Origin of the sequence: Nesterenkonia aerolata, assembly GCF_031470965.1 — a bacterium.
GTDB lineage: Bacteria > Actinomycetota > Actinomycetes > Actinomycetales > Micrococcaceae > Nesterenkonia > Nesterenkonia aerolata.
Genome location: NZ_JAVKGR010000009.1, coordinates 31,440 through 87,747, shown reverse-complemented (window position 1 = coordinate 87,747; position 56,308 = coordinate 31,440). Strand labels below are relative to the sequence as shown.

The 56,308-nt window shown below is 67.1% G+C and carries 55 protein-coding genes, 1 tRNA gene and 1 pseudogene; 18 read left to right on the top strand and 39 right to left on the bottom strand.

The features are described from left to right. Positions 1-280: 280 nt before the first annotated feature. Positions 281-1,498: an AMP-binding protein gene (locus RIL96_RS08915; protein WP_310548669.1), complete on the top strand. Its 1,218-nt coding sequence runs from the start codon at positions 281-283 to the stop codon at positions 1,496-1,498. Positions 1,499-1,620: 122 nt separating this feature from the next. Then, positions 1,621-2,496 carry a 1,4-dihydroxy-2-naphthoate polyprenyltransferase gene (locus RIL96_RS08910; RefSeq protein ID WP_310548668.1) on the top strand — a complete coding sequence of 292 codons (876 nt, stop codon included), beginning with the start codon at positions 1,621-1,623 and terminating at the stop codon, positions 2,494-2,496. A 139-nt stretch (positions 2,497-2,635) separates the two neighbouring features. Here RIL96_RS08910 and RIL96_RS08905 read toward each other — a convergent pair whose 3' ends face one another. Continuing rightward, positions 2,636-3,334 (bottom strand): hypothetical protein, encoded by a 699-nt coding sequence (locus RIL96_RS08905; RefSeq protein ID WP_310548667.1) that lies wholly within the window; start codon positions 3,332-3,334, stop codon positions 2,636-2,638. A gap of 275 nt (positions 3,335-3,609) precedes the next feature. Then, positions 3,610-4,218 carry a PLD nuclease N-terminal domain-containing protein gene (locus RIL96_RS08900; RefSeq protein WP_310548666.1) on the bottom strand — a complete coding sequence of 203 codons (609 nt, stop codon included), beginning with the start codon at positions 4,216-4,218 and terminating at the stop codon, positions 3,610-3,612. 116 nt (positions 4,219-4,334) lie between these two features. Between RIL96_RS08900 and RIL96_RS08895 the strand changes: the two genes are divergently transcribed. Beyond that, positions 4,335-4,652, top strand: a complete 318-nt coding sequence (locus RIL96_RS08895; protein ID WP_310548665.1) for a DUF4229 domain-containing protein — start codon at positions 4,335-4,337, stop codon at positions 4,650-4,652. 6 nt (positions 4,653-4,658) lie between these two features. On the opposite strand, the gene ccsB is transcribed toward RIL96_RS08895, so the two are convergent. The 5 genes from ccsB to RIL96_RS08870 form a co-directional block, all read right to left on the bottom strand. Continuing rightward, on the bottom strand, positions 4,659-5,783 hold the full coding sequence (ccsB, locus tag RIL96_RS08890) for a c-type cytochrome biogenesis protein CcsB (RefSeq protein ID WP_310548664.1): 1,125 nt from the start codon (positions 5,781-5,783) through the stop codon (positions 4,659-4,661). Between the two features lie 14 nt (positions 5,784-5,797). Further along, a complete protein-coding gene (gene resB, locus RIL96_RS08885) occupies positions 5,798-7,597 on the bottom strand; it encodes a cytochrome c biogenesis protein ResB (RefSeq protein ID WP_310548663.1) in 1,800 nt (599 codons plus the stop codon). Then, complete coding sequence (locus tag RIL96_RS08880; protein ID WP_310548662.1) at positions 7,597-8,385, bottom strand: cytochrome c biogenesis CcdA family protein; 789 nt, start codon at positions 8,383-8,385, stop codon at positions 7,597-7,599. The genes resB and RIL96_RS08880 overlap by 1 nt, the downstream gene beginning before the upstream one ends. Then, complete coding sequence (locus RIL96_RS08875; protein WP_310548661.1) at positions 8,382-9,101, bottom strand: TlpA family protein disulfide reductase; 720 nt, start codon at positions 9,099-9,101, stop codon at positions 8,382-8,384. The genes RIL96_RS08880 and RIL96_RS08875 overlap by 4 nt, the downstream gene beginning before the upstream one ends. Before the next feature lie 135 nt (positions 9,102-9,236). After that, positions 9,237-9,917, bottom strand: coding sequence for a histidine phosphatase family protein (locus RIL96_RS08870; protein ID WP_310548660.1), 681 nt, complete (start codon positions 9,915-9,917; stop codon positions 9,237-9,239). A 218-nt stretch (positions 9,918-10,135) separates the two neighbouring features. On the opposite strand from RIL96_RS08870, the gene RIL96_RS08865 reads away from it, so the two are divergent. Then, the gene (locus RIL96_RS08865) at positions 10,136-11,077 is read left to right on the top strand and encodes an MFS transporter (RefSeq protein WP_310548659.1); all 942 of its coding nucleotides are present in this window, start codon (positions 10,136-10,138) and stop codon (positions 11,075-11,077) included. A gap of 89 nt (positions 11,078-11,166) precedes the next feature. Here the strand turns inward: RIL96_RS08865 and RIL96_RS08860 are convergent, their stop codons facing one another. Both RIL96_RS08860 and RIL96_RS08855 read right to left on the bottom strand, forming a co-directional pair. Beyond that, entirely contained in the window at positions 11,167-11,661 is a 495-nt protein-coding gene (locus tag RIL96_RS08860; protein ID WP_310548658.1) for a hypothetical protein, read from the bottom strand. Continuing rightward, the gene (locus RIL96_RS08855; RefSeq protein WP_310548657.1) at positions 11,618-11,761 is read right to left on the bottom strand and encodes a hypothetical protein; all 144 of its coding nucleotides are present in this window, start codon (positions 11,759-11,761) and stop codon (positions 11,618-11,620) included. The genes RIL96_RS08860 and RIL96_RS08855 overlap by 44 nt, the downstream gene beginning before the upstream one ends. Between RIL96_RS08855 and purN the strand changes: the two genes are divergently transcribed. Then, on the top strand, positions 11,760-12,359 hold the full coding sequence (gene purN, locus RIL96_RS08850; RefSeq protein ID WP_310548656.1) for a phosphoribosylglycinamide formyltransferase: 600 nt from the start codon (positions 11,760-11,762) through the stop codon (positions 12,357-12,359). The two genes, RIL96_RS08855 and purN, sit on opposite strands and share 2 nt — an antisense overlap. A 10-nt stretch (positions 12,360-12,369) precedes the next feature. Next, positions 12,370-13,266 (top strand): DUF4031 domain-containing protein, encoded by an 897-nt coding sequence (locus RIL96_RS08845; protein ID WP_310548655.1) that lies wholly within the window; start codon positions 12,370-12,372, stop codon positions 13,264-13,266. Here RIL96_RS08845 and RIL96_RS08840 read toward each other — a convergent pair. Both RIL96_RS08840 and RIL96_RS08835 read right to left on the bottom strand, forming a co-directional pair. Then, positions 13,250-14,863, bottom strand: a complete 1,614-nt coding sequence (locus tag RIL96_RS08840; protein WP_310548654.1) for a cell division protein PerM — start codon at positions 14,861-14,863, stop codon at positions 13,250-13,252. The two genes, RIL96_RS08845 and RIL96_RS08840, sit on opposite strands and share 17 nt — an antisense overlap. A gap of 73 nt (positions 14,864-14,936) precedes the next feature. Beyond that, positions 14,937-15,695, bottom strand: a complete 759-nt coding sequence (locus RIL96_RS08835; RefSeq protein WP_310548653.1) for a sulfite exporter TauE/SafE family protein — start codon at positions 15,693-15,695, stop codon at positions 14,937-14,939. Positions 15,696-15,864: 169 nt separating this feature from the next. On the opposite strand from RIL96_RS08835, the gene RIL96_RS08830 reads away from it, so the two are divergent. Then, complete coding sequence (locus RIL96_RS08830; RefSeq protein ID WP_310548652.1) at positions 15,865-17,082, top strand: glycosyltransferase family 4 protein; 1,218 nt, start codon at positions 15,865-15,867, stop codon at positions 17,080-17,082. A gap of 33 nt (positions 17,083-17,115) precedes the next feature. On the opposite strand, the gene RIL96_RS08825 is transcribed toward RIL96_RS08830, so the two are convergent. Continuing rightward, positions 17,116-18,270: an App1 family protein phosphatidate phosphatase gene (locus RIL96_RS08825; protein ID WP_310548651.1), complete on the bottom strand. Its 1,155-nt coding sequence runs from the start codon at positions 18,268-18,270 to the stop codon at positions 17,116-17,118. Between the two features lie 185 nt (positions 18,271-18,455). Here RIL96_RS08825 and RIL96_RS08820 point away from each other — a divergent pair, with 185 nt between their 5' ends. Next, entirely contained in the window at positions 18,456-19,346 is an 891-nt protein-coding gene (locus RIL96_RS08820; RefSeq protein ID WP_310548650.1) for an inositol monophosphatase family protein, read from the top strand. Between the two features lie 27 nt (positions 19,347-19,373). Here RIL96_RS08820 and RIL96_RS08815 read toward each other — a convergent pair whose 3' ends face one another. Together RIL96_RS08815 and RIL96_RS08810 are read right to left on the bottom strand one after the other, a co-directional pair. Next, on the bottom strand, positions 19,374-20,636 hold the full coding sequence (locus RIL96_RS08815; RefSeq protein WP_310548649.1) for an MFS transporter: 1,263 nt from the start codon (positions 20,634-20,636) through the stop codon (positions 19,374-19,376). 20 nt (positions 20,637-20,656) lie between these two features. Next, on the bottom strand, positions 20,657-22,210 hold the full coding sequence (locus RIL96_RS08810; RefSeq protein ID WP_310548648.1) for an SLC13 family permease: 1,554 nt from the start codon (positions 22,208-22,210) through the stop codon (positions 20,657-20,659). A 254-nt stretch (positions 22,211-22,464) separates the two neighbouring features. Between RIL96_RS08810 and RIL96_RS08805 the strand changes: the two genes are divergently transcribed. Further along, a complete protein-coding gene (locus RIL96_RS08805) occupies positions 22,465-23,625 on the top strand; it encodes a VIT1/CCC1 transporter family protein (RefSeq protein WP_310548647.1) in 1,161 nt (386 codons plus the stop codon). A 104-nt stretch (positions 23,626-23,729) separates the two neighbouring features. Beyond that, on the top strand, positions 23,730-24,182 hold the full coding sequence (locus RIL96_RS08800) for a pyridoxamine 5'-phosphate oxidase family protein (RefSeq protein WP_310548646.1): 453 nt from the start codon (positions 23,730-23,732) through the stop codon (positions 24,180-24,182). 122 nt (positions 24,183-24,304) lie between these two features. Here the strand turns inward: RIL96_RS08800 and sucD are convergent, their stop codons facing one another. The 3 genes from sucD to RIL96_RS08785 form a co-directional block, all read right to left on the bottom strand. Then, on the bottom strand, positions 24,305-25,219 hold the full coding sequence (sucD, locus tag RIL96_RS08795) for a succinate--CoA ligase subunit alpha (RefSeq protein ID WP_310548645.1): 915 nt from the start codon (positions 25,217-25,219) through the stop codon (positions 24,305-24,307). A gap of 16 nt (positions 25,220-25,235) precedes the next feature. Then, complete coding sequence (sucC, locus tag RIL96_RS08790; RefSeq protein ID WP_310548644.1) at positions 25,236-26,396, bottom strand: ADP-forming succinate--CoA ligase subunit beta; 1,161 nt, start codon at positions 26,394-26,396, stop codon at positions 25,236-25,238. Positions 26,397-26,569: 173 nt separating this feature from the next. Beyond that, the gene (locus RIL96_RS08785) at positions 26,570-29,068 is read right to left on the bottom strand and encodes a UvrD-helicase domain-containing protein (protein WP_310548643.1); all 2,499 of its coding nucleotides are present in this window, start codon (positions 29,066-29,068) and stop codon (positions 26,570-26,572) included. 197 nt (positions 29,069-29,265) lie between these two features. Between RIL96_RS08785 and RIL96_RS08780 the strand changes: the two genes are divergently transcribed. Both RIL96_RS08780 and RIL96_RS08775 read left to right on the top strand, forming a co-directional pair. Further along, positions 29,266-30,018 (top strand): hypothetical protein, encoded by a 753-nt coding sequence (locus RIL96_RS08780; RefSeq protein WP_310548642.1) that lies wholly within the window; start codon positions 29,266-29,268, stop codon positions 30,016-30,018. 80 nt (positions 30,019-30,098) lie between these two features. Continuing rightward, positions 30,099-30,171 (top strand) — tRNA-Arg (locus RIL96_RS08775). 43 nt (positions 30,172-30,214) lie between these two features. Here RIL96_RS08775 and RIL96_RS08770 read toward each other — a convergent pair. The 7 genes and pseudogenes from RIL96_RS08770 to RIL96_RS08750 all read right to left on the bottom strand — a co-directional run bounded on the left by RIL96_RS08770 (position 30,215) and on the right by RIL96_RS08750 (position 34,334). Beyond that, positions 30,215-31,102 (bottom strand): tyrosine-type recombinase/integrase, encoded by an 888-nt coding sequence (locus tag RIL96_RS08770; protein ID WP_310548641.1) that lies wholly within the window; start codon positions 31,100-31,102, stop codon positions 30,215-30,217. 57 nt (positions 31,103-31,159) lie between these two features. Next, a pseudogene (locus tag RIL96_RS13430) lies at positions 31,160-31,282 on the bottom strand (hypothetical protein); the annotation flags it as partial. A gap of 27 nt (positions 31,283-31,309) precedes the next feature. Continuing rightward, a complete protein-coding gene (locus tag RIL96_RS13370; protein WP_374761874.1) occupies positions 31,310-31,597 on the bottom strand; it encodes a helix-turn-helix transcriptional regulator in 288 nt (95 codons plus the stop codon). A 38-nt stretch (positions 31,598-31,635) separates the two neighbouring features. Further along, positions 31,636-33,045 carry an FtsK/SpoIIIE domain-containing protein gene (locus RIL96_RS08765; protein WP_310548640.1) on the bottom strand — a complete coding sequence of 470 codons (1,410 nt, stop codon included), beginning with the start codon at positions 33,043-33,045 and terminating at the stop codon, positions 31,636-31,638. Between the two features lie 49 nt (positions 33,046-33,094). After that, on the bottom strand, positions 33,095-33,439 hold the full coding sequence (locus RIL96_RS08760; protein WP_310548639.1) for a hypothetical protein: 345 nt from the start codon (positions 33,437-33,439) through the stop codon (positions 33,095-33,097). Continuing rightward, the gene (locus RIL96_RS08755; RefSeq protein ID WP_310548638.1) at positions 33,439-33,831 is read right to left on the bottom strand and encodes a hypothetical protein; all 393 of its coding nucleotides are present in this window, start codon (positions 33,829-33,831) and stop codon (positions 33,439-33,441) included. Before RIL96_RS08755 ends, RIL96_RS08760 begins: the two co-directional genes overlap by 1 nt. Then, positions 33,828-34,334 (bottom strand): hypothetical protein, encoded by a 507-nt coding sequence (locus tag RIL96_RS08750; protein ID WP_310548637.1) that lies wholly within the window; start codon positions 34,332-34,334, stop codon positions 33,828-33,830. Before RIL96_RS08750 ends, RIL96_RS08755 begins: the two co-directional genes overlap by 4 nt. Before the next feature lie 173 nt (positions 34,335-34,507). Between RIL96_RS08750 and RIL96_RS08745 the strand changes: the two genes are divergently transcribed. Beyond that, entirely contained in the window at positions 34,508-35,038 is a 531-nt protein-coding gene (locus RIL96_RS08745) for a hypothetical protein (RefSeq protein WP_310548636.1), read from the top strand. On the opposite strand, the gene RIL96_RS13365 is transcribed toward RIL96_RS08745, so the two are convergent. Beyond that, on the bottom strand, positions 34,952-36,295 hold the full coding sequence (locus RIL96_RS13365; protein WP_374761873.1) for a replication initiator: 1,344 nt from the start codon (positions 36,293-36,295) through the stop codon (positions 34,952-34,954). The two genes, RIL96_RS08745 and RIL96_RS13365, sit on opposite strands and share 87 nt — an antisense overlap. A gap of 275 nt (positions 36,296-36,570) precedes the next feature. Here RIL96_RS13365 and RIL96_RS08740 point away from each other — a divergent pair, with 275 nt between their 5' ends. Then, positions 36,571-36,783, top strand: a complete 213-nt coding sequence (locus RIL96_RS08740; RefSeq protein WP_310548635.1) for a hypothetical protein — start codon at positions 36,571-36,573, stop codon at positions 36,781-36,783. A gap of 418 nt (positions 36,784-37,201) precedes the next feature. Here RIL96_RS08740 and RIL96_RS08735 read toward each other — a convergent pair whose 3' ends face one another. The 3 genes from RIL96_RS08735 to RIL96_RS08725 form a co-directional block, all read right to left on the bottom strand. Next, positions 37,202-38,170, bottom strand: a complete 969-nt coding sequence (locus tag RIL96_RS08735; protein WP_310548634.1) for an Abi family protein — start codon at positions 38,168-38,170, stop codon at positions 37,202-37,204. Positions 38,171-38,801: 631 nt separating this feature from the next. Continuing rightward, the gene (locus tag RIL96_RS08730; RefSeq protein ID WP_310548633.1) at positions 38,802-39,641 is read right to left on the bottom strand and encodes a MerR family transcriptional regulator; all 840 of its coding nucleotides are present in this window, start codon (positions 39,639-39,641) and stop codon (positions 38,802-38,804) included. 145 nt (positions 39,642-39,786) lie between these two features. After that, on the bottom strand, positions 39,787-40,296 hold the full coding sequence (locus RIL96_RS08725) for a GNAT family N-acetyltransferase (RefSeq protein ID WP_310548632.1): 510 nt from the start codon (positions 40,294-40,296) through the stop codon (positions 39,787-39,789). A gap of 217 nt (positions 40,297-40,513) precedes the next feature. Here RIL96_RS08725 and RIL96_RS08720 point away from each other — a divergent pair, with 217 nt between their 5' ends. Next, the gene (locus tag RIL96_RS08720; RefSeq protein WP_310548631.1) at positions 40,514-41,128 is read left to right on the top strand and encodes a helix-turn-helix domain-containing protein; all 615 of its coding nucleotides are present in this window, start codon (positions 40,514-40,516) and stop codon (positions 41,126-41,128) included. 18 nt (positions 41,129-41,146) lie between these two features. Here the strand turns inward: RIL96_RS08720 and RIL96_RS08715 are convergent, their stop codons facing one another. The 5 genes from RIL96_RS08715 to RIL96_RS08695 form a co-directional block, all read right to left on the bottom strand. Next, a complete protein-coding gene (locus RIL96_RS08715) occupies positions 41,147-42,361 on the bottom strand; it encodes a globin domain-containing protein (protein WP_310548630.1) in 1,215 nt (404 codons plus the stop codon). A gap of 238 nt (positions 42,362-42,599) precedes the next feature. Then, on the bottom strand, positions 42,600-43,172 hold the full coding sequence (locus tag RIL96_RS08710) for an HhH-GPD-type base excision DNA repair protein (protein ID WP_374761872.1): 573 nt from the start codon (positions 43,170-43,172) through the stop codon (positions 42,600-42,602). 38 nt (positions 43,173-43,210) lie between these two features. After that, positions 43,211-43,552 carry a cupin domain-containing protein gene (locus RIL96_RS08705; RefSeq protein ID WP_310548628.1) on the bottom strand — a complete coding sequence of 114 codons (342 nt, stop codon included), beginning with the start codon at positions 43,550-43,552 and terminating at the stop codon, positions 43,211-43,213. Between the two features lie 61 nt (positions 43,553-43,613). Next, on the bottom strand, positions 43,614-44,234 hold the full coding sequence (locus tag RIL96_RS08700; RefSeq protein WP_310548627.1) for a LysE family translocator: 621 nt from the start codon (positions 44,232-44,234) through the stop codon (positions 43,614-43,616). Positions 44,235-44,316: 82 nt separating this feature from the next. Further along, positions 44,317-45,510 carry an MFS transporter gene (locus RIL96_RS08695; RefSeq protein ID WP_310548626.1) on the bottom strand — a complete coding sequence of 398 codons (1,194 nt, stop codon included), beginning with the start codon at positions 45,508-45,510 and terminating at the stop codon, positions 44,317-44,319. Positions 45,511-45,660: 150 nt separating this feature from the next. On the opposite strand from RIL96_RS08695, the gene RIL96_RS08690 reads away from it, so the two are divergent. Next, the gene (locus tag RIL96_RS08690) at positions 45,661-47,379 is read left to right on the top strand and encodes an ABC-ATPase domain-containing protein (protein WP_310548625.1); all 1,719 of its coding nucleotides are present in this window, start codon (positions 45,661-45,663) and stop codon (positions 47,377-47,379) included. 227 nt (positions 47,380-47,606) lie between these two features. On the opposite strand, the gene RIL96_RS08685 is transcribed toward RIL96_RS08690, so the two are convergent. Genes RIL96_RS08685 through RIL96_RS08670 form a run of 4 tightly spaced genes read right to left on the bottom strand, consistent with a single transcriptional unit; the run spans position 47,607 to position 51,509 of the window. Next, entirely contained in the window at positions 47,607-48,488 is an 882-nt protein-coding gene (locus RIL96_RS08685) for a PaaX family transcriptional regulator (RefSeq protein WP_310548624.1), read from the bottom strand. Then, a complete protein-coding gene (locus tag RIL96_RS08680; RefSeq protein ID WP_310548623.1) occupies positions 48,485-49,765 on the bottom strand; it encodes a kynureninase in 1,281 nt (426 codons plus the stop codon). The genes RIL96_RS08685 and RIL96_RS08680 overlap by 4 nt, the downstream gene beginning before the upstream one ends. Beyond that, positions 49,762-50,724: an amidohydrolase family protein gene (locus RIL96_RS08675; protein WP_310548622.1), complete on the bottom strand. Its 963-nt coding sequence runs from the start codon at positions 50,722-50,724 to the stop codon at positions 49,762-49,764. The genes RIL96_RS08680 and RIL96_RS08675 overlap by 4 nt, the downstream gene beginning before the upstream one ends. Beyond that, positions 50,721-51,509, bottom strand: a complete 789-nt coding sequence (locus tag RIL96_RS08670) for a tryptophan 2,3-dioxygenase (RefSeq protein ID WP_310548673.1) — start codon at positions 51,507-51,509, stop codon at positions 50,721-50,723. Before RIL96_RS08670 ends, RIL96_RS08675 begins: the two co-directional genes overlap by 4 nt. A gap of 335 nt (positions 51,510-51,844) precedes the next feature. On the opposite strand from RIL96_RS08670, the gene RIL96_RS08665 reads away from it, so the two are divergent. Both RIL96_RS08665 and RIL96_RS08660 read left to right on the top strand, forming a co-directional pair. Next, positions 51,845-52,708 carry a Cof-type HAD-IIB family hydrolase gene (locus RIL96_RS08665; RefSeq protein ID WP_310548621.1) on the top strand — a complete coding sequence of 288 codons (864 nt, stop codon included), beginning with the start codon at positions 51,845-51,847 and terminating at the stop codon, positions 52,706-52,708. Positions 52,709-52,717: 9 nt separating this feature from the next. Next, positions 52,718-54,997 carry an MMPL family transporter gene (locus tag RIL96_RS08660; RefSeq protein WP_310548620.1) on the top strand — a complete coding sequence of 760 codons (2,280 nt, stop codon included), beginning with the start codon at positions 52,718-52,720 and terminating at the stop codon, positions 54,995-54,997. A 213-nt stretch (positions 54,998-55,210) separates the two neighbouring features. Here RIL96_RS08660 and RIL96_RS08655 read toward each other — a convergent pair whose 3' ends face one another. Then, positions 55,211-55,414: a cold-shock protein gene (locus tag RIL96_RS08655; protein ID WP_261625135.1), complete on the bottom strand. Its 204-nt coding sequence runs from the start codon at positions 55,412-55,414 to the stop codon at positions 55,211-55,213. 405 nt (positions 55,415-55,819) lie between these two features. Then, positions 55,820-56,308 (bottom strand): C40 family peptidase (locus tag RIL96_RS08650; RefSeq protein WP_310548619.1); only part of this gene is annotated, 489 nt, incomplete at its 5' end.

Genomic DNA, 56,308 nt, shown 5'->3' with positions numbered 1-56,308 from the left:
TACCTGTCAGAAAGCAGAATCATGACTCACAAACCATGCCAACACAGCATAATCCTGATCCAGCAGTTCCCCTACTACTTCTGACCACCTTCTCACTGACTTCTGACCGCCTTCTGACCGACCCGAGACCCACCACCCCTCCCGCCCCTCCCCTCGTTCTCCCCGTTGACTCTGGAGTTGGTGCCCTTATGAGGCCGAAATCGCTTCCAAAAGGGCACCAACTCCAGAGTCAACGACGGGGGCGGAGGAGGCGGGGTGGAGAGTGTGTGAGGAGGACACCGTGGAGCAGCTCATAGGCGCCCTGGACTCCGCGAGGCAGGGAAAGACATCGCCGATCGAGTTCACACCGGCCGAGGCTGGGCAGGCTCCGCGCTGGGTGCTGCGTGAGGACCTTCCGGCTTCCGCCACCGCCCTTGAAGAGCAGCACGGCGAGCGCATCGCCGCCGTCGTGCGCACCTCCGGCTCCACCGGCACCCCGAAACAGACCCTGCTCTCCGCTGAAGCACTGGCCGCCTCGGCGCAGGCCACCGCAGAACGCCTCAACGGCCACGGTCAATGGCTGCTGACGCTGCAACCCAGCTACGTCGCCGGGCTGGCAGTGCTCACCCGCAGCCTGATCGCAAGCACCACACCGGTCCCGCTGCTGGAGGGCACCACTGACCCCCGTCGTTTCGCCGCCGCGGCCGAGGCGATGACCGCAGCTCGGCGTTATGTCTCCTTAGTCCCCACCCAGCTCAGCCGGCTTCTGGAGACTGCCGATGCCCACACCCTGGCCGCCCTGCGGCGGTTCGATGCCATCCTCCTCGGCGGCGGGGCCTCCTCCCCCGAGCTCCTGGATCGTGCCGCGAACCTGGGGCTGCATGTCATCCGCACCTATGGGATGTCGGAGACCTGCGGAGGATGCGTCTACGACGGCCGCCCACTGCCCGGTGTCTCGATCACCACCGGGATCACCCACGACCATGACGGCAACGCCCACGGTGATCACGCGTCCACTCCCATCAGCCTGTCCGGGCCGATGATCGCCCTGGGGTACGCGGAGCAGGATCTCACCGCCGCGCGGTTCGATCACGATGAGCGCGGTGAGCGGCGTTTCCGCACCGATGACCTCGGCATCCTGATCCAGGAGGCGGCAGACAGCCCGGTGCTGCGCGTGACGGGGCGCGCCGATGACGTCATCGTCACCGGTGGGGTGAAGGTCTCGGCAGAGGCTGTGCGGCTGGGGCTGCTGGCTGATGAAGCGGTCCGTGAGGCATTCGTCGGCCCAGCGCCGGATGCCACATGGGGTCAGCGGGTCTGCGCCGCCGTCGTGATGCGTTCCGGTGATGATCTGCCGGAACAGACCACAGCTCGGCTGCGTGCTGAACTAGGAACTGCCGCCGTCCCCCGTCAGGTCCACGTGCTGGCCGCCCTACCCATGCTGAGCACAGGAAAGCCCGACCGCCGTCGTCTCCTGCAGCTCTTCGCCGAGGCTCCGCCTCCGTCAACGGGAACCTGAAGCGGCATGTCCTCCTCGACACGCCGCCACGTACCGCCGAAATCCCACAGTCAACGCAGGATAGAAGCCAGTGTTCGGGCGAGGGGTCCGGACAAGAGACCCGGACACAGGAGAGGATCACAGTGGCCAGCACTCAGGAATGGATCGCCGGCTCGCGGCCCCGCACCCTTCCCATGGCCGTGGCACCGGTGGTCATCGGGTCCTCGGCGGCGACAGCCCTGGGCACGTTCCACCCGGGCATCGCCCTGCTGGCCGCGCTGGTCGCACTGATGCTGCAGATCGGGGTGAACTACGCCAATGACTACTCCGACGGCGTCCGCGGCACCGACGACGACCGCGTCGGCCCGCTGCGCCTGACCGGTTCCGGCGCCGCAGCCGCCGAGCAGGTCAAGCATGCGGCGTTCCTGTGCTTCGCGATCGCCGGCCTCGCCGGGGTGCTCATCGTCGTGCTCTCGGGGCACTGGTGGATGCTCGCCGTGGGAGCTGTCTCCGTGCTGGCCGCCTGGTGGTACACCGGCGGGTCCAAGCCCTATGGCTACATGGGCCTCGGCGAGGTCATGGTGTTCCTCTTCTTCGGGCTGGTGGCCACCCTCGGCACCACGTACGCGATGGCCGATCAGCTCTCCCAGGGAGCTTGGCTCGGAGCGATCAGCCACGGGCTCATCGCCTCGGCGCTGCTGATGGCCAATAACGTCCGCGACATCCCCACCGACCGCACCGCCGGCAAGCTGACACTGGCGGTGCGCCTCGGAGAGCACCAGGCCCGATGGAGCTACGTCGCGATGATCGCCGCCGCCGTCGCGCTGCCGCTGCTGATGCTGCACATCAGCCTGTGGTTCCTGCTGCCGCTGGCCTCAGTGCTGTTCTGCCTCGGACCCAGCCGCATCATGCTCTCATCGCACCACTCCGGCCCCGCGCTGATCCGGGTGCTGCAGCTGACCGGGATCCTCTCGCTGATCTTCGCCGGCACCTATTCGCTGGCGCTGCTGCTCGCTTAACCCCACCCCCATCGGTTGACTCTGTTTTTCGTGCCCTTCTGAGCGCGAAAACGGCCTGAAAAGGGCACGAAAAACAGAGTCAACGGGGAGGGGCGGCGAGGCGAGGACGGGGAAGGCGGCGGGCGGGACGGGGAGGTATTCAGCGGGTGACGGTGCGGGTGAACCCCGTCGTGGTGTTCGTCGCCGGCACCACCACGCGGTAGGTCCGCGCGTTCCGCTGGTTGAGGACCACATTCGTGCGCCCGGAGGCCAGGTTCACGGTGCTCACCGTCCGCCATCCCGAGTTCGTCCTGACCTGCACAGTCGCCTGCGGACTGTAGTTGCGGTACCGACCATGGTTCAGCGAGTACCGCTGGGCGGAGATGTTCAGGGTGACTCGCTGACCGTTGCGGCTCGAACTCACCGCGCCCTTCGCGTGTGCCCGGACGTAGAAGCTCCCGGAGGTCTTATCGGTGCGCACGACGTCGCGATCGCGCCAGTTCCTCGCGGAGGCGTAGATATCTGAGGGACCCATCCGGTAGCGACCGAGCCCGTCCAGCGAGGGGCAGATCATCACACGATTCGTCCGGGTATTGCCGTTGGAGTAGAAATAGGCCGAGGCCTTCCATGAGCCGGCGCGGCGGATATCGGTGTCGACGTCCCACGAACCGATGCCGCGCTTGGTGTGGGCCATCGTCACCGTGGTGCGCTGGCAATTGCCGTCCTTGACCACGATGTTCGTCGCGCTGAGCCGTGTGACGTCGAAGGAGGTGCTCGCCGCAGCGGCCCCGGGAGCGCCGGTGATGACGAGCCCGAGGGAGGCCGCGACGATGACGCAGGTACGCAGGAGTTTCTTCACAGGAGTCCTCGAAAGATCAGGGCGGCACAACGCTGCGGACCCTCTGCGGGGCCGCTGTACCGGAAGCGGGTGATGTGCCCTGAGTCAGGCGAGGGAGGTGAGTACCGTGCGGGCAGATGCTGGTCGGAGAGCGACGTCAGTGACTGAGACCACTCTACGACACTTCGACGACGTCCGCCGGTCATGAGACCAGACAGCGGCGCCGGGAGCCGGAGTCACCGGCGCCCAGGATGAACGCGGGTCAGCGGGGGCCTGAGATCAGCGGGGACCGGAGATCAGCGGGGGCTGGGGCCGTCGTCGCTGTCAGGGTCGTCCGGGCGAGAATCCCCGTCCAGTGTGCCCCGGTCCAGCGTGTCCCCTTCACCCGTATCCACGCCTGTTGTACTTCCATCCGCCGTGTTTCCGTCCAGCCCGTCGAGGCGGGGGTCGTTCGGGTCCAGCTCCTCAGGTGCCTCTGCGCTCTCTCCCGAGTCACTCACCTCTCCTGCGTGCTCAGCCTCAGGCTGGTCCCCGCCCTCATCGCGGGGCTGCCCGGAGCCGCGCTGATCCGCGGAGGCCGCCGCGCCGCCATGACCCTGCGAGTCCTGCCGCCGCTGCTCCTGCTGCCGCTGGCGCTGACGGCGCTGGATCTCCAGACCACGCAGGAAGTTGGGGTCATCATCGGGGGCGGCCGGGCGCCGTTGCTGTGCCTGGGCAGAGTCCTTCCGGGCACGGCCGAAGGCAAGCCACAGTCCCGCACCGATCAGCGGCACCAGCAGGATCACCGCGAGCCAGGTCCACTTGCCCAGCACACGCACACGCTGCCGCGGAGTCTGCAGACACTCGACGGCGCTGTAGATCATGAGACCCAGCGCCACGATGCCCAGCGGAATGATGATCCTCATGAACTCCAGGGTAGTAGAAATCCCGGGGTGGAGCTGTCCACTGTCACATCACCCCAGGTCAACGGCCTGCTGTCGCAGAATGATGTCGGCGGCGCCGAACGGCCTACAATCGAGGGATGGCCGTGCTGAAGTATTCCCTGATCCGCCTCGCGACGTTCTTCCTGCTCTTCGCCGCCTGTCTGCTCATGGGACTGGGAATGATCATGGGCCTGATCGTCGGGCTCATCGGCTCATGGGCGGTCGGGTACCTGTTCTTCAACCGCCTGCGGCTCGAGGCAGGCTCCCAGCTGGCCCGAAAGGTCGACTCGAACTCTCGACGCACATCAGCCTCCGAGGCCTCGGACAATGAGGCGGAGGACGCCTTGGCCGAGGAGTATCACCGGCCCGGCTCCGAGGACTCACCGCCGTCCCCTCCGCCTCTCAGCTCTCGCTGACGCGCCTCACTCCGGCAGACCGGCGTAGGAGTGCAGGCCCGGGAAGTAGACGTTGACCACGGCGTAGTTGAAGATGATGCAGCCGTAGCCGATGATCGAAAGCCACGCGGCCCGGTTGCCGGACCATCCCCGGGTGGCGCGGGCATGCAGGTACCCGGCGTAGACCACCCAGATCACGAAGGTCCACACCTCTTTGACGTCCCAGCCCCAGTACCGGCCCCAGGCCTCTTCGGCCCAGATGGCGCCGGTGATCAGCGGTCCGAGCATCCACAGCACGAAGGCCACCGCGTTCATCCGGTAGGCCCAGTTCTCCAGTGACATCGCCGAGGGCACCAGGCGCATGAACGCCGCCCGGGAGAGCAGCGTGCTCCGCCCGGCGTCGAGGGCGTCCTCACGGCGGCTCTGGATCAGCTGCAGCACGTTCATCGCGAACGTCAGGGTGAACAGGCTGATGGCCAGCACAGCCAGGGTGACGTGGATGGCGATCCAATAGGACTGCAGGGCCGGCTGGACATGCGCCACCGGCGTGGGGAACCCGATCTGCGCGGCGGTCATCATCACCACCACCAGGCCGATGGCGAAGGTCCCCAGGAACCGCACGTCCTTGCGCAGCAGCACCAGCAGGAAGACGGTCGCCACGATCGCGGCGCCGGTGGTGAGGAATTCGTACATATTGGCCACCGGCACCCGGTGGGAGGCGATCCCCCGGGCGACGACGGCGAACCAGTGGCCGAGCACCGCCAGTACGGTCAGTGCCACCGCGACGTTGGCGATCGGCCGTTTCAGCCCGATGTAGTCCATGTCCTCGTCGACGAGGTCCTCGGCCTGCACAGACCCTCCGGCCACGACGTCGGACGCCCCACCGGAGACATCCCCGGCGCCTCCCAGCTCATCGGACCCGACCTGTACCTCACCGCCGGCCACACCGGCGTGGGCGGGCACCCGCTGTGCCCGCAGCAAGGCGCGATGCCGACTATGCTCCTCGGTCAGCTCGGCCTCGAGACGGCGGATGGTGGCCGAGCTGCGCGCCATATCCACGGAAAAGGCGATGAACGCCACAGTGTAGAGGATCGCGGCGATCCACATGAACAGATCGCTGTACTCAGCGAGCTCCTGGTCGATCGGTGACATCCTGGGGTACCTCGTCAGTCCTCGCGGGTGGTCGGGTCGTCGTTCTGAGCGTCGGCGGTCGGCGCCTGGGCTGAGCCGGTCTCGGGCTCCTCGGGCGCGCGCACCGGCCAGATCTTCTCCAGCTGGCGGCGCAGGGCGATGTTCTCGTCCCGCAGGCGGAAGTCCTCACCGCGGGAGAGCAGTCCATAGGACACCAGTGTGCGCCCCTGCTCGGTAGTTGTCACGGTGACCCATGCACGGCGCCGCCGGATGAACAGGGAGAAGATCAGCCCGGTCAGCGCCAGCAGCGCGAAACCGAGCACATAGAGCTGGGCCGGGTTGTAGTGGATGTCCATGGCGATGTAGTCCACCGTGTCCTCATAGGTGATGGAACCCATGTCCTCGGGCAGGTCATAGGTCTCCCCCGGTGAGAGCTCGATGCCGCCGACCTCCAGCTCACGGGAGTTCAGCGTGGTGAGCGAATCGGTGTCCAGCACGTAGACGTTCTGCGGGACCCCCTCATCCAGGCCGAGATCGCCGTAGTAGGAGTTCAGCTGCAGCTCCGGGTTCCCCAGCTCCGGGTCCACTGACATCGCCGCGCCGGTGTCGCCGTCGTGGGCGGTGGGCAGCAGCAGCCCGACGAAGCCGAGCTGCTCGGGCTGGGCATCGGGGACCTTCAGCACCATCATCGAGGTGTAGACCTGATCATCGGGCCGGGTCACCACCGGCCCGGAGAAGGCGACCTCGCCGTCGCCGTCGCGCACGGTGACTTCCGGGGCGTAGCCGTTGCCGACGAGGAACAGCCGGGTCCCGCCGATGGTCAGCGGCTCGTTGACCTTCAGCTGCTGCTGCTGCGGTTCGCCGTCGGCACCGTCACGGACGGTGACATCAGCGGTGAAGTCCAGGGCCTGGCCGAAGTGCGTGGCGGACTCACGGTCGAAGACCCGCTCGAACCCGTCGAGCTGGACGGAGAAGGGGTGCAGCTGTTCCTCATCGAAATAGGTGCCCGGGTAGAAGTTGTCATAGGCGACGAGCGCGTTGACGAAGCCCTCATCCTCCATCAGCACCTTCTGCCCGCGGTAGCTGAAGACTGAGCCTAAGGCCACGCAGATCAGCACACCGACCAGCGCGATGTGGAAGACCAGGTTCCCGGTCTCCTTCAGGTATCCCCGCTCGGCCCCGACCGAGGCTGGGACCTCCTGGCCGCGGGCATCGGTGCCGGCCGGGCGCACATCGACCCGATACCGACGCCGCCGCAGCACCCCCGCGGCGTCCTGCAACGCGCGTTCAGCATCGGGGCCGTCGGCTTCGAGCTCCAGCGCCCCGTATTCGGGCAGTCGTTCCAGACGGCGCGGCGTACGCGGCGGCGCGCTGCGCATCTGCTGCCAATGCTTGCGTGCCCGCGGAATGATGCAGCCGATCAGCGAGATGAACAGCAGCAGGTAGATCGCGGAGAACCAGACTGAGGAGTAGACGTCGAAGAGCTGGAAGAAGTCCAGGATCGGCCCGGCCGTGGGGTTGTCCTCGATCCAGGTCTCCACCGCGAAGGCATCCTGCACCCGCTGCGGGAAGATCGACCCGGGGACGGCTGCCACCGCCAGCAGCAGCAGCAGGAACAGCGCCGTGCGCATGGAGGTCAGCTGGGTCCAGGCCCAGCGCAGCATGCCGAGGAAGCCCAGCTGGGGCAGCGTCGCCTCCTTCTTCGCATCCGGCGCGGTACCCGGCGTGGCACCAGACGCTGTGGTGCTGGACGGCGCGGGGTCAGAGGCGTCGCCGGTGGCGCGCTTGAGCGCGTCCTCGCGCGCATTGTCGCGGTGTGCGGACGGTTCTTTCATCAGATCGGCATCCTCACCTCGTTGGCGAACCAGTCCTGCAGGGCATAGACCCAGGTATTCCACAGCCCGCTGAGCATCAGCACACCCACAACGATGAGCACTCCGCCGCCGAGGCGCATCACCGCCACCCGGTGACGCCGGAAGAAGCCCATCGCCTGCATCCCGCGCGTCAGCCCGAGACTGATCAGGATGAAGGGGATGCCTAAGCCCAGGCAGTAGATGAACATCAGCAGCGCCCCGCGCCCGGGATCACCTCCGGCGGGTGTGGAGATGGCCAGCACTGCAGCCAGCGTGGGGCCGATGCAGGGGGCCCAGCCGATGCCGAAGGTCGCCCCCAGCAGCGGGGCGCCCAGCAGCCCGTCTGGCGGGCGCACCTCGATCCGTCGCTCACGCTGGAAGAAGCCGAAAGCCCCCATGAAGATCAGGCCCATCAGCACTACGACGGCCCCGAGCCCCTGGGTCAGCCACTGACCTTCCACCCGCAGCCAGAGCGTGGCCTGGCTGAAGAGCACGCCGATGGCGACGAAGATCACGGAGAACCCCAGTACGAACAGCGCCGCCCCGATGACCATCCGCGAGCGCCGCCGCTGTGCGAGGTCCACACCGGAGAGTCCGGTGACGTAGCCGAGGTAGCCGGGCACCAGGGGCAGCACACAGGGCGAGAGGAAGGAGACGAGCCCGGCGAGCAGGGCGACGGGTGCCGAGAGCAGCAGCGAGCCGTCGAAGACGATCTCGGCGAAACGGTTGTTCGTCACCGCCGCAACGGTGAGCCCGGCCTCAAGGGTCATCCGTGCTGGCCCTCAGCCTGGCTCACTGCATGACTCGCGGCCGGACTCTCTGCCTGACCCCCTGCATGACCGCCGGCCTGGGACTCCGTGGCCTCGTCCTCCAGGGCGGTGTCGATGAGCGTGCGCAGCGTTCCGGGCTCAGCGACGCCGAGGATGCGCGCGGAGACGCGCCCCTGCTGGTCCAGCACCAGGGTGGTGGGCACCGCCGAGGGCGGGACGTAGTCCGTCATGGCGAGCATGACCTCGCCGTCGCGGTCCTCCATGGAGGGGTAGTCGATGCCGAAGCGCCGTTCGAAGGCCTCCGCCGTGGCCTGGGTGTCCCGGGTGTTGACCCCGTAGAACTGCACGCCCTCGTCCTGGTACTCCTGGTGGATCTCCGCGAGGTCAGGGGCTTCCACCCGGCAGGGAGCGCACGAGGCGTACCAGAAGTTGATGACGGTGACCTCACCCTCCCAGCTGGAGGGATCGACGGTGCTGCCGTCGAAGAGTGTGGAACTGAACTCCACCGGCTCGCCGCGGTCCTCCTCGGTGTACTCCTGGACCGAGCCGTCTCCGGCGACGTAGTTGGTGCCGTCGTTGGAGGCCCGTTCGGCGAGCTGATCGTTCTCCTCGGAGCCGCAGGCGCTCAGTGCGAGGGCACCGGCCAGCAGCCCGGCGACGCCGATCATGGTGCGCCGCCGTCCTCGGGCGGCGGACGGAGCCTGAGCAGAGGTCATAGTGAGGTGGATCCTGGGTCGGGGACGGCACCGGCATACGGCCGGAATCCATCCGTCGATTCTACAGTCCGTAGTAGTGAGCGGGGCCTGGATGAATCCCGAACCCGCCCCGGAGGGCCTGGGGCTCTCAGCTTCTCAGGCGCCGGGCAGGGCGACGGCGTCCCGGAGAAGCTCCTGGTTGGGCTCCTCGTAGCTGAGCGCTTCGACGCCGTCGGGGCCGATGTGCAGAGAGGTGATGGAGGTCAGGGAGCATTCGCGACGGCGCGGATCATGGGCCAGCGGGCGCTCCTCGGCCCAGAGCCGGGTCACCCAGATCGGCAGCTGGTGGGAGACGACGACGACTTCGGCGCCGTCTCCGTGCTCTGCGACGGCGTTGTCGGAGAGGTCCTTGGCGGCGGCGAGCATCCGGCTGGCCTGCGCCGCATAGGGTTCTCCCCAGGAGGGGCGCAGCGGGTTGCGCAGCCACGGCCAGATCCGCGGATCACGCAGATGGGAGCGGATATCGGACATGCCTTCGAAGCGGTTCTCCGCTTCGATCACCCGGGGTTCGATGCTCACCGGCAGCTCCAGACGCTCGGCCAGCGGGGCGATGGTCTCCTGGGCGCGCTGCAAGGGCGAGGAGACGAGGTGGTGCACCGGACGTCCGGCCTCGGCGCGCAGCGCGAAGTGCTCGGCGATACCCTGGGCCATGCGGTGCCCCAGCTCAGAGAGCCCGAAGCCCGGCAGACGTCCGTAGAGGACACGGTTGGGGTTGTGGACCTCGCCGTGGCGGACGAAGTGGACGGTGGAGGTTCCGGCGCCGGATGCAGTGGACATGGCCTCAGTCTCTCAGACGGTGACGCCGTGCTGTGGAGATGGTGACACAGCGCCTGCGCGGGGGGATACTGTGACGGGGGAACCGATAGACGGCCCAAGACCTCAGGCCCGCCAGCCCGGACGTGCGCGATGAGCTGCGCGACCTGGACTGTGGGATGCAGACTGTGCGATGTGGACTCTGTGATGTGAACTGTGCGATGTGAAAAGGAATGTGGGAGATGACGACACCGGACGAGGGCCGCGGACCGAGCGAGCAGCCGAACTCCCCGGGGCAGAATCCAGCTGAGCAGGAGCGATACTCCTACGGGCAGCCCTCTGGCCAGCCGTATCACCCACCGGTCAACCAGCCGAGCAGCCAACCGAGCAGCCAACCCTACGCGCACCCGCAGTACAGTCAGCCGCAGTACAGTCAGCCGTCGTACGGTCCCCCCTCCGGTCAGCCCGGCGGCCCGGGGCCTTATGCTCCCGGCGCCGGTGATCCGGGCCGCAGCTCAGGGGCGGGCCGGCGCCGTCCGGTGACCCTGCTCATCAGCCGCATCATCCAGCTGGTGGTCGCCGGCCTGGTGCTGGTCTTCGGGATCATCTCCGGGATTGTGGTCGCCAATGCGGACATCACCCAGCTGGTCTCGGCTGAGGAACTCGCCGAGCTCGACAACATCGCTCCGAGCGACTACGACACCGTGATGACCATCGTCTCAGTGCTGATGATCGTCGGCGCGATCGTGGTCGCTCTCCTCTACGTCCTGCTGGGACTGATGGGCACCAAGGGCGGCTCCGTATGGCGCATCCTCGACACCGTGTTCCTGGGCCTGGTCTCCGTGCTGGTCCTCTTCTTCGGCGTCATCAACGTCCTGCTGGTCTCCCTGCCCAGCCTGGCCGCGCTGGTGCTGCTGTGGCTGCCGGCCAGCAGTCAGTTCATCCAGCAGAAGAAGGCGGCGTCGACGGCACCGGCAGGGCCGGGCTTCGGCGGGCCGAACGGCCCGGGCATGCCGGGCGGACCGGGGCCCTCAGCTCAGCCCGGCCAGCCGGCTCAGCAGCGGCCGGGACAGTCGCAGCCGGGCCAGTATGGCCAGCCGGGGCAACCGCCGCAGTACGGTCAGCGCTACGGCCAGCAGCCAAATCAGCAGCCCGGCCAGTACGGCCAGCCGCCGCAGAGCTGAGGCGTCGCGAGCTCGAGCACTGGGGACAGACACCGGCAGCTGGCACCGGGACAGCCACCACAGGGTCAAGCACAGATCCGATGCTCGGCTCACATCCCGGGGAAGAGCCCGGTCATATCGTCTTCCAGCTCGGTGTAGCACTGCCGCTCGGAACGCTCCGTCAGCGCCGAGTCCACGCAGTCGTCGAAGGCCGCCGTCGCCTGCCAGAAGACTGTCTGAACGGTCGCTGTCATGGTGAACATCCCGCAGCAGAGCACTGCGGCGATCGCACTGATGTGCATCAGGGCGGGCAGCCGGCGGCGGAAGCACTGCACGAGGAACACGACCCCGGCCACCAGGCCCGCCAACCCGGCGATGAGCGCCAGCAGCCTCCAAGGCAGCGGCAGCTGCAGGCCCGTATAGCTGACGATGATCGCCAAGAGCAGCCACCCGATGCTGCGTGAACCGCTCCGGAACTCCTCCGGCTCGAGATCCTGCGTACGCCGTGATCGTCGGCCGGACCTGCGGGCGGTGCCGGGGCGCTCAGACCGCTGTGCGGCATCATGCCGGGCCGACGTCGGCCCGCTGGGTGGAGTCACGCTCATAGGCCACCAGCCTACGCGGGCCGGTAAGCCGTCCGAAGCCGTCCCAGCAGGCCACATGAGAAGCCGCCCCAGCAGGCCACCCCAGTAAGCTGGTGGTCATGCGTCTGGTGCTCCTGGTCTCCGGTTCGGGGACGAACCTCCAAGCCGTCATCGACGCCGCCCGGTGCGGCAGTCCGTTCAGCATCGCCGCCATCGGCTCTGACGTCCCCGGATGCGGCGGACTGGCACGCGCCGAGCAGGCCGGCATCCCCACCTTCGCTGTGCCCTTGGCACGCGGAGCCGACCGTGCAGCCTGGAACCGTGACCTCTGCGCCGCGGTGCGCGACGCCGCCCCCGATCTGGTGGTCTCCAGCGGGTTCATGAAGATTCTGGGCTCTGAGTTTCTGGACTCCGTCGGCGTCCCGGTCATCAACACCCACCCCGCCCTGCTGCCCAGCTTCCCCGGCGCCCACGCGGTCCGTGATGCGCTGGTCCACGGCGTGCGGGTCACTGGGGCCACGCTGCACCTCGTCGATGCCGGCGTCGACACCGGCCCGATCATCGAGCAGGTGCCCGTGCGGGTCCACGACGGCGATGACGAGACCACCCTGCACGAACGGATCAAGGTCCAGGAGCGGCAGCTGCTTGTCGACGGGCTGACCGGGCTGGCCGAGGGGCGGCTTCAGCTTCCCGCCGCCTCGAGCACAGGGCACCGCTGATCAGGTCTCGATGACGATCTACATCGACCCGCCGGCCTGGCCCGCGCACGGCACCCTGTTCTCCCATGTCATCTCGGACGCCTCCCTCGAAGAGCTGCACCGGTTCGCCGCCGGATGCGGGCTCAGCGAGCGCGCCTTCGACCGTGACCATTACGACGTCCCGGCCCACCGGTATGACAGCCTCGTCACCGGCGGGGCCGTGCCGGTGAGCGGACGTGACCTGGCCCGGATCCTCACCGGATGCGGGCTGCGGGTACGCGGGATCGAACGCACCGAACGTGTCCGCCGGAACCTCTCCCGCGCCTGGCACCGCCTCATGCCTGAAGCCCCCGGGCTGGGGGACGGCCTGCTGGAACGGTGGTCCGAGCCGCATCGCAGCTATCACTCCCCCACCCATCTGGCGGCTGTGCTGCGTACGATCGGAGTGCTCGAACGGGCCGGGGAGCTGCCGGTCCCGCTGCGGCGGCGCACCCTGCTGGCGGCCTGGTACCACGATGCCGTCTATGACGGGGCCGCCGGGGAGGACGAGGAGGCCTCAGCGCGTCTGGCTGAGGAGCAGCTCGACGGACTCATCGCCGAGGAGGAGGTGCGCGACGTCGGGCGCCTGGTGCGGCTGACGGCCCACCATGCCCCGGAGGAGGCGGACATCACCGGCACCGTGCTCACCGATGCGGATCTGGAGGTCCTCGGACGCCAGGACTTCGCCTACCGGCGCTATGCCGAGCAGGTGCGGAGCGACTACGCCCACGTGCCCTCGGCGCAGTTCGCCGCAGGGCGCGCCGCAGTGCTGCGCAGGCTGCTGGAGCATCCGCAGCTGTATCACACAGCCACAGGCCGCGAGCTGTGGGAGGCGCAGGCCCGTCAGAACCTCACCGCGGAGATTCGCCGGCTCACCGGTCAGGAGTAGACCCGAACACCTCGTCGATCGAGGCCGGGGCCGCCGTGCGCGCTGATTTCGCCCGCGGGCGGGGCACCGACGCTTCCGTCGGCTCTGGCAGCGGCCGTTCTGCGCTGAGCGTCTCGGAATCTTCTTCCGGCCCGGGAATCTCCTCTGGCCCGGCAGTCACATCTGGCCCGGCAGTCTCCTCCGGTTTCGGCACAGGCTCGGGCTGTGCTGGCGCGCTGACCTTCCGGGCCCTGCGCTCACGGCGGACCTCATGCGCCGCCGGAGTCACCAGGTACCCGAACATGGTGCCCACAGCCACCCAGGCGCCGAACAAGGCCGCCGCCAACAGCGCATGCGGCCCCAGGTCCGTCATCCGGCCCACGCCGAGGGAGACATGCGACAACGCCAACGGCACCAGCATCACCGCAGCAGCCGCGACACCGGTGAACAGGCCCAGCAGCAGCGTCGAGAGGGCCAAGGAAACCGGACGCCAGGAGATCCGCAGCGAGAACCAGTCATCCAGATGGTTCTCGCCCTCACGCACCAGCCACCAGCCGGCCACTGCTCCGGCGAGGATCGGCAGCGCCACCACCAGCATCATCCACGGCCCGGGTGCACCCGGCAGCGCCCCGAGAATCGGTGCCGCCGGCATCGGGCCGACGTCGACGGCGACCGGAGAGATCACCGTCCCGGCGCCCATCGCGAAGCCCGCACCGGTGGAGTAGGCCAGCGTCCAGAGGATCAGGTTCGGCAGCAGGGCCAGATGCAGCAGCGTCAGGCCGATCACACCCCACAGGCCGGGGTCGAGCTGCTGGAACATATTGGCGATGTCCATCCAGTGCACACTGATCTGCACCCCCAGCAGCACCGCGGAGAGCCCCACCCCGGCGACGGCGGCGACCACCCCGGCACGGCAGACCGCCCAGGTGTAGGCGCCGGCCCAGCGCATCGACTGCGACCACCGCTGCACCCGCCCCTCGATATCGACCCCGATGAGCCGCTGCCAGGACCTCGCCTCCGAATAGGCGCCACCGAGGGCGCCGATGACGGCGAGCAGCAGGGCACACAGCAGCGTCAGCACCCCGTGCACCTCGAAGGCCTCGCTGCGCGCCACCAGGCCGATCGCCCCGGCCAACGCCGCATAGCTCAGCACCAGGGTGATAAGGCCCTGCCAGAGCTGCCCGGAATAGGCACCGCGGGCCAACCGAGCACCAGAGCGCCACATCATCAGCACCGGGATCAGTGCCAACCCCATCGGCAGCATCTGGAACCAGCCGCCGTCGGGAAGTGTGACCCCCTGCCCCAGCGCACCCGGGTCCAGGATGACGTGGAGGATCACCGGCGCACCGTGCATCACCGACCACACCTGTGCGGAGAGAGTCGCCACGAAACCGGCGTCCACGGCGCCGAACCCGTCGGCCAAGGCCATCGCCATCACCGGCAGCAGCACCGCCAGCACAGTGATCAGGGCAACCTGCACCGCCTCGATGATCCCCAGCAGCCACAGCGGCGGCGCAGGGAGGCGGGTGAGGCGGCGGACCCTCTCCAGACGGGAGGAGCCCCCGCCGCGGGGATCAGGCCGTGCGGGCGTGCCGGCGTCGTCGTCGGTGGTGGTCATCGTTTCTATGGTGCCAGCCCGAGCTGGGAATCCGGCTCCGCACGACCGAGCCCGCGCAGAACTGTCCGGCAGATCACCCGATCATCTGCCGCACACCGGTGATCAGCGCGAGCACCGAACCCAGCAGGGCCAGACCGATGACGAAACGGCGCATAGCCTGCTCGCTGACCCGGTGCTGGATGGCTTCGCCCACGGCGAGCCCGGCGACGATCGCCACCATGCTCGCCGCCCAGACCCACCAGCCCAGATCCGGCATCTGGCCGTCGTCCATAGCCCATTTGCTGAAGAAGGAGACGGAGGAGATCAGGTTCCACAACGGCTGCAAGGTGGCGACCATCTTCAGGATCGGCCAGCGGGAGAGCACCGCGTAGACCGTCACCGCCGGGCCGCCGACCCCGCCGAGGACGGTGCCGGCACCGGCGCCGATGCCGGTGATGACCTGCGCAGTTCGTGAGTCGCCGTCGACCACGGCGCTGATCCGGTTGAGCACCATCGAGACGATCACGCTGATCAGCACCAGCACGGCGACCACCACGTAGAGCGGCCCGGCGGGCGAGATCACCGAGACCCAGGCCGCGGCGGGCATGATCACCACGGCGGCCAGGCCGATCCAGGCGACTTTGCGCCACTCGATGTCACGCCAGATCCGCGGCAGCATCATCATCGGGGTGACACCGCCTAAGAAGTTCACCAGCATGACACCCTCATGGGCACCGAGCATGATGACGGCGAACGGGGCCATGATCATCCCCAGCCCGAGGCCCACCACACGCTGGATCATGGCGCAGACGAGCACCAGCACGATGACGCCGATCCCCACTGCCATACCCATCCCGTCATCTTGGCACACTCTGCACAGGTGCCCTCATCGCCGTACTTATCCGTGCGCTGAGAATCGGGGCGGACGAGCACAACCGAGCGTGCGGAGATTTCCGCGAGGGTTCACCCCCAGGACACGGCGCCGTCGCGGTGCAGGCACCTGAAGGGCCCACGGTGGGGGCATGAAGGTCGTCATCGTTGCGGAGTCGTTCCTGCCCCACATGAACGGAGTGACGAACTCCGTTCTCCACGTGCTGGCCCATCTGCGCCGACGCGGGGACGAAGTCACGATCATCGCCCCCTCGGCCACGTTCTCCGGGGCGGACACCGCGGCCGAGTATGACGCCGACGGCGTCGAGCGCTGCGAAGGGTTCCCGGTGCTGCGCCTGCCCAGCCTGCCGTTCCCCGACTACCCGAAGGTGCGCGTCGCCGCGGGCACTGTGGCACGGATCCGGGGAATCCTCGAGGAGATCCGGCCCGACATCGTCCACGTGGCCTCCCCGTTCGTGCTGGGCTGGCGGGCCATCCAGGCCTCCCGCTCCCTGGGACTGCCGACGGTCTCGATCTACCAGACCGAAGTCCCCACCTACGCCGCACGGTACCGGTTGCCCTGGGCTGAGGAGCTGCTGTGGCAGCACGTGGACCGGATGCACACCAGCTCCACACTGACCCTGGTGCCGTCGTCGTTCTGCAAGGACCAGCTGCGCCGCCGCGATATCCGACGGCTGAAGACCTGGCGGCGCGGCGTCGACGCCGAACGGTTCTCCCCGGCGCGGCGGGATGAGGTGCTGCGGGCTGAGCTGGCGCCCCACGGTGAGCGGCTCATCGGCTTCGTCGGTCGGCTGGCCGCGGAGAAGCAGGTCCAGGACCTCGCCGCGCTGGCTGACATCCCGCACTCACGGCTGGTGATCATCGGCACCGGGCCGGCTGAGGAGCAGCTGCGGCGGAAGCTGCCGCACGCCCATTTCGCGGGGTTCCGCTCGGGCGATGACCTGGGCCGTCATGTGGCCAGCCTGGATCTCTTCGTCCACCCAGGTGAGGCGGAGACCTTCTGCCAGACCATCCAGGAGGCGATGGCCGCGGCGGTGCCCGTGGTCGCCGTCGGCCGTGGTGGCCCGCTGGATCTGGTCGATTCCGGCCGCACCGGGTGGCTCTACAGTCCGGGCGATCTCGACGGGATGCGCGCGGCGGCGGCACATCTGATCAGTGACGATGACACACGCGCTCGCTTCGCCCAGCAGGCCTACGAGTCAGTGCAGGGCCGCAGCTGGGAATCGATCTGCAACCAGCTCATCGGCCACTATGCCCGCGCGATCGAGGCGAACGAGCGGCTGCTGCGGATGCAGGCGAAGTCGTACCTGGCGCAGCAGAGCCGACTCACCGGCGGTCTCCTGGGCTGAACGTCCCAGCCCAGGGTTATGGATGACCCGGGGTTACGGGTGGCCGTCGGGATCGAGCAGGCCGTGGTCGGTCAGCCGGGCGACGATATCCTTGCCGTCGGGGCCGTAGATCCACGGGATCCGACGCCCCCCGGCCTGCTGCCAGCCGCCATGGTGCAGCCGCACCTCACCGTCCTCCTCGGCGGCCATCACCGCTTCGATCTGGGGGTCCTGGGCGCGACCACCGGCGAGCACCGCCTCTGAGTAGGTCAGCTGTCGGATGATGACGACCTTCACCTTCTCCGGGTGGCGGTGCGCGAAGTCCGCGTAGATGGCAGGGTCGTGCTGGCCGTCGTCGCCGATGAGGATCCAGTCCATCTCCGGGAAATCCTGGGCCAGCCGCTCCAGCTGCTCCTCCTTGTGCTCACGCCCGGAGCGGAACCACCGGTCCGCCGTCGGGCCCCAGTCGGTGAGCAGCAGCGGGCCGTGCGGGTACAGGTTGCGGGTGAGGAAGCGGGTCAGCGTCTGGGCGACGTTCCACGCCCCGGTGGAGATGTAGAGCACCGGTGCGCCGTCGAAGCGGTGGAGCAGCCGTTCCATCATCACGGCGATCCCCGGGGTGGGGGTGCGGGCGTGCTCGTCGAGGACGAAGGAGTTCCAGGCCGCGAGGAACGGGCGCGGCAGTTTGGTCACCACGACGGTGTCATCGATGTCGCAGACGATGCCGGTACGGGTCTGCTCAGCGATGACGAAGACGTCAGCGGTCGTGGGGTCCGCACCCGGGGCCTGGAGGGTGACCTCGTGGTGGCCGGGTTCCAGCTCAACCTCCAGTACCGCGTCGACGAGGCCGCCGCGGTCGGCGACGACCTCGTAGGTGTGCCCGCCGATGCGCACGGTGATCTCGGCGAAGGGCACCGGCGCGGAGATGAAGTTCCGCCAGCCCCGGACGCCATCGGCGATCATCTTGGCCACGCGGCGGCCATTGGCGAAGTGCGAGTCCGGGGCCATGACCACCCGGGAGAACACCCGCACCCAGCGTTGGGTGCCGTAGCCGGAGAGCGAGAGGATGGTGACGTGCTGACCGCGGCGCCGGGCGACGTTGAGCCGCAGGCGATGCCAGCGGTCCTCGGCGCGCATGGCGACGTTGCGTCCGTCGTCGCGGTAGTGACGGGCTGCGGCGGCGAGGTCCTGGGATACGTCGTCGGTCACCGGACCATCGTCTCACGAGGGAGGACCCGTCATGAGCTGGGCCACACTGCCCACTCACCCACTCCTCATAGCATCCACATAGCCCCCACCCACTACATTGACTCTGGAGTTGGTGCCCTTCTGAGCCCGAATTCAGCGCCAAAAGGGCACCAACTCCAGAGTCATCGGGTGCGTAGGGTGGAACCATGACGACGACGAGCCGCGGCCGTGGCAGCACCCCCTCCCCCGAGGAACTGCGTCGCATCGCCCGGGACGCCGCCGCAGCCGTCGCCCCGCCGCTGGCCGAGGCCTTCCGAGCTGAGGTCTCCGCCCGGACGAAGACCTCAGCTCATGATCTGGTCACCCACCATGACGAACGCACCGAGGCCGAACTGGTCGAGCTGCTCACCGCCGCCGTGCCCGGTTCCTCCGTGCTGGGCGAGGAAGGCGGCCGGCATCCCGGCGACAGCACCGCGGAGGGGGTGCCGCATGTGGAGTGGATCATCGACCCCATCGACGGCACCTCGAACTTCGTCCACGGCTTCGATCTCTTCTCCGTCTCGATCGCCGCGGCACTCGACGGCGAGGTCGTCGCCGGCGTCGTCCACGCCCCGGCCGCCGGGCTGGTGTTCACCGCCGCCCGCGGTGCAGGCGCCCGTCTCAAAGACGCCCGCGGCTGCCGGACGCTCGCCGCGCCGTCGCCCCGCGCTCAGGGGCCCGAGTCGACGATGAACCTGGTCACCAGTTACCCCGCAGCCGAAGCCCTGCACCGCGAGGGCTCAGCCGCCGCCGAGGCGTTCGCGGAGCTCGTGCAGACCTACGCCACCGTCCGTCGCCTCGTCTCCGGGGCCCTGGAGCTGTGCTTCGCGGCCGCGGGCTGGGCGGACGTGGTCCTCACGGTGGACGCCAAGCCCTGGGACGTCGCCGCAGCACAGCTGATCCTCCGCGAGGCCGGCGGCACCCTCGTCACCTGCGACGACGCCGGCGGCACCGTCTCCCCCGCGCATCTGGCCCCGCACACCCTCGGCCTCGCTCCGGGGGTGCAGGCGCCGACCGCCGTACGCCTCCTCGGTGAGATCTGCGCCCGGCGCAGCTGAGGAAACCACGGCACCAGGAGCAACAGCTCAGGGCATGTCGTCCTCATCAGCGGCATCGCTGCGGCGGAACCTGCGCAGCGCCGTGTTCCGCCAGAAGATCCACCCGATCCCCACCAGGCTGAGCCCGCCCCCGAGCGCCAGGGCGGCGGGAGCACCGAGTACTGAGGCGACGGCACCGGCGCGCGCATTGCCCAGATCCGGTCCGGCCACGGCGATGGCGTCATCGACCGCGGTGACTCGGCCGCGTCGGCTCTCCGGAATCCTCAGCTGCACCAGCGCACCCCGGGCGATCACGCTGACCGTGTCCGCGGCGCCGGCCACCGCCAGCGCCGCCATCACCGAGACCAGCCCCGGGCCGAAGGCCAGACCCACGATCGCCAGGCTCCATGCCGCAGCCCCGGCCATCTGGATCACCCCGAGCCGTTGGCTGCGTGTGATGTGCCCGGAGAACACACCGGCCAGTGTGCCGCCCACGGCCATCGCGCTGGCCATCAGTCCCAGAGTCTCGGGGTCACCGCCGAGGCGGTAGTCGTTGATCATGGGGAACAGCGCCACTGGCATCGCCAGCAGAGTGGCGAAGAGATCGGTGCCGAACGCTCCGCGGATCGCCCCTGGGCGCGTCACGTACCGCAGCCCCTCCCAGGTCATCGTCAGCGGGTTTCGCGACGCTCCGCGCCCAGCAGGCGGCGGCACCGCCGGAAGCAGCAGCACGGCGGCGAAGGCGAGGGCGGCGCAGGCGGTGATCAGCGTATACGTCATGGTCAGCCCCCACGCTCCGAGCAGCAGTCCTGCCAGGGCCGGGCCCACCAGGCCCGCCGCGTGGAAGGTCAAGGAGCCTAGCGCCACGGCCGCGGGCAGCAGATCCCGGCTGACCAGCGGCGCGATCATACTGCGCCGGGCGGCCGCGCCCATCCCCGCCGTCGCGGCGTTGACCGCGACCAAGAGAAGCACCGGGCCGGTCTGCTCCACCCCGCCGAGCAGTCCGGCGGCATGCAGTGCCAGGCCGAGTACGGCAAGGATCTGCCCGAAGTCGGCGCCGAGCAGCACTCGACGGCGGTCATAGGTGTCGGCGAGGGTGCCGCCCGCCAGGCTGCCGGCCAGCCGCGGGAAGGCGGCGACGAGACCGACGGTGCCGGTCATCAGCGGATCTCCGGTCTGTTCCCACACCTGGTAGAGCACCGCGATGATGGTCAGCTGCCCGGCGAAGGCGGCGACAGCTGTGCCCAGCCACAGGGTGCGGAACGTGGGACTGCGCCGCAGTGGCCGGATATCGAGCAGACCTCGTCTCACCCGGTGAGGTTATCAGGGCCTCAGAGCAGGCCGATCCACTGCCAGTAGGTGGCCGAGAACAGCAGCACCAGCAGGTATCCGGCGACGGTCAGCGGAATCCCGGTCTTGAGGAACTGCATCGTGCTGAACGCCCCCGTACCGTAGGCGAGCATGTTCTGCGGCGCCGAGATCGGCAGCAGGAAGCCGAAGGAGATCACGAACTGCTGGATGATCACGAACCCGATGCCGACCTCATCGGCATTGGGCAGGGAGGCCGCCAATGCGATGAACACAGGGATCAGCGCCGCGGCCAGTGACGTCGCGGAGGCGAAGCCGAGGTGGATGAGGATGTTGAACAGCGAGACCAGGGCGATCGTGGCCAGCAGCGGCATCTCGTGGATGCCCAGGGCAGTGAAGGTCCGTTCGGAGAGCCACTGGGCGGCGCCGGTGTCCAGCAGCAGCATGCCCAGGGAGATGCCGACGGCGAAGACCACCAGCGTGCCCCAGTTGATGAGCCGTTCGGCGGATTTCCAATCGAAGACGCCGATGCGGGGGATCAGCAGGGCCCCGATGGCCAGCAGCGTCACCGTCGGCGCGTCGAGCGGGTGGAGGATGTCCTGGGTGGACCAGAGGACCAACAGCAGCACGGCGACGATGGTCAGCCGGATCTCCGGGCCGGTCATCGGGCCCAGGTCATCGAGCTCCTTCTGCACGACGGCGCGGCCACCGGAGAGCTTGTCCACCTCGGGACGGATGGTCCAGCGCATGACGAAGTAGAGCACCACGGACATCACCAGCGACCACGGAGCCGCCCACATGAACCACTGGGGCCAGGTGACGGTCTCACCCATGGTGTCGCGGATGAAGTCCACGGCGATGAGGTTCTGCGCGGCGGCGGTCTGGATGCCGACGTTCCAGATGGACACCGCCTGGGCCGCGGTGATGATCAGCAGTGCGCCGAGTTTGGAGTCTTTGGCGAGTCCGAACGCGGCGACCATGCCCATCAGGATGGGGACCACGGCGCCGGCGCGGGCGGTGGCTGAGGGGACGAAGAACGCGAGGATAATCGCCAGGCCGATGGCGCCGAGGAGGATGTGGCTGGTCTTCTCTCCGGCGATGCGCATCACCAGCAGGGCCAGGCGCCGGTGCAGACCGGTGGCCTGCATGGCGGCGGCCAGGGCCAGAGCGGCGGCGACGAGTGCCACGGCGGAGGAGGCGAATCCGCCGAGGGCGGTCGTCAGGCCTTCTCCGGTGCCCAGGATCTCTCCGGGCTCCTCGGGGTTCGGGGTGAAGCCGATGAGCACGGCCATCAGCCCGATGAGCATCACGGCGCTGACCGGGTAGCTGACGGCCTCGGTCACCCACATGATCACGGCGAAGACCAGAAGGGCCAGCGCCATCTGGCCCTGGACGCTCAGGTCCTCGCCGCCGGGCAGCAGCACGATGGTGACCAGTCCCGCGCAGGCCAGCAGGAAGGCCAGCGGGCGGACGCGGAGCAGGGAACGCCATGTGCGGCGCGGAGTGTGGGATTCGGACGGCATGGCGGGGGTGGTCGCCGTCGTCGGCTGCTCCTGGGATCTGCGGTCAGACGTCATTGTCCTCACACTTTCGCCTCGTGACATCAATGGGCTCGAGGAGTAGCGGGACACCCGCCCCCGGGAGCCCTTTCAACTTATTTTCTGCCGCGCAGCATAGCGATGATCTCCGTCACAGACACTCCGCCCCTACCCAGAAGCCCTGGGTTTGTGAGTTCTCCCGCCGTATGTTCCACGGGAGAACTCACAAGCCCAGGGATACTCGATACCGGGGTGGCTTCGTCGGGGTGGTCGGCCGGGAGAGAATAGTGCCTGTGAACGAGCCCCGACCCACACCCGACGACGACCCCGGCACCGCCGACGACGCCGCCTCGGCCCGTGCTGAGCCCACGCCGCGGCAGATCCGCCGCTGGCGCCGCTACCTGGCCGATGAGATCGCCGAAGGACGGCTCTACGCGGACCTCGCGGCACGCAGATCCGGCAGTCAGCGCCGCATCCTCGAAGGACTGGCCGAGGCCGAACGGCGCCACCAGCAGCACTGGGAGCAGCTGTTGGGCGAGCACGCCGCGGATCCGCCACGGCCGTCGGCACACCGGATCCTGCTGCGGCTGATGGCCCGGCTCTTCGGCTCAGTGTTCGTCCTGGCTCTGGCCCAGCGCGCCGAGGGCGACTCTCCCTACGCCCAGGACGCCGACGCCCCTCCCGGCATGGCAGCCGATGAGGCGATCCACGAAGAGGTCGTCCGCGGCCTCGCCGCCGAGGGACGCGAGCGGCTGGCCGGGAACTTCCGTGCCGCGGTCTTCGGCGCCAATGACGGCCTGGTCTCCAATCTGGCGCTGGTCATGGGCATCGGCGCCACCAGCGTCTCCTCCTCCGTCGTGCTCGCCACCGGTGTGGCCGGTCTGCTCGCCGGCGCGCTGTCCATGGCCGCCGGCGAGTTCGTCTCCGTACGTTCTCAGCGTGAGCTGCTCGAAGCCTCCTCCCCCACGCAGGTCACCCTGGATGCGGCCCGGCACCTCGACGTCGACGCCAACGAGCTGGAGTTGGTCTACCTCGCCCGGGGCATGTCGCCCGAGGACGCTCACCACCGAGCCATGGAGCGGATGGGGCATTTCCCCTGCGACTGCAACCCGTCGTTCTCCGCTCATCCGGACGGCGCGCAGGGCCCGGTCGACCGCTCGGAGGAGCACCACGCCATCGGCAATGCCTGGGGTGCATCCCTGTCCAGCTTCTGTTTCTTCGCCTCCGGCGCCCTGATCCCCATCCTGCCGTTCCTCGTCGGGGTCACGGGGCTGACCGCTCTGCTGATCGCCTGCGGCCTGGTCTCCGTCGCGCTGATGCTCACCGGTGGGGTGGTCGGCCTGCTCTCCGGCTCCTCACCGCTGACCCGGGGGCTGCGTCAGCTGGCGATCGGGCTCGGAGCCGCAGGGGTGACCTACATCGTCGGATCACTGCTCGACGTCGCCGTCACCTGAGCTGCCCACGCAGAGGCCCCGGTGACTAGGATGGAGATCACACGACGACGTGATCTCTCGCCGTTCCTTCAGGGGCCGCGGCTGGACGACAAGGAGGGTACGAGATGGCAGATTCCACGCATCTGATGTTCGACCACCCCGACGGTGAGCCCGTCCTGGTGCTGCAGGAGGAACAGTCCTGGAAGCTGCTCGAGCACACCTCGCACGGGCGGTTGGTCGTCTCCCCCGGCGGGCGGGTGGAGATCTTCCCCTTCAATTTCGCCGTCCAGGACCGCACCCTGGTGATGCGCACCGGGCCGGGCAATAAGCTCGCGGGCATGGCGATCGATGAGAACGTCGTCGTCGAGGCTGACGGGATCCTTGAGGACCAGGCGTGGTCCGTGGTGCTCAGAGGCCGCGCGCACCGGGTGGAGACTGAGGCTGACCTGGCACGGGCGGAGGAGCTGCAGCTGAAACCCTGGGTTCCCACAGTGAAGGACTTCTACGTGCGTATCGTCCCTGAGGAGGTCTCGGGGCGGCACTTCGTCTTCGGCGAGCACCCGGAACCCGAGCACTGAGCACCCGAGGGACCGCCCTCACCCCTCACACACATCGAGTCCCCGATTCCAGCTGCATCTACGGGCCAAAAGCCTGTGAGATGCGCCGGGAATCGGGGACTCGATATGTCAGTGGGTGGGCCTCAGCCCTTGTAGATCTCCCGCAGCAGCTCAGCGGTCTGCGACGGAGTCTTGCCGACCTTCACGCCAGCCGCCTCGAGAGCCTCCTTCTTGGCCTCGGCAGTACCCGAGGACCCGGAGACGATGGCGCCGGCGTGGCCCATGGTCTTGCCCTCCGGTGCGGTGAAGCCGGCCACGTAGCCGACGACCGGCTTGGTGACGTGGGCCTTGATGTACTCGGCCGCACGTTCCTCGGCGTCGCCGCCGATCTCACCGATCATGACGATCGCCTCAGTGTCCGGGTCGTTCTCGAAGGACTCCAAGGCGTCGATGTGGGTGGTGCCGATGACCGGGTCACCGCCGATGCCGATGGAGGTGGAGAATCCGATGTCCCGCAGCTCGTACATCATCTGGTAGGTCAGGGTGCCGGACTTCGAGACCAGGCCGATCGGCCCCTTATTGGTGATGTTGGCCGGGGTGATGCCTGCCAGCGCCTCGCCCGGGGTGATCACGCCGGGGCAGTTCGGGCCGATGATACGGGTGGTCGGCTTGCCGTCGGCGCCGGTCTTGGTCTGCGCGTAGTTGAAGAACTCGGCAGTGTCCTGGACCGGGATGCCCTCGGTGATGACCACCAGCAGGCCGATGCCGGCGTCGATGGCCTCGATCGCGGCGTCCTTGGCGAACTTCGGGGGCACAAAGGCCACCGAGACGTCGGCGCCGGTCTTCTCCATGGCCTCAGCCACCGAGCCGAAGACCGGCAGCGAGATGTCGTTGCCGTCCTTGTCCTGGTGCTCCACGGTGGTGCCGGCCTTGCGGGCGTTGACACCGCCGACGATGTTCGTACCGGCCTTGAGCATCAGACGGGTGTGCTTGGTGCCCTCGCCGCCGGTGATGCCCTGGACGATGACCTTCGAGTCCTTGTTCAGGTAGATAGACATTGGGAAGTCTCAGTCCTTACTTGTTAGCCAGTTCGGCGGCCTTGTCGGCGCCTTCGTCCATAGTGTCGGCGATGGTGACCAACGGGTGGTTCGCCTCGTCGAGGATGCGGCGGCCCTCTTCGACGTTGTTGCCGTCGAGGCGGACGACCAGCGGCTTGGTGGCGGTGTCGCCGAGGATCTCCAAGGCCTTGACGATGCCGTTGGCCACGGCGTCGCAGGAGGTGATCCCGCCGAAGACGTTGACGAAGACGGACTTGACCTGGTCGTCGCCGAGGATGACGTCGAGGCCGTTGGCCATGACCTCGGCCGAGGCGCCGCCACCGATGTCGAGGAAGTTCGCGGGCTTGACCCCGTTGTGGGCCTCCCCGGCGTAGGCGACGACGTCGAGGGTGGACATGACCAGTCCGGCACCGTTGCCGATGACGCCGACCTGACCGTCGAGCTTGACGTAGTTGAGGTCGTTCTCCTTGGCCTTGGCCTCGAGCGGGTCTTCGGTGCGCTCGTCGACCAGCTCGGCGTGGCCGGGCTGGCGGAAGTCGGCGTTGTCGTCGACGGTGACTTTGCCGTCCAGAGCGATGATCTTGCCCTCACCGGCCTTGACCAGCGGGTTGACCTCCACCAGGGTAGCGTCCTCCTTCTGGAAGACCGTCCACAGGGTCTGGAAGACCTCGGTGAGCTGGTCCAGGTCCTCGGTGAAGCCGGCCTGCTCAGCGATCTCGCGGGCCTTGGCGGCGTCGACCCCGGTGTTCGGGTCCACGGCGACGCGGGCCAGCGCCTCGGGCCGCTCCTCAGCGAGCTGCTCGATCTCGACGCCGCCCTCCTTGGAGCACATGGCCAGGTAGTTGCGCTGGGCGCGGTCCAGAAGGATCGAGAAGTAGTACTCCTCGGCGATCTCGGCACCCTGGGCGATCATCACGCGGTGAACGGTGTGCCCCTTGATGTCCATGCCCAGGATGGCCTGCGCGTGCTCGTAGGCCTCATCGGCGCTCTTGGCGAGCTTCACGCCGCCGGCCTTGCCGCGGCCGCCGACCTTCACCTGAGCTTTGACGACGACGGTGCCGCCGATCTTCTCCGCGGCCGCTTTGGCCTCTTCCGGGGTCTGCGCCACGATGCCGGCCAGCACGGGAACTCCGTGTGCCTCGAACAGATCGCGCGCCTGGTACTCATACAGGTCCACGGGTGGTGTCCTTCTGCGTCGAAGTCATCTCTTGTCTGGGCCGGACCGCACCCGTGCACGACGCCGCGGGGCCTCCGGGCACGGTGACCGGAAGACCTCCGACGCCAGGCGGCACAGCGCGCCAGCCCCGAAGAAGCCGTCCGGGTTCAGCACCGCGTTGCGCAGCGCAGACCTCAGTCGGCCTTCTCCAATGGAGCATATCGCAGGAGAAGTCTCTTCTCGCTCCCAGCGAAACTGACTTTGGCGACAGTTTTGTCGCCGGTCCCTTCGACGGCGAGCACCTCGCCCCGGCCGAACTTCTGGTGGGTGACCGTATCTCCCGGGGACAGCGAGGGGATCTCCCGGTCCGGGTTGACCTGGCGTGGGGCGGCACCGGCGGTGTGTTGGGACCGCCCGCTCCCCGGCAGCGCGGAGGAGGTCTTCTCCGAGCCGACGGCGCCGTAGACCAACGGACCACCGCGGGAACCTGTCCCAGAGCCGCCGAACTGCGGGGAGGAATAGCGAGCGGCGCCGCTGTATCCGCTGCCGTTTCCTCCGGCGAATCCGCCCGAGAGACTGCCGCTGAGACTCCCTGAGAGGCCGCCGGTGAGCCCACCGGAGGAGGCGGCGTCGACCTCCACCAGATCCTCGGGGATCTCGGCGAGGAACTGGCTGGGCGGGTTGTACTGATGCTGACCCCACAGGTGCCGGGATTCGGCGCGGGTGAGGTAGAGACGGCGGCGCGCGCGGGTGAGCCCCACATAGGCCAGGCGTCGTTCCTCGGCGAGCTGCTCGGCGTCAGACATCGAGCGGGCGTGCGGGAAGATCCCGTGCTCCATTCCTGTGAGGAAAACCACAGGAAACTCGAGGCCCTTTGCGGTGTGCAGCGTCATCAGCGTGACCTGCCCCTGCTCCCGGGCCAGCTGCTCGGACTCGTCATCTCCGGCAGAGGGGATGGCATCGGCGTCGGCGATCAGTGAGACCTGCTCGAGGAAGTCGGCGAGCGCAGCACCTTCGGTGGAGGCTTCATACTCCTTCATGACAGCGACGAGCTCACCGAGGTTATCGGCACGGGACTCGTCCTGCAGGTCCTTGGACTGGCGCAGCGCCTCGAGCATCCCGGTCTGTTCCAGGACGGCCTCGAGCACCACGGCTGGGGATTCGTCCTCGTTGAGAGCGATGAGGTCATCCATCATCCGCACGAAGGCGGCCACAGCTTTGGCCGAGCGCGCCGCCATGGCCGGGGCGTCCTCAGCCCGGCGCAGCGCCTCGAAGAAGGTGGTGCGCTCACGCTGAGCCAGCGCGGCCACGGCCCCTTCAGCGCGGTCTCCGATGCCGCGTTTGGGCTCATTGAGGATGCGGCGGAGGTTGACGTCGTCATCGGGGTTATTGATGACGTGCAGGTACGCCAGCGCATCCTTGATCTCTTTGCGGTCGTAGAAGCGGGTCCCGCCGAGAACCCGATACGGGATGCCGCGGCTGATCAGCCGCTCCTCCAGGGAGCGGGACTGGGCGTTGGTGCGGTAGAACACGGCGACGTCGGCGGGGCGGGTGCCGTCGTCGTCGCCGAGGGCGTCGATGGTGCGGGCGATCCATTCGGCCTCGTCGGACTCCGAGGGGGCGACGTGCACGGTGACCGGCTCCCCCGCCCCCAGGTCGGTCCACAGTGTCTTCTCAGTGCGCCCGGCGTTCTGGGAGATCACCGCGTTGGCGGCGTCGAGGATGGTCTGAGTAGAGCGGTAGTTCTGCTCCAGGCGGATGGTGCGGGCCTGCGGGTAGTCGCGCTCGAACTCGATGATGTTGCGGATGTCTGCGCCGCGGAAGGCGTAGATGGACTGGTCGGAGTCACCTACCACGGTGAGCTCAGCGGGCGGTGCCTCGACGCCGTCGATCTGCCCGGTGAGCTGACGAACCAGCCGGTACTGGGCGTGGTTGGTGTCCTGGTATTCGTCGACGAGCACGTGGCGGAATCGGCGCCGGTAGTTGTCGAGCACGGCGGGGAAGGCGTCAAACATCCAGACGGTCTCGGCCAGGAGGTCGTCGAAGTCGTAGGCGTTGGCGGCGCGGAGCCGTTCGGTGTAATCGCGGTAGACGGCGGCGACGGCTTCAGAGAATGGCTCGTTGGGGGCGGTGCGCGAGTACTCTTCGGCGTCGACGAGCTCATTCTTCAGCGTGGAGATGCGCTGGCGGATCGCGCGCGGGGCGAAGCGTTTGGGGTCGAGATCGTGGAGTTTGGCGATCGTGGTGATCAGGCGCAGCGAGTCCGCGGCGTCGTAGATGGTGAAGGTGGTCTTCCGGCCGAGGTTCGCCGCCTCGGCGCGGAGGATGCGCACGCAGGAGGCGTGGAAGGTGGAGACCCACATGCGTTCGGCGACGGAGCCGACCTGCTCGGCCACGCGCTCCTTCATCTCGCGGGCGGCCTTATTGGTGAAGGTGATGGCCAGGATCTCGTGGGGGCGAGCGGCACCGGTCTGCAGCAGGTGGGCGATACGGCGGGTGAGCACTCGCGTCTTCCCCGATCCGGCACCGGCGACAATGAGCAGCGGCGCACCTCGATGCAGGACCGCCTCGGCCTGAGGCTCGTTGAGCCCGGCGGTGGCATCGGCGGCGGGCTGCTGGTCCTGCGTCGGTGCGGCAGGGCGCGCGAGGGTGCTGTCAGAGCGCTCGGAGGGTGGGGTGAAGACGAAGTCCATGATCCCTCCAGTGTAGGAGGAGGGGGTGACATCTCTGATGCGCGTCTGATGCGCGCGGCAGAGTTCTGGGCGGTGGCCACCCGGGGTTCTCCACGAGGCCAGTGGGGAGTGGGATACTGTGACCGCACCGTCTGAGCGCGGAAAGGTGTCCGGCTCAGTGCCGCTGATCCAGAGTTCATCCACAGCCCGGGAGGCGTATGTCTCGTCGCAGGAAGACCAACCGCGGCAATCCTGCTGCGCCGCCGGCCTCCTCCGATGCCGCCCGCGGCTCGGCGGGTGGTTCGGGTGCTCAGGACAGCGACGTCGGGGGCCTGCGTGCGTATCGCCGAGCCAAGCGTGAGGGGCGTGATCCTTCCGTGGAGCCCACACGCTCCGGGGACAGGCGCCCGTCTACCCCCAGTGCGCGGCGGAGTGCGCCGGGGCGTTCGAATCCTCGGCTTCTGGTCTACGCGCTGGTGATCGTCACGCTGCTTCTTTTCGCATATCTGCACCTGTTCGCGATGCCGCAGATGACCTACTTCGCCGGTGGTTTCTCGATGCCGGGGGCCAGGCTCTGGGGCTTCGACGTCGAGGACATCGAGCGGCTGCGCTCAGTGATGGACGACGACGCCCGCGGCCAGCTGAACTTCCTGCACCGGACCGCGGGCATCCTGTTCCCGGTGGCAGCATTCCTCTCCGCCTGGGCCTCAGTGGGGCTGCTCATGCGCGGCCGGTTCCTGCGCTGGGGTGTGCTGGCGGCGGCCGGCCTGTTCGCCGTGGTGGACATCGTCAAGACCTTCATGATCGACTCGATCCTCGGCTCCGAGGAGCTCTCAGAATCGGCGGTGGGGACGGCGTCCTCGCTGACCGTCGTCTCCTGGGTGCTGCTTGTGGTGGTCGGAGCGCTGGTGGTGGGCTCAGTGGTGGTCGATGCGATCCGCCGGTCCCTGCAGGAGAACCGCACACCGTAAGAGGCTGCGGCGACCCGGTAGGATGGTCCGCGGCGTGCGGCGGTGACGGACCTGTGCCGGACCGACGACGGCGCCTCCCCGCCTCCGTAGCTCAGGGGATAGAGCACCGCTCTCCTAAAGCGGGTGTCGCAGGTTCGAATCCTGCCGGGGGCACCGAAAAAACTCCTTGTCATGCCTGCTCACAGAACGAACCAAGTCAGGCTGATCCCGAGTCATGTGCCCCCAACGTGCCCCGCTCGTTGATGAGGTCGAGGGCTGTTCGATCAGCTGAGCTCCCCAGGTAATGCACATAGACCTGAGTTGTCGTCAGACTCGAATGCCCCAACCAGGCCTGCACAGTCCGCACATCAACACCAGATCGCAACCACTCCGTCGCAGCGGTATGGCGTAGGTCGTGGATGCTGTGCCCTGGTGCGTAGTCATGCCACCGGACCGCCCGTCGGAGATTCGACTTGTGGACCTGAGCGCCACGTTCAGTCGTAAGCAGCAGGTCTGAAGGCGACTTATCTCGTACCCAGCGCTCAATGATCGGCAGGACGCGATCGGCTACCGGCACACGTCGGCTACGTCCACCCTTGGTCGATTTCTCACGCATACCTTCTGAGTGCGACGACCTCACCATCAATGCCGCCGAACCCTGCTCACGCATCACATCGCCAACCCGCAGGGCACGGGCTTCGCCCCACCGCAATCCAGTCCATCCGAGCACCAGCACGACATCAGCCATCCGCGGCGCATGCTGTCCCATGTCCGCTGCGACGTGTTCCAACTCCTGCCACGTCCACGGATTCATCGCCACAACCACATCCGTCCCGCGCGGCACTTCGACCCCCTTCACCGGGGATGCTGGAAGCATGCCCTCACGCACACACCACGAGAAGAATGCACCGAGTGTCGTCAAACGACGTTTCATCGTCGAAACCGTCACCCTGTCCTCCGTGATCGCGTGTTCAATATCCCGAGTCCTGATTGAGCGCAGCTCACGGCTGCCCATAGCCCTCGGCAAGCCCGCGATCACCGACTGGTCCCGTTTCCACGTACTCTCCGCCACCCGGCCCCGTCGCCAGCTGTGCCATTCGTCCATCGCGTCGACTAGAGCGACCCTGCCCGCACGCAGATCAGGAACCCCATCCAGGGCCGCGCGCTGCCGGGTCTCCCAAGCCACAGCAGCTGACTTTGTGTCGAAAGTCCGCCCGGCGACGTACTGTCGCCCCGATTTGATGACCGCACGCCACCGACCACTGGGCTCTTTTCTCACCGCCATCTGAATTCTCTCCACCGAAGTCGCTGATCAGGCGGCCATACGAGTCAGCCAGCGTGCCACTGCAGCACGCTCATATCGAGGGCACGACGCACCGATCCAGATGACAGGCGGGCCGTCACCAACCTTCCTCCACCGGCACAGCGTCGAAGGGCTCACCCGCAGCCACTCCGCTACTTCTCCTGTGGTCAGCAGGTCGTCGTCCCGAAATCCCAGATTGACGCGAGCACGAGGCTCCTCAAGAGCACCTACGGTGTCGCTACGCGATTCGCTGCACTCACTCTTGATGAATCTAGTGCTCCCGTCGAAGGCGCTCATATCGGGACGACGTCCCCGAGTCGACGACCGTGCCATGCTCAGGTCCCCTCCTGTTCAGCTTTCTCCGAGTCCCTCTGGCATGAGTGACCACTGTGATCACCCAGCTGCCGTTCCAGCTCGGCCAACCCGTCGTCGCTCATGTACGGAGTCCTCATCCGGACGAACTCACCGGTCTCCGTCTGGACATATCCGACACCTGCTGTGGCATATCCGTTGGACGCGGAGGCGACCCGGATATCGTGCGGCCTCGCACCGGCCTCCAGAGCTCCTTCGCCCAACGCCACCCGCGTCTCCGTCTGATCACGCAGGCGAAGCGCCACAACTTGCGGGAAGAGATTCCGCAGCGGCATCGACTCTTTCGTCGGGTCTTGTCCAGCTCCGATGACGACGATCCCGCGAGACCGCCCCAGCGACAGGACGATCCGCAGATCCGCCATCGCCGAGTTGCGAGCCTTCGCATCCTTGAAAATGCTCGTCAGCGAAGTGATCTCGTCGATGACCACCACCATCAGTGGCTGTTCCGGCGTGGCAGTGAATTCACGCCCCTGATGGGCGTCGCCGCGCTCCTGGACAAGCGACGCCAGCTTCTCGAACACCTCGGCGTGCTCGTCCGCTGTATAGCCGACCTCGCAGAACAGCCCTTCAGCTTGTCGGACCTCACTCGCTTTAGAGTCCAGCCCCACGAACCGGACGAGGCCGCGTTCGGCCGCAGGCGCCAGACCGTTCACAACTGCCCATAGACCACTGCCTTTCCCGCTCCCTGTCGCGCCCAGCACCAGCGTGTGCGCACGCTGCAGCTCCACAGCTTGGCCTTGGTCATCGACAGCGAACGGAACCGGGGCCCCGAGATCAGCCGATGCTCTCGGAAGCTGATCCCAATCAACCGGCTGCTCGAGCGGGTCATCACCGGTATACAGCACCAGCCGGACGACACCCGGACTCATCTGATCAGCCTCGACAGTCGCCACGCCCCATGCCGCTGCATACGTCGATTCGGCCATGTATCGTTCAACATCCAGCCCCACAGGGACATCGATAAGTACGACCAGACCGCGACGGGATGAGGACATTCCGGCGATCCTCGGCTGAAACGCCGACGCAGACCCATCGACTTTCTCCGAGGCCCCCATTGATCCCCGAGGCGTCCGGCCATCGACAAGATACGCACCACCAGACCGCAGCATCACCACATCCCAGGTGAGCAGCACTCTTGCAGCGACCGGCACGTCTCGCTCGTCTACGTGAACAGCGTGAATGAAGGTGCGCTTCGCTGCAGGCCACACCGCTGCGAATGTGCCACGACTCCATGACCGCCATATTTGGAACCCGGCGAGGAGCAGAAGCGGGAGCCAGATCGCCGCAGTCCAGTCACTAACCGGAGATATCGCGAGCAGGACGCCCAGAACTCCCAAGGCTAGTGATCGGAGCGGCAGCCCGGCCTGCTTCATCGCTTCCGTCAGTAACCGCCAGACGCGAGCTGCCGCCTCCCGGATCACGTCACTCGCCCCCACCCGACCGGCGAGCCGACGCCGTCGCCGCCACGACGTCGTCAGCCACCCACGCCAGGCCAGACCGACTGTCCTGCTGCCAGTGCATCACCCGAAGCCCGGGGAACCTGACCTGCTGGCCAGGAGCGATCTCGGGCTTCGACGCCGCCGGAACCGTCACTCGCGCCATCCCCGCGTTCCCGTTCTCCTCGCCGCTGAGGAACGCGGCGATAGCCCACCGAGGCATCCCGTTTGCATCTGTTGCCTGCTCGCCTGTCTGGCGATCCTTGACCTTCGGCTCGACCTCCAGCGCCAGAGCCGTAACCAGTTCTTGATCCACCGGTACCCAACGCATCACGACACCTCCTGTGCGTGCTTTTCGACCCACATCCTCATCACGTCGTCCGACGCATCACGTCGATCCACAACATCCTCGAAATGCATGTCCTGCACGAGCAGCACCTGTGCGTCCGACAGAGCAGCGAGTTCGATCTCGCCATGCTCACTCCTCAGGCCCGACATCCGTTCACGTACTACGAGGTAGCCCACGCAGTACTCACCGTCGGATGCCGTCACGAAGAATCGCACTGGCACCGGCACTTCGGTCAGAGAAGTCGCATAGTCACCGGAGATCACGGCCCAGATCGGAGCACCGTCACCAAATGGGCCGGCACCCGGGCTGAGCGTCCACTGAGACATTTCCGCGAGCCGCTCTCCCACGGGCTCCCACGTCTCCAGCTGCATCACGCAACCGCCCCATTCCCCGGCTCCAGGTCAAAGACCTCATCCAGCTCGGCCATGTCCTCAGCCCAGAGGACCTTCACCGGACGACTCCGCTTCTGCCCCTTGGATCCCAGCAGACCGACATAGTGCTCCGCGCGCCTCCGAGCCAGGGCCTCGACGTGCTCAGCCCCCAGAGCCCCCAAAGTCGCGTCCTCAGCACCCTCATCGATGAAGACTGCGACGACGACGATCCTCGACGCGCCCATCTTCTCGGCGAGACGCCGGTGGGCACGCAGCCCTTTATCGACGTCGAAGAAGATCGTGCTGTCAGCATCGACAATTGTGCAGGACCTCACTTCCACGATCGTCAGCACACCGTGCAGATCCCACACGAACAGGTCGCCGCCATGGGCGCGCGGGCTCCGGCCCTCCACGGTGTATCCCGCAGCCTCCAGCACCTCGCCTACGACCCTCTCGGCCGCTCGGCTCTGCGCCTCACCGCTCCTCGGCGTGAAATGAACTTTCATTGCCACCTCCCGGCTCCACGGCCCCACTCTGAGACCGCACCCTTCGTCTTCCCACCCTACGATCTACGATGATCACCCAGGTGTCAAGAGCTTACGCCCAATTTTATCTATGCACAGGTCGACCTCAGATCATCTACGAGGAGGCGAATGGGTCATCAGATAGAGTGACTGCCATGGAACCAACGCCAATCGTCCCCGCAAAAGGCGCCGCCAAGATCCTGGGACTGACCGTACGAGACGCCGCCACCGTCATGGACGCAGGCCTCGCTGGCAGAACCTTCAGCAGCGGCGCAAGCAAATTCGTCGAAGAAGCAAAAGTGGCCAAGCTGGCACAATCGCCCCGCGTCGAAGGCGAGCACCCAGATATCCTCCAAGTCCGCGTCCGCGCCGCGGTCCCCGACGAAGACGACGCAAGCAGAAACTTCAAGGGCTGGTCTGCAGACCTCAACCCTGCCGATCGCGAAGCAGGGGTCGACAGATGGTGGCGCGTGGCCCCTGAAAAGCGCCACCACGGACTGCTGGTCGCCTCGGTGTGTGGATTCATCGTCCACGTGGGACAGATCGAAGGCTACGAGGAAGGGGCTGAAGGAAAGGTCCGAGCAGTCCTCAGCCCCGTCTCAGACCAGGTGCGGAACCAGTTCCTCGGTCACAGAATGCGAGGCCCTGCTGGGGGGAACACGATCCTGATTCCCGCTTCCAACTGACCTAGCCCATGCCGGGGTAACTACACGTGAGTTAACCATCAAGCCGCGTTGCACTGCCGCCACCGTATAGTCCACAGTTCCGCCACCGATCACCGACCATGTAGCTTCACCCGGAGCGTCACACCCGTGGAACGCGATACGGCGCGCCTTGAGAGACCGGAACGTCAACTGCGACCAACTTCGCGACTTCCGCAATGCGTGCCCCGCATACCCGAAACTGCGGTGCCGGGGAGATCGACACCCTCTTCGCCGGTACGCCCCTCCACACCGAGGGCACTCGACGAGTCGCCCGGCCCGGTAACAACGAACCAGGTGATCACGGCGTGCAGCGGAATCGCTCGAGCCGCCCCCTGCTTCTGCACTCAGATCCTTCACGGAGTACGCCAGAGCTTTCCGGATGTATCCAACGGTGCGCTTCGCCAAACGCCCATATTCCATGCCCGGTGCGGCAATCAGCTCCGCCACGACCTGCGACCCCCACCGCTTCTGACGATCCGCATACACAGTGCGCACAGCACGTACAGTCTCTTCGATGAATCGAGATCGAGTCCGCCCACTACTGTCCCGATACCACGACGCACCTATCTGAGCAGGCAATCGGACGAGAAGATGCGCATGAATCACACCCCGTGACTGCCACTCAGTCGTCCCGGCATACGCCAGCCGTTCGTCCAACCCAAACGCTCGCGACAGACGCGTCGCCGTGCGATTCCAGAGCTGACCGAATGCAGCGTTCCAATCAGCCTGTCCCGCATACTCGTATGCCTCCGGATGAAGCGGCACGCCTGCCAAGGAACTTCCTGGCTCATGATACTCACCACAAGCGCACCGTCGTATTGACCCAGATCTACGTCCGTACCGAGGGTCCACTCCACGCGGCACCGAATGAACACGCCCGAATGACGGCGCGGTCAGAGTCAGCATGACAACCACAGCCCCCGGATCGACGTCCAACGCCCCAGACCTGAGAATCGCAGCCGCATCACCGGAATACAGCGCAGAACACGAAACGCAATCAGCAGTCCGACGACGGCCACAACGAACCTTCACGACCTCACCCGAAGAGTCATTGCGAACCAGAATCGGTCGCTCGCAAGGCAACGAAGCACCCACTGCTTCCACACGTCCAGCGAGGTCGCCTGCATAAAGTTTCGATACCGGGTCAAGGGCGGTGCCCTCGCCGTCAGTCGCTCCGCTCCTTCCGGACTCGGGCACCGCCAGCGCCTCCGGCGCCTCGGAATCTTCACGCGCACACATTTGCAACCCTCCTGGTCGATTCGAAGTTCGGCCATGAAGGTCCACCGGAAATGTCCGGGACCGCTCCCCCAGTGCTGCTGGGATCCATGAATCACATGTGCCCCCGACGTGCCCCGGGGTTGCACGGAATGAACGCAGCGCCCGTCAGCTGCGTGAGATCAAGGCATGCAATCGTTGCACGCCGCCTTACTGAGCTCTCCTAAAGCGGGTGTCGCAGGTTCGAATCCTGCCGGGGGCACCAGTTGATCCTTGTTCAGACCTGCGACGTTCGTGGTGTGAACTCCACTCTGGTCTCCGCCTCTCTGTTTGCGGCGCAGCGCGGTGAGCTGGACCTCGCGGTTGAAGAGAATGCTGAAGGGCTCTCCGGGCTCTCCCAGAGACTGCACGGTTATCTCCAGGATCGGCCACCGGCGGAGTTCGAGAAGCTGTTCTATGCTGAGACCACCAGCCCCAACCAGCTGGTGGAAACCCAGGTCAAACACCTGTGAGGTGGAGGGGCTTCACTTGGGAGGATAGCGGCTTCGGTCCCACCCCTGCTGGCAAACCATTCCCGACTGTGGGCCCGCCAGAGGAGCCGACGCACGAACACGCGACCCTGGAAGAGGCCGCCCATGCCGCGGCAGACTGGCTTGTCTCAGCCGTAGGGAAACACAGGGATCCGAACGAGTCCTGAGACGTACAAGGAGTAGTCAGTCCCCTTCGAGCGCCACCGAAAGGCAGCTAGGAAGGGGATCTAGTCGTGTCGGCGACTGTGATGGGAGCTTCCCAAATTACTAAATGACTCGTTTACGAGCATTCATCAGCTGAGCTTCCAGGGTCTCCTGGGAGGATATGATGGTTCAGGAGCCATACAGGAGTCTATGCACGCGCCAGAAGAAGAAGACTTAGATCTCCGGCGCCCACCCGCTATGGAGTCCAGATCGGCAGACTGCGCCATCCTGCAGGGAAGCCCATCTCTTGAGGAGACCGATAACTCAGTGCTTGGAATGATTCCTCGACCAGGTCGCAGGCCTTGAGGCCCCACGTGGTCCCGGGGGAGATATGCCGGAGCAGAAACGTCATAAGCACCAGCGCGCCATAGACCCGTTTACTCTCACCTTCAGGCAGGGCTTGCGGATCTTCCACAGTGCGTAGAGCAGCCGTGGCTACAGGGACGAAGTTTCTATTCCAGAGACGCGAGTGATGGGCGCCAGTATTGCGGAGGACGGTGAGTTGCTCCAGCCAACGGACCATCGGATGCAATTTCTTGGCTCTGGCCCGTTGACTCCTCGACAGAGAGGAAGTGTCGATGTGGATTCCCAGTTCTCCGGCTATGCGCCATTGTGCAGCCGCGGGAAGCCCTTCAAAGAGACGTGAGACATCTGCGAAGTCGAGGACCTCTGTGAGCACCCAGATCGGCAGCGATCCACCGTACTTCTGATCGTGATGCCTCACTGGTTCACTGTGAGTACGTGCGCGGTTCACACGCTTGTTGACGATGTCCGCCCATCTTTTATGGTCAAAAGACGGGCGGAAGTTAGTGGGATCCTGATATGCCAGTGGGCTGATCTTGCCGAGGTAGGCGCTGACCTGCGCTCGCATGGCTACTTCGATTCGCTCTATTCCGTCATGAATCAAAGTGCGTAGCTTGCGGTCGAACTCATAGAGCCTGATCACATCGTTGAACGATGATCCCGGGATGAAGACATCTTTCCGAGAACCTTGTGGTGCACTTGCCGGTTGGCGGTAGGGGTACCAATATCCGCTGAGCCGATAGTAACCAATGGAACGGAGCCACTGGGAAGCCTGTGCCTCATCATCCAACTCCAGTCCGCGTGACCGGAGCAACTTCACCTGGTCTTCCACGGTGCTGAAAGCTTTGACTGGATGATTCACAAGCCGCCGAACCTTGCCTATACAGAGGTCAAGCCCACTCCAGCGCGAAGCTGGGCGGGCTCAACTATTGCCACTACTATAGCAGGCTCACAGGCCATCAGACGCAGCCGCCTATGATCCCGTCTTCCTCGGAGGACGGCCACGGGAGCGAACCGTTCCACCATGGGCTAGCACAGCAGAGCGAACAGCATCCTTGCCTGCTCCCAGCTTCGCCGCTACCTCTCGCAACGTCAGTCCTTCCGTATACAGCCGGGAAGCCTCTGCCTGTCGTTGTTCGGACAGCGGCACCTCGCGGCGGCGTACCCAACAACCAGCTCCTTGCGATTCGCGGCACTCAAATCCGTTTGAGGACCACGCGAATATTTCGCCACCGGACCCCGCTCATCGTGGTGCCGAGTCGACTGAGTGCGAGACGGGTACACCTGAGAACCCCTGAGAATACGGCGGACAAGCGTTTTCACCGGCGTCCGGGGGTTGAGGAGCATCTACGAAGGTGCACCGATTGGTCCTTGTTCAGACCTGCGACGTTCGTGGTGCAAATTCCGCGTTGACTCTTCACCATCCTGCGTGTACGTCAGTCTGGCCACCAGAAGTCGGCCCCGCCGGGAGTCAGGTGGCCCGTTCGTCTGGGTCACCCTTGCTCTTCGACGGTGAGGGCCACCCAGATGAGGGAACGGCCACCATCTTCTCTCATACCGGTGCGGGCAGCATTGGCCGGGTCTTCCATCAGTGCACCGCGCTGATGTGCTTCTTCGAGGAACAGTACGGCTCGGGGGTCCAAGTGCTCGCCGTACTCAGCATCGACGGGGTCGGCCTCCCACTCTGCGCACAGTTCACGCCGAGCTGGAAGCAGCCCGACCTCAGTGTCTGCTTCACCCCACTCCATCGGTAGCGGCCGATCGACGGGGTAAACGGTGAGCATCTCAAAGATCTCCCGCCCTTCGGCCATACGGCCTGTCGTCCACGGGTGACCGGTGACAGTAATATCGTGCTCCTGAAGCCTGACCATCAGCTCCTCAGCCTGCTGATTGAACAGATCGTTGATGGCCTGATTATTCTCATTCAGTCTTTCTATCTCATCAGTGGTCAATCTTAATATCTGCGCGACCCACGGCTGAGCGGGCTCGTCCTGCACAGTAACCCCAATGCTGGCCTCCAAATGAGTGAAGAATTCCTGTGCCCGGGCGTAGACGGCGTCTTCACTCTCCCTCTGAGCAAGGACCTCTTGCCGATGACGCGAAAGCACCTGCCCCGGCTCACTCTCCAGGGCCTGCCGTATCGCCTCCGTCCCCAACCCGACCTCACGCAGCACCTTGATGATCGTCGCGGGCCGCAGTTGTTCGACCTCATACCGTCGGTATCGGGAGTGCTGGTCGACCGAGGCGGGCTGCAACAGACCTATCTCGTCATAGTGCCGTAGCGCTTTGACTGTCAGGCCCGTGGTCGCGGCGAATTCTCCAATGCTGTACATGCATTTCAGTATCGAGCCTCCCCTGACAGGAGACTCAAACGCCGGGCCTCACGCCGACGCACCTCACCTGTTGACCAGTAGCTCCACGGCCAGGGAATCGGCCTCCGCGCCGACCGGCAACAGATCTATGGTCTTCCCTGCGGACTCAGGTACTGAGGTCTTTGAAGTAACGTGCCACCGGCCATCGTTCGAAGCCGATGGACTCGTATGCAGCACGCGCCGAGGCATGACCCCCGTCATCACCGGTTTCAACCATGACCATTCTCATTCCCGCCCGTCGGCCCCGCGCGAAAGAACACTCCATGAGTGTGCGTCCGATTCCCCGGCGCTGATACTCGGGATCGACAGCGATGACATAGACCTCACTCATGTTGTCCTCCCGGTGCAAGCGCGTGCTGACCCAACCCACAGGTCTTGGGCCGTCAACGGCTACGTCGATGCCCTCCGGCTCCTTGTCCAGCACCTCAGCAAGGTCTGCGCGCTGACGCTGGCGCCACCCCCTCGGGTAGAAGGCCCGGTAGACGAACGAAGGCACGTCATCTGCGAGGATAGGGAACACCGGCTCCCACGCCCGGATCGCCAGATCCAACAGCGCATCACGATACTGCGGGGCGTAGGCGACGATGTCGACACTGAAGCCGCGCGATTCAAGCATGAGCAACCTCCTCGGACCCAGAGTACCGAGGCCGTCCCCGCATCGGCCCTCGGCCCCATCCCCATACACCCGCACGACTTCCTAAAATAGGTCCATGCCGCGCCGCGTCGACGACTACCGAGGACTGACCCAACGCAGCCGAGTGCTGCTGCTACACGCAGTCCAGCGCACTCCCGGGCAGATGATCCAGTAGCTGGCCGAAGAGACCGGACTGCCGGTGAACACAGCCCGGGATCACCTGCGCGTCCTCGAAGACGAGGGGCTCATCGTCAGCACACCGGTAGAGACAGGACGCCGCGGCCGCCCACCCCGCTCCTACTCCCCTGTCCGAGAGCCGCAGCACAGCTCCTCCGCGGAACGACGCCTGCAGCAGGCCCGCGAGCGCGGGGCCGCACTGCGCGGACTGGCCCCGGAGCTGGACCACACCGAGACGCTCGGCCCCGACGCCGTGCACCAGCTGGACGCTCTGCACGACCACCTCGAGGACGCCGGCATGGAGCCGGAGGTCGACGAGCAGCGCCTCACCGTCGGACTGCTGCCCTGCCTCTACGAAGAGATGCTCGACTCAGAAGAACCCGCGGTGTGCTCCGTCCACGCCCGGCTCGTCCAGGCCCAGCTGGAGCAGGCCGGCGGCCCCCTGGAGCTGCGTCAGCTGCGCCCGTTCATCGGACGGGAGCGATGTGAGCTGATCCTCGGCCGCCGCGGAGAAGCAGCCCCCTCCACGCACGCCGACGGCGTCGACCCCACTGTGGACGACGCCGAGCTGGGAGCTCAGGCAGTCCGCGCCTTCCGCTCCCAGCTCACGCCATCACCACAGGACGAGCCTGACTGAGCTGTCTGTTCAGTTTGATCAGTCAGGCTGCTGAGCCCACAGGTCAGGGCCGAACACCTCATAGTGAATGTTCTGGCTGGGTACACCCTGGCTGATCAGTGACTTCCGCGCTGTCTGCATGAACGGCAGCGACCCGCACATGAACACCTGGGCGCGCTCGGGCACCTCCACGCTGGCCAGGTCCATGAACCCGGACTTCGCCGGGTACAGCGTCGGTGCCGATTCGGCGTCACTCTCATACCAGTTCTGCGCCTTCGCATCGGACATGGACAGCACCTGCCGGCGCAGGTTCTGATACAGCGCGTGATCGGCATGGGACTTATCCGCGTGGAACAGGCGAACCGTGCGCTCGGGCTGACGGCGCGAGACATCTTCGACGATGGCGGCCACCGGGGTCACGCCGATGCCGGCGGAGACCAGTACAAGCGGGGCGTCGCCGTCGTCGAGGATCACATCACCGGCAGGCTGGGAGACGTCCAGCGTCGTCCCCGGCTGGGCGTTCTCATACAGCCACCCGGAGACCTGACCGTCCGGGGTGCCCTCAGTACCCAGGACCCGCTTGATGGTCACCCGCAGAGTATTGCCGCCGGGCCCGGAAGAGATGGTGTACTGACGGGGCTGACGCAGCCCGTCCGGCAGGTCCACCGCAATGGCCACATACTGACCCGTGCGGTGCTCGGGCACCGCACCGGAGACCGGTGCCAACAGCAGGGAGAACACGTTCGCGGACTCCTCGACGCGCTCCACCACCCGGTACTGACGCCAGGGCTGCTCCGGGTCGGTGCCACCGGCGGCATAGAGCTTGGCCTCCTCAGCGATGAGCGCCGTGGCAAACAGCCAGTAGACCTCATCCCAGGCCGCACCGACCTCCGGAGTGATGGCATCTCCCAGGACTTTCTTCACCGCGCCCAGAAGGTAGCGGCCGACGATCAGGTATTCAGGCGCCTTGATGCCCAGCGAGACGTGCTTATGCGCGATCCGCTGCATCACCGGGGTGAAGTCCGGGGCGTCGGGGTCCAGCAGATGAACCGCGAAGGCCACCACTGAGGAGGCCAGCGCCTTGGGCTGCTCACCGATCGCCTGGTTCGCCTGGTTGAAGACGTTCAGCAGCTCGGGGTGGGCGGCAAACATATCCGGATAGAAGACCTTAGTGATCTCCTCAGCGTGCTCCGCGACGACGCCGGCAGTCTGGGCGACGATCTCCTCGTTCTCGGGCGAGAGCTTCAGGTCCATGGGGATCCTTCCTGGGTGAATCCTGCAGTTCACGTAACGCTCCGATCCTCACCGATCCCTCACATCGCCCGCTCACGCGTTCGCCGTGTTTATTCACTTCAGGTCTCGGCCGTGCGCCGTCACAGCAGCAACGCCAGGGACACACCAGTGAACGCAGCCCCGGCGGTCAGCGTCAGGACGATCGCCACCGTCACGATCGCTGAGGCTGATTCTCAACCCTGCGGGGCGGAACCGCGTCTCAGGCCTTCTTCGCCGCCGCCTTGCGCGCCTTTTTGTTCTCCCGCACCTGCGTCAGCGTCGCCGCATCGACGACGTCGGCGGCGGAGATCATCGCGCCGTCCTCACCGTACTCCCCGGCCGCCTCACGCCACCCGGTCACGTCCACCCCATACTGCTTACCCAGCAGGGCCAGGAAGATCCGTGCCTTCTGCTCGCCGAACCCGGGCAGCGCCTTCAGCCGACGCAGCACCTCGGGTCCATCAGGGTCACCGTGGGTCCAGATTCCGGCGGCGTCGCCGTCGTAGTTCTCAGTGATCGTCCGTGCCAGATCCTGGACACGTCCGGCCATCGACCCCGGGAACCGGTGCACCGCCGGCTTCTCGCGGAACACCTCGACGAACGTCTCAGCATCCATCGCCGCCACCGCCCGCGGAGTGAACTCGTCCAGCCGCGCGGCCAACTTGGCCGGTCCGGCGAACGCCGTCTCCATGGGAACCTGCTGGTCCAACAGCATCCCGGTCAGCAAAGCGAAAGGGTCCTCGGTCAGCAGCGCATCTGCGGTCTCATCCGCAGCCAGGTAGAGAGAAGTCACAGACCCCATTGTGCCCCGACACCGTCAGCGCACAACTCTCAGCGGTGCAGCACCGTCAGCAGGAACACCGCATCGGTGTCCGCCTGCACCGCGTGGCGGGCCTGCGGAATGGGGACGACGTCGCCGGTGGTCAGCTCCCACTCATGGTCAGCAGTGATGATCCGCAGGTCTCCGATCAGCACGTAGAGGATCGCGTCTTCCGGGGCATCGTGCTCGGCGAGCTCGGAGTCAGCGGTCAGGGCCAACAGGGATTGGCGCATCGCCACCTCACCGCCGCGCACTGAGCGGGCCGCACGGCCGTGGCGGGATTCCCGCGCCTGGACGAGCAGCTCCTCCCCCAGGGTGATGAGGTTCGTCGTCTGTGGGGTCTGCTCGGCCATAGTTCCTCCTGAATCGGGACGTGAGTGGGGGCGCCGTCGTCTGTCTCCAGTCTGGCGCGCCTCACCGCAGCAGCGGCAGTGCCCATTCCACAGTCTGGACGACCGCCGGGATGAGCGAGACCACCAGCAGCCCCGCCATCACCAGGTTGAAGATCCGCAGATGGGCCGGGCGGGAGAGCACCCGGCCGACGCCGACCCCGAGCAGTGCCCACACCGTAGTGCACGGCGTGCCGAAGACCGCGTACACCAGGGCGATGACCAGGATCTCCAGCACGAACGACTCCCAGGCACCGGTGTAGGCGGCGATGACGCCCACCACCATCGTCCACGCCTTCGGGTTCACGAACTGGAACAGCGCCATCTGCACGAAACCGGGCGGGCTGCCCTGACGCTGCGCGGCGAGATCGGTGGGGCCTGTGGCGATCTTCCAGGCGAGATACAGCAGGTAGATGATGCCGATGGGCCGCAGCACGTCGAGGATCACCGGCCACTGCTCCAGCACCTGTCCCAGTCCGATGCCGACGAGGATGATCATCGTCGGGAAGCCGATGTTGACGCCGGCAATCGTCGGGATAGTGCGCCGCAGCCCGAATGTGGCACCGGAGGCCATGGCGATGGTGTTGTTCGGCCCGGGCGTCCCGGCGGTGGCGAAGACGAAGAGGACCAGCGAAAGCAGCGTCACCCATCCGATGCTAATCGAGCATCCCTGGGCTTGTGAGGAATCCCGTGGAACATACGGCGGGAGAACTCACAAAGCCAGGGATTCACGATCGGGGGCGACGGAGGCGCAGTGCCAGTCCCAGCACCGCGCACACCAGATAGATCACCCCGACGGCGGCCCACCCGGCCTGGAATCCACCCGCCGAGGACACCAGCGCCCCCATCATCACCGGCCCCAGCGTGAACCCGCCGAACATCCCCGCCGTCACCACCCCGGAGGCCGAGGCCATCGACGACGCCGCCACACTGCGCAGCAGCGTCCCCATCAGCACCACCGACACTCCCAGCGCCGAAGCCCCGTGCAACGCCACTGCCAGCCACAGCACCGGCGTCCAGCCGGTGGCACCGGCGACGACGAACGCACCCGCCCCGGCGAGCGCCGTCAGCGCCAGCACCACCAACAACCCCGGCGCGGAGGCACCACGGGACATCACCCGCGCCCAGCCGATCCGCGCAGTCACACCGATCGCGCCGGCCACCGCCGCCGTCGCACCGCCCAGCACCAGGCTGAAACCCAGCTCACGCACGGCGAACAGCGGCATATAGACATTCGTCGCCTGCACCCCCACGCCGGTGAGGAAACCGAACCCGGCAAGCGCCCAGACCATCGCCCCGTGGCGTGCGCGCGGCTGCACGTCGGCGCCGGTCTCCACGGCGGTGAGGACAGGCGTCCTCTCCAGCACTCGCCAGGACAGCATCAGCAGACCCAGCGCCAGCAGAATGCTCACCAGCGAGGCCCCGCGCCACCCGATCCACATGGCCAGCACCGGGAAGCTCAGGCTGGCCACCAGCTGGCTGACCTGCACGCCGGACTGCTTGATCCCCGCCCAGCCGATGCGCCGGGCCGAGTCCACCCGCTGCAGCAGGATACGGTTGGTCACTCCATTGGTGACCGACTGCGCGACACCGGAGAGCCCGAAGGCGACGATCAGCAGTGCATAGCCTCCGGGCACGCCGGCCAGTCCCAGCGCGGCGGCGGCCAGCAGGAACACGGCACTGAGCAGCAGCCGGTCCGAGAGCCGATCGGCGATCCGCCCCACCGTAGCGTTGCCGATGGCTGCGCAGGCGAAGCAGACAGTGGCCAGCAACCCGAAGTCGGCGGCGGTGATACCTAGATCCGCGATGACCAGCTCACTCGTCGCGCTCAGCCCGTAGGTGAGCACCGGTCCGATGCCGATCGTCCCGACCAGGACGACCAACAGCCCGGGACCACCCGGCGGTGTTCTCCGCTGCTGCACCGGCCTCCCTTCCCTGCCCGGTCACAATCCTCCGGGCCTCGCGCTGCGGGCCGGGGCCTCAGCGCCTCGGGCCGCTCATCTACCGTATACCGGCACCCCGCAGAGGCCCTCAGGATGAGCCCGGCGGCGAAGGCTGAGAGGATGGAGCACATGTCCGCACACCCTCAGCACTCAGAGTCCTCCCTGGTCAGCACGCTGCATCGTCTCGATGGCCGCGGTTACGGCGGGTACAAACAGCTCCGCGGGACCCACGACGTCGGCGGCTATCGACTGGCGGTGGACCATGTCCAGACTGACCCGTTCGCCCCGCCGTCGAAGATGCGGCTGCTCATCGACCGGGAGGATGCGGGCTTCCCCGCCGAACTGCTGATCACCGCTGACCAGCGCGTCGCCGTCGGCGATTTTCTGGCCCGTGAGGTCGCGGCGGGGATCCGCCGAGCCGGCGTCGGCATTGCGGGTAAGGGTTCAGGCGGGCTGAGCATCGGCACCCCGGGGCAGCAGGTGCTGGACCGCACGAGCATCCGTTTCACTGAGAGCACTTTGGAAGCCCGGTTCGAGGTCGCACTGCCGGCGGCTGGGCGCAAGGCGCTGGGCCGGCAGGCCGCCCGGCTGCTGACTGAGGACCTGCCTCAGCTGGCGGATGAGACGCTGCGGTTCTCCGCCGTCGACGCACAGGCGCTGACCGATCACGTCATCGGCTATGTGGATCGGCTCGCGCTGCAGTCCAGGCTCGCTGAGCGGGGGCTGGTGGCCTTCGTCGGGGATGGCGCCGTGCTGCCCCGGCGCTCCGGGGATTCGGACCGTCCGCTGGACACTGATGCCACGGCGTTCACCTCCCCGGAGTCGCTGCGGGTGAGCATCGAGCTGCCCTCGGGCCGCACAGTGACCGGGATGGGTGTTCCGGCGGGTATCACACTGATCGTCGGCGGCGGGTATCACGGGAAGTCCACACTGCTGCGGGCGATCGAACGCGGCGTGTATCCACACCGGCCAGGTGACGGACGCGAGTGGGTGCTGACACGTGACGACGCCGTCGCCGTCCGCGCCGAGGACGGCCGCAGTGTGGCCGCCGCGGATATCTCCCCGTTCATCAGCGGGCTGCCCTCGGGGACCGACACCACGTCCTTCACCACGACGAATGCCTCCGGCTCCACCTCCCAGGCCACGAACCTGGTGGAGGCTTGGGAGACCGGCAGCCGGCTGCTGCTCATCGACGAGGACACCTCCGCTACGAATTTCATGATCCGCGACGACCGGATGCGCGCGCTGATCCCCGACGAACGCGAGCCGATCACCCCGTTCGTGGAGCGGATCCGTGCCCTCTATGAGGAGCACGGGATCTCCACGGTGATGGTGGTCGGCGGGTCCGGCGCGTTCTTCGACGTCGCCGATCAGGTGATCGCTCTGGAGTCCTATGTGCCCCGGGACGTGACGGATCGGGCGCGTGAGATCGCCGGGATCGAGGCTCCGGCCTCTGCCCAGCCGCTCGAGCGCCCCCGGACGCCGAGGGCGCCGACGTCGTCGAGCCTGAACCCGGGGTCCAAGCGCAAGGCTGCTTCCGCGGCCGGGCGCGCGGCGATGCGCTACGGACGGGAGACCATCGATCTCTCCGCGGTCTCCCAGCTGGTGGACCCTGCCCAGACTCAGGCGGTGGCCCACACGCTGGATCGGATCGCCCGCCAGGCCGATGGGCACCGCAGCGTCATCGAGCTGGTGGATGAGGTCATGGAGATCCTCGACGACGACGGGCCCGGTGGCGGGCTGGAGGCGATCTCGCCCCATCACGGTCATCCGGGGCATCTGGCGCGGCCCCGCAGGCAGGAGATCCTCGCCGCGCTGAACCGCTACCGCGGCCTCGAGATCTGCTGATCAGCGCGTCAGTCCTGCGCGGATCAGTGAGCAGCCTTGCCCGGATCAGTGGGCAGTCTCGCCCGGACACAGCCCTGCCTGACTCCACCCCATCCCCTGCCCCTGCCCCTGCCCACCTCCCCTCCTCGAGGGAGCAAACCTGGTCACGACACGCCGATCTGGCGGACCAGATTCTCTCCCTCGATGAGCGGGCGGGGCAGGGACAGAGGCAGGAGCAGGGCACGGGGTCAGTGCGCGGTGACGCCCTGGACATATTCGAAGGCCAGGTCAGCCAGCTCAGTCTGCAGACTGTGAAACAGCTCGACGGACCGCGCCCCCGGCCAATCGTGCGGCAGCAGCTCCGACGGCAGTCCGGGGTCGACGTACGGGATGTCGCGCCAGGCATCCATCCCCCGCAGATACCTCCGAAAAGCCTCCGCGCCCTCACGCCCGGCAGACTCCGGCCCACTCTCCGCCCCCGAAGGCAGCAGCCTCTCCACCGTGTGCTGGAACCGGCGATGCCGCGCCCCCAGCCCCTCCAGATCCCACCACTGCGCCGCCGCATCGGCCACCGGTCCGGGCGTATCCAGCTGATCGACCCGGAACAGCGTGGCCAGCCCACGGGCGTCCAGATCCTCCAGGATCCCTTCCACTTCTCCCCGCAGATGATCCGGGCAGATCCACAGCCCCTGAGCCACCGCCCCGCAGCCGATCCACCGCAGCCTGCGCCGCAGCTGATGACGCAGAGGCCGCTGCTGCTCACCGATCGTGTAGGAGATCAAGCACCACGGCTCATCGGAGCCCATCATGCGTGGCCCGAAGATACGCCGGTCCCCACGGCGGAACATCTCCTCAGCGGCCGCGTCCAGCACGTACCCGGCCACATGCCCGGCCGAGCCCGCACGCGGCTGAGAGACCAGCACACCTCGGCGTTTGAGCCGGGTGATCGCCGAGCGGGTCCGCGCCGGCGGCGAACCGGCCTCCTGCGCCAGATGCACCAACGACGACGTCGCCATCCACCCGCCCACCCGGCGCAGATACAGCCCGACGACGGTGAGCACCAGCGACGGGCTGCTCCCGGTGCGCGCCCTGAGATCGTCCGCCGGGCCGCTGGCACCCCCGCCGCTCACCGCCGACCCTCGGCAGCGTTCCCCTGGACGGCAGCCAACTCCTCGCCCAGCGCCCGCACGCCGATCTCCACCTCGGCAAAGCTGGTGCTCAGCGGCGAGAGGCCCAGGCGGATCCCGTCGGGGGCACGGAAGTCCGGGATCACCCCGCGCGCCCACAGCCGCGCGGTGACCTCCTCGAAGCTCGGATGGGTCAGCGTCAGATGGCTGCCACGCCGTGGCCCGGCAGTCGGCGAGGCCAGCTGCGCCCCACGAGGCAGCACGTGGATCTCCGCGGCCCGCTCAGCGATGTCGGTGAGCCGTCGGGACTTCTCCGCGATGGCCTCCATCCCGGCGGATTCGATCAGCTCCAGCATCGAACCGATGGCGAGCATCCCCAGGATCGTCGGGGTCCCGGAGACGAACCCCCCGATCCCCGAGGCCGGCCGGTAGCTCGGCTCCATGGCGAACACATCGGCCGCGCCCATCCATCCCTGGATCGGTTGCCGCAGCGTGGCCTGGTGCCGGTGGGCAACATAGCAGAACGCCGGGGAGCCAGGGCCGCCGTTGAGGTATTTATAGGTGCAGCCGACGGCCAGGTCCACTCCCCAGTCATCCAGGTGAGTGGGCACCACCCCGGCGCTGTGACAGAGGTCCAGCACCAGCAGCGCACCGGCCCCCCGTACCGCCTCGACGACGGCGGGGACGTCGAGCACGTACCCGGAGCGGTAGGCGACATGGCTCAGCAGCACCGCAGCAGTCTCATCACTGACGACCTCGGCCACCTGTTCCGGTGTCACGCCGGAGGCCGGATCGGCGGGAATCCAGCGCAGCCGCATCCCCAGTTCCTCAGCGATCCCTTCGGCGATGAACCGATCGGTGGGGAAGTTATCGTCGTCGAGGACGATCTCCGTGCGCCCGGGGCGGGCGGCGACAGCGGCGCGCAGGGTCTTGTACAGCAGCACCGTCGTGGAATCCCCGACGACGACCTGCCCGGCGGCTGCCCCGAGGGTCAGCTGCCCGATGCGGTCCCCCAATCGGTAGGGCTCAGCCATCCAGGATTCGTCCCAGCCACGGATCAGCCGGCCTCCCCATTCCTCGGTGACGAAGCGGGAGGCCCGTTCGGCGAAGGCGGCGGTGGGACGGCCCAGCGAGTTGCCGTCGAGGTAGGATACCACCTCCGGCGTGGTCACGAAGGCCGAGACGTAGTCAGCCAGCGGATCATCGCGATCCAGCGCGGCTGCCTGCCGATGCAGGGCATGTGCGGCGTCAGAGGTCGACGGAGGGTGCGGGGTTGTCATGGTCTCAGCTCCTCGAGTGCGCTGACAGGGACGGGGCGGGCGTGCGGCAGGGCGGCCAGCACCTCGGCGGGATGCGTGATGTCAGCCGGCAGCACAGTGGCGACGGCGGCATGCGTGGAGAGCAACGGGACACCGGTGAGCATCAGCAGCAGCCGCTGTGCGGACAGTCCGGCCTCGTGCCCGAGGCTCAACAGCGTATCGACCTCGGGCTCGTGCAGCTCGGGCTCCTGCAGCCCGTTGCCGAGATCGGTGCCGTAGATGGCTCGACCGCCGCGGCGCAGGAACCGCTTCAGGTTCTCCGTCGCCGTATCCCAGGCCTGCTCGTCACCGTCGCGGCGGTGCATGTCCAGAGTGCTGATCCAGATCATCCGAGAGGCCATGGGCTCGATGAGCTGGTCGTCGAGCCGTTCGGTCCACGGGGTGTGGGCCAGCGCGCGGACTCCGGCATTCAGTGCGCGTGCGGCCTGGCCGGGTCCTTCGGCGTGGGCGATGACCGGCAGGTCACGAGTCCGGGCAGCACAGACCACGGCCTTCAGTGTGGTGTCCTCGAGCACCGGCCCCGCTGAGGAGTTCAGCGCCACTTTGATGACGACGGCGCCGGCGTCGGCCTGCTCGGCCACAGCTCTGTGCGCCTGGTCCGCTGTGCTGATACCTCGGAGCGAGCCCGCAGGGGCCCAGCGGCGTGTGCTCGGGTAGCCGCCGTCGGCGGTGAGGAACGCCCCGGCGAAGGCGACCTCGGTCGCGGTCCGTCCCGCGGTGTCAGCGAGGAACTGCGGTTCACCACCGAGGTCCAGCACCCGGCCCAGGGTCTGCGAACCCTGCGGCGGCAGCGGCGCCAGACTCAGATGCACATGGGCATCTGTCAGCGGTGGGATGACGGTGACCGGCTGCCCGGAGGCCTCGTCGCAGTACCGGGCAGGCCGGATCAGCCCCGCCGAACCCTCGGCCCCGTCGGTCATCCCAGCCTCGTGCGCACAGTGTAGAGCTCGGGGAAGAAGGTCAGATCAAGGGCCCGCTTCAGGAAGTCCACCCCGGAGGAGCCTCCGGTGCCGGTCTTGCGGCCGATCGTCCGGGTGACGGTGCGCAGATGGCGGAAGCGCCAGAACTGGAAGTTGTCCTCCAGGTCCACCAGCTCCTCGCAGGCCTCGTAGACCGACCAGTGGGCCTGCTCGTCGCGGTAGACCGTCTCGAAGAGGTCGACGAGCCGGTCATCGTGGACGTGGGCGGTGGTGACATCCCGGGTCAGGATGTCTTCGGGCACCTCCCACCCGTGGCGGGCCAGGTGGCGAAGGAACTCGTCATAGAGGCTGGGGCGGTGCAGCTCGGCCTCCAGCATCCGGTGATTCTCCGGCTCGGAGTCGAAGACGGCGAGCATCCGAGCGTTCTTGTTCCCCAGCGCGAACTCCACCGCCCGGTACTGCACTGACTGGAAACCAGAGGCGCTGGCCAGGGATCCTCGGAACTGCAGGTATTCCGACGGCGTCAGAGTGGCCAGCACGCTCCACTGCTGGGTCATGACCTCCTGGATGTGCTTGATGCGGGCCACCCGCTTCAGCGCAGCGCGCAGCTGGTCCTCGGCCAGCAGACGACGGGCGGAGTCCAGCTCGTGGAGGGCGAGCTTCAGCCACAGCTCCGTGGTCTGGTGCTGGATGATGAAGAGCATCTCATCGTGGTGCTCGGGCTCGCTGAGCGGGTGCTGGGCCTCGAGGATCTTCTCCAACCCCAGATAGGAGCCGTAGGTCATCTGCCCGTCGAGGTCGGTGACGATCGTGGACTCCAGGGAGCGAGTGTTCGGTGCACCCGGCTCATCCGGCGCCCGGCCCGTTCTCCGTGGCTGCGGCTTCTGCTCCTGCAGTGGCTGCTGATCATCCTGCGGCACGGGTGGAGTCCTTCCCTTCACCGGCACCGCCCCGGCGGCGGCGCCGCGAGCCAGTCTATGTCCGAATAGTCACGGCCGTCACTGATCGGTCATATCCTGCGACTCCGTCAGACCCTGCGGCTCCGCAGTCTGCGCAGAATATGACAGGCTTTCCCCGAGCACGCCTCTGCCACCCGCCATCTGCCCCGAGGAGCCCGCCGGTGTCCGTCCCCTTCCGCCTCGCCGCCTTCGATATGGACGGCACCCTGCTCGACAGCACCAAGAACCTGCAGCCGGGAAGCCGGGCCGCACTGGCCGCACTGCGTGCCGCCGGCGTGCGGATCATGCTCGCCTCGGGGCGCCCGATCCCCGGGCTGCGTCAGCTCGCCGCCCGGCTCGATCTCGGCGAGGACCTCGTCCTGGCCAGCATGAACGGCTCGGTGGTCTATGACCTGGCCGCCGAGCGGCAGATCGCGGCCCACCCGATTCCTGCCGATACCGCGCGCTCCGTACTGCAGGCCGCACAGCGCCACGGCATCACCACCTCCGTGCCGCACGGGGACCTGCTGCTCGTCGAGGATCCCAGCCACCCGCGCGTGGCCTACGAGGCTCAGGGAAACAACCTCCGCATCCACCAGGTCACGGACCTCTCGGCGATCGTCGACAACCCCGAACTGCACGGCGCACCGACCAAGATCCTCTTCATCGGTGAGCCCGCCGACGTCGCCCCACTCGAGCAGGAGCTGCGAAGCACATACAGTGCGGAGATCGAACTTGCCTGGTCCTCACCCCGGTACCTTGAGGCCACGGCGGCCGGGGTCCACAAGGGCCGGGCGATCCTGGACTTCTGCGCCGCCGAGGGAATCGCTCCGGAGGAGGTGCTGGCCTTCGGCAATCAGGGCAACGATGCCCACATGCTGCGCACCGCCGGGCTCGGCGTCGCGATGGGCAACGCCGTCGAGGCCGCTCAGTCCGCCGCTGATCTGGTCACCACCTCACATGACGACAAAGGCATCGCGCGTGTGGTGAACCAGTATGTCGATGAGGATCTGCTGCCCGACTCGGCCGGGCCTACCCCAGAGTAGACTTCGGCCATGCCCGTCACCGTACCGCCTGAAGGATCAGGCTCCTCCGAGTCCCCGCAGAGCCCGTCCACACCGCGGACCCAACTCGAGCTCGACGGCGGCCGACCGCGCCGGCCCGTGCTCGTCCGCATCCTGGTGCCGCTGGTGCTGGTGCTGGTATGGCTGGGGGTCACCGCTTTCGGCGGACAGACCTTCGGGCAGATCTCCGATGTGGTCTCCAACGATCAGTCAACGTTCCTGCCGGTGGATGCCGAGTCCACTCAGGCCACGGAGTATCAGCAGCAGTTCAGCGATGAGGACGCCGTACCAGCTACTGTGATCGCCGCGAGCGACGGCGAGCTGACCCCGGATCAGCTGGCTGAGGCTGAGTCCGCCGCGGAAGACTTCGAGGAGGTCACCGGCGCTGTCCAGGTGATCGGCCCGCAACCCTCCGAGGACGGCGAAGCGGTGCAGATCCTGGTGCTGCTCGAGGAGCTCGCCGTCGACGAGGGCGACGCCATCGTCGAGTTGAAGGAGCTGACCTCAGAGGCGTTCAGCTCCTCGGAGTGGACCGCCCACGTGACCGGACCCGCCGCGCTCTCGGATGATCTCAGTGAGGCATTCGCCGGGATCGACGGGCTGCTCCTTCTGGTGGCCGTCGTGGCAGTGTTCATCATCCTGGTGGTGGTCTACCGCTCGGTCATCCTGCCCGTTCTGGTGCTGCTGTCCTCGGTCGCCGCTCTCTCCGCAGCGATCCTGGTGATCTACCAGATGGCGCTGAACGACTGGATCCAGCTCAACGGACAGGCCCAGGGCATCCTCTCGATCCTGGTGATCGGCGCAGCCACGGACTATTCGCTGCTGCTGGTGGCCCGGTACCGAGAGGAGCTGCTGCTGCGGCGCAACCGGTACACCGCACTGCTCACCGCCGTGCGCCGCGCCGCTCCGGCGATCCTCGCCTCGGGCGGGACTGTGGCCGTGGCCCTGCTGTGCCTGCTGTTCTCCGAGCTGAACTCCAACCGTGGGCTAGGGCCGGTGACCAGTACCGGGATCGTCTTCTCGATGATCGCCACCCTGACGTTCCTGCCGGCGCTGCTGGCGCTCTTCGGCCGCCCGGTGTTCTGGCCGAAGATCCCCCGGGTGACCGAGCAGTCAGTGACTCAGCTGACGGCAGCTCAACCGGCGGTGAGCGAGCAGGCTGCCCAGACCGCAGAGGACACTGCCGAGCCGGTGGACGGTGAATCTTCCACGAGCTCGGCCTCGCAGGCGCAGGGCTGGGCGCGAGTGGCCGGTTGGGTGCGCCGTCGGCCCCGTCCGATCTGGATAGTGGTCACTCTGCTGCTGATCCTTGCGGCAGCGGGAGCCACCGATCTGCGGGCTTCAGGAGTGCCGCAGTCTGACCTGGTCCTGGGCGAGACGGAGACCAAGCAGGGCCAGGAGCTGCTGGAGGAGCACTTCGACGCCGGCACCGGCTCCCCTGCCGACATCTTCACCGCGGCTGACCAGGCGGCGCAGACTCTGGAGATCGTCGAAGACGCTGAGGGCGTGGGCGAGGCGTTCCTGGTCGATGACTCCGGCGCTCCGGCCCAGGAGCCGGAGGATGCGCAGGAGATCGACGGCATCGTGGAGATCTCGGCCACCCTGACCGATCCGGGCGACTCCCTGGCCGCTGAGGAGACCATCCGCGAGCTACGGGCCGATCTCGAGGGTCTCGAGGGCGAAGTCGTGGTCGGGGGAACCACCGCCACCCAGTTGGACACCAACGAGACCGCCCAGCGGGATCTGGTGACGATCGTGCCGATCGTGCTGGCCGCCATCGGGATCATCCTGGTGCTGCTGCTGCGCTCACTGGTGACGCCGCTGATCCTCATCGCCACCACAGTGCTGTCCTATCTCTCAGCCCTGGGGATCTCCGCGCTGGTGTTCAACTACGCCTTCGGCTTCCCCGGCGCTGATGCCACCGTGCCGCTGTTCGGGTTCATGTTCCTTGTGGCCCTCGGCGTGGATTACAACATCTTCCTGATGACCAGGGCCCGGGAGGAGGCACACCGGCTCGGTGCGCGGGAGGGGCTGCTGCGTTCGCTGGTCGCCACCGGCGGAGTCATCACCTCGGCCGGGATCGTGCTGGCGGCGACTTTCTCCGCTCTGGCGGTGCTGCCGCTGATGTTCATGGTGCAGTTGGCGTTCCTGGTGGCTCTGGGCGTCTTCATCGACACCTTCGTGGTGCGCACTCTGCAGGTCCCCGCGATGGGTGTGGATATCGGGCGCCGCATCTGGTGGCCTTCCGCCCTGGGCCGCGGCCGTGACTGACCGTAGCGAGGCGGCCGGGCCGCCTTTCCAGGCTGTGCTGATGCGTTCAGCTACACATGTGGTGCGGGCTCGCCATATATCTCAGGCCGACGCACATCGATAGCGGAAGCTGAGGATCACCGGCAACCGCGGGAATCTGGATATCTGCGCGAGACGACTTCGGCCCCCTCACCACGGATGGTGAGGGGGCCGAAGCGACGGATCAGCTGAGGATCAGAGCGGGTTGATGTTCTCCGCCTGCAGACCCTTGGGGCCGCGTGCGGTCTCGAACTCCACCTTCTGGTTCTCCTCGAGGGTGCGGAACCCGGAGGTCTGAATCGCGCTGAAGTGCGCGAAGACGTCATCCGAGCCGTCGTCGGGTGCGATGAACCCGTAGCCCTTCTCAGCGTTGAACCATTTCACGGTGCCAGTGGCCATGTATCTTTCCTACTTTCTTACGGTGCACCGTCGTTCCCGGTGCATCTCCCCACTGCCCAGGCCGGGCACCGATGGGGTCTCAAGGGGCCTCTGGCTGCGTATGCCGACGCCGTGCACGTCGGCGCAAAAGCCTTATCGACGGTTTTCACCCTACGGCATTTCGTCCCGCGGGTCACGCCGTGAGTCACAGCACCACCGAATGCGCCGCTCGATGCGCACGCTGAGGGGCTGCAGGGAACCGCCGTCGCGGACGAGGCACCTCCCAGCAGACGCTGAGTGCGTGCACGCCGCCGGGCTGCCCGGACAGCACAGAGGCGGGGTCCGGACAGGAGAAACACTGTCCGAACCCCGCCTCTGTGCGAGTGTGAACCCCGCAGGATCCGATGCCGAGTGTGGCTCCTCGGATCAGAAGGTCACGTAGGCGTCCACGTTGCCCGGGTTGATGTCGTACATCACGGTCCCGGTGCTCGGGTTCTGAGCGCCGATGGCCTTGCCGTTGCCGATGTAGATGGCCACGTGGCTCACACCGTGCTCGACGACGACGTCGCCGGGCTGCGGGTTGCTGGTCGGGGTGCCGTTGGCCATGATGCCGCTGGAGGTGCGGGCGCCGGGGTTCTTGCCTCCGGCCTGCAGGGCGTTGTTCACGAAGCCGGAGCAGTCCCAGCCGGACTGGCTGGCGCCGCCCCACACGTAGGGCGTGCCGATGCCGGAGTGGGCGAACTCGACGACGGCCTGGTTCCCACCGCCGCTGGGCTGGTCCCCACCGATCGGGTCGATGTCGGGGCTCTGAGCGGCGCTCTCGCCCTGCGGCTCAGGCTCGGTCTGGGCCGGAGCCTGCTGCTCGGTCTGGGCCGGAGCCTGCTGCTCGGTCTGGGCCGGAGCCTGCTGCTCGGT

Bases quoted from the DNA above. Each gene is read 5' to 3' on its own strand.
- RIL96_RS08900 (WP_310548666.1), bottom strand. From the start codon at position 4,218: ATGAGGATCATCATTCCGCTGGGCATCGTGGCGCTGGGTCTCATGATC.
- RIL96_RS08895 (WP_310548665.1), top strand. From the start codon at position 4,335: ATGGCCGTGCTGAAGTATTCCCTGATCCGCCTCGCGACGTTCTTCCTG.
- ccsB (WP_310548664.1), bottom strand. From the start codon at position 5,783: ATGTCACCGATCGACCAGGAGCTCGCTGAGTACAGCGATCTGTTCATG.
- resB (WP_310548663.1), bottom strand. From the start codon at position 7,597: ATGAAAGAACCGTCCGCACACCGCGACAATGCGCGCGAGGACGCGCTC.
- RIL96_RS08880 (WP_310548662.1), bottom strand. From the start codon at position 8,385: ATGACCCTTGAGGCCGGGCTCACCGTTGCGGCGGTGACGAACAACCGT.
- RIL96_RS08875 (WP_310548661.1), bottom strand. From the start codon at position 9,101: ATGACCTCTGCTCAGGCTCCGTCCGCCGCCCGAGGACGGCGGCGCACC.
- RIL96_RS08870 (WP_310548660.1), bottom strand. From the start codon at position 9,917: ATGTCCACTGCATCCGGCGCCGGAACCTCCACCGTCCACTTCGTCCGC.
- RIL96_RS08865 (WP_310548659.1), top strand. From the start codon at position 10,136: ATGACGACACCGGACGAGGGCCGCGGACCGAGCGAGCAGCCGAACTCC.
- RIL96_RS08860 (WP_310548658.1), bottom strand. From the start codon at position 11,661: ATGAGCGTGACTCCACCCAGCGGGCCGACGTCGGCCCGGCATGATGCC.
- purN (WP_310548656.1), top strand. From the start codon at position 11,760: ATGCGTCTGGTGCTCCTGGTCTCCGGTTCGGGGACGAACCTCCAAGCC.
- RIL96_RS08855 (WP_310548657.1), bottom strand. From the start codon at position 11,761: ATGACCACCAGCTTACTGGGGTGGCCTGCTGGGGCGGCTTCTCATGTG.
- RIL96_RS08845 (WP_310548655.1), top strand. From the start codon at position 12,370: ATGACGATCTACATCGACCCGCCGGCCTGGCCCGCGCACGGCACCCTG.
- RIL96_RS08840 (WP_310548654.1), bottom strand. From the start codon at position 14,863: ATGACCACCACCGACGACGACGCCGGCACGCCCGCACGGCCTGATCCC.
- RIL96_RS08835 (WP_310548653.1), bottom strand. From the start codon at position 15,695: ATGGGTATGGCAGTGGGGATCGGCGTCATCGTGCTGGTGCTCGTCTGC.
- RIL96_RS08830 (WP_310548652.1), top strand. From the start codon at position 15,865: ATGAAGGTCGTCATCGTTGCGGAGTCGTTCCTGCCCCACATGAACGGA.
- RIL96_RS08820 (WP_310548650.1), top strand. From the start codon at position 18,456: ATGACGACGACGAGCCGCGGCCGTGGCAGCACCCCCTCCCCCGAGGAA.
- RIL96_RS08810 (WP_310548648.1), bottom strand. From the start codon at position 22,210: ATGACGTCTGACCGCAGATCCCAGGAGCAGCCGACGACGGCGACCACC.
- RIL96_RS08800 (WP_310548646.1), top strand. From the start codon at position 23,730: ATGGCAGATTCCACGCATCTGATGTTCGACCACCCCGACGGTGAGCCC.
- sucD (WP_310548645.1), bottom strand. From the start codon at position 25,219: ATGTCTATCTACCTGAACAAGGACTCGAAGGTCATCGTCCAGGGCATC.
- RIL96_RS08785 (WP_310548643.1), bottom strand. From the start codon at position 29,068: ATGGACTTCGTCTTCACCCCACCCTCCGAGCGCTCTGACAGCACCCTC.
- RIL96_RS08780 (WP_310548642.1), top strand. From the start codon at position 29,266: ATGTCTCGTCGCAGGAAGACCAACCGCGGCAATCCTGCTGCGCCGCCG.
- RIL96_RS08770 (WP_310548641.1), bottom strand. From the start codon at position 31,102: ATGGACGAATGGCACAGCTGGCGACGGGGCCGGGTGGCGGAGAGTACG.
- RIL96_RS13370 (WP_374761874.1), bottom strand. From the start codon at position 31,597: ATGAGCGCCTTCGACGGGAGCACTAGATTCATCAAGAGTGAGTGCAGC.
- RIL96_RS08765 (WP_310548640.1), bottom strand. From the start codon at position 33,045: ATGAAGCAGGCCGGGCTGCCGCTCCGATCACTAGCCTTGGGAGTTCTG.
- RIL96_RS08760 (WP_310548639.1), bottom strand. From the start codon at position 33,439: ATGCGTTGGGTACCGGTGGATCAAGAACTGGTTACGGCTCTGGCGCTG.
- RIL96_RS08750 (WP_310548637.1), bottom strand. From the start codon at position 34,334: ATGAAAGTTCATTTCACGCCGAGGAGCGGTGAGGCGCAGAGCCGAGCG.
- RIL96_RS08745 (WP_310548636.1), top strand. From the start codon at position 34,508: ATGGAACCAACGCCAATCGTCCCCGCAAAAGGCGCCGCCAAGATCCTG.
- RIL96_RS13365 (WP_374761873.1), bottom strand. From the start codon at position 36,295: ATGTGTGCGCGTGAAGATTCCGAGGCGCCGGAGGCGCTGGCGGTGCCC.
- RIL96_RS08730 (WP_310548633.1), bottom strand. From the start codon at position 39,641: ATGTACAGCATTGGAGAATTCGCCGCGACCACGGGCCTGACAGTCAAA.
- RIL96_RS08725 (WP_310548632.1), bottom strand. From the start codon at position 40,296: ATGCTTGAATCGCGCGGCTTCAGTGTCGACATCGTCGCCTACGCCCCG.
- RIL96_RS08715 (WP_310548630.1), bottom strand. From the start codon at position 42,361: ATGGACCTGAAGCTCTCGCCCGAGAACGAGGAGATCGTCGCCCAGACT.
- RIL96_RS08705 (WP_310548628.1), bottom strand. From the start codon at position 43,552: ATGGCCGAGCAGACCCCACAGACGACGAACCTCATCACCCTGGGGGAG.
- RIL96_RS08690 (WP_310548625.1), top strand. From the start codon at position 45,661: ATGTCCGCACACCCTCAGCACTCAGAGTCCTCCCTGGTCAGCACGCTG.
- RIL96_RS08680 (WP_310548623.1), bottom strand. From the start codon at position 49,765: ATGACAACCCCGCACCCTCCGTCGACCTCTGACGCCGCACATGCCCTG.
- RIL96_RS08675 (WP_310548622.1), bottom strand. From the start codon at position 50,724: ATGACCGACGGGGCCGAGGGTTCGGCGGGGCTGATCCGGCCTGCCCGG.
- RIL96_RS08670 (WP_310548673.1), bottom strand. From the start codon at position 51,509: ATGACCTACGGCTCCTATCTGGGGTTGGAGAAGATCCTCGAGGCCCAG.
- RIL96_RS08660 (WP_310548620.1), top strand. From the start codon at position 52,718: ATGCCCGTCACCGTACCGCCTGAAGGATCAGGCTCCTCCGAGTCCCCG.
- RIL96_RS08655 (WP_261625135.1), bottom strand. From the start codon at position 55,414: ATGGCCACTGGCACCGTGAAATGGTTCAACGCTGAGAAGGGCTACGGG.